The sequence below is a fragment of the Rhodoferax sp. GW821-FHT09E07 genome (assembly GCF_059416145.1).
The window spans coordinates 114,418-172,088 of record NZ_JBWKOP010000006.1 but is presented as its reverse complement, the minus strand read 5'-3'; the positions used below and the strand labels follow the sequence as shown (position 1 = coordinate 172,088).

The following is a 57,671-nucleotide window of genomic DNA, read 5'->3' as shown; positions in this document are numbered from 1 at the left end:
CCATGGTCAAGTCCATCCATGAGATTGGCAGCCTGATGGGCAAGGAGACCGTGGCCGAGTTTGTCGAGAGCCCGGCCGCGCTGGAGCTGCTGCGTGGCTTTGGTGTGCACTATGCACAGGGCTATTCGGTGGGCTATCCCATGCCGCTGGACGAGTTGCTGGCCCTGCACCTGGGGCAGGCCTGAGACCCTGCCGCTTTCACGACCGCTGCGTTGTGAACTAAAATCACGCATCCCAAGGGGCGCTGCAGCTGGCGCCTGCCTCCAGACATGGACCGGCAGGCCTCCGGTCAGGCTTGGGACTCCCAACTGCGCTCACTTGTTTAAAACCACACAGTGAGCCGCACCATGAAGCCCATCACCTACACCCGCGCACAAGCCCTTCCCGGCATTCTGGAGAAGCGCATCGCCATTCTGGACGGTGCCATGGGCACCATGATCCAGCGCTTCAAGCTGGGCGAGGCGCAGTACCGCGGCGAGGGCTACACCGGCCCCGGCAACCAAGGCGACCGATTCAAGGACTTTCACAAGGACGTGAAAGGCAATAACGAGTTGCTGAGCCTGACCCGGCCTGACGTCATCAGTGACATCCACGAGCGCTATCTGGCAGCGGGCGCCGACCTGATCGAGACCAACACCTTTGGCGCCACCACCGTGGCCCAGGCCGACTACGACATGGCGGACCTGGCCATCGAAATGAATCGGGTGTCCGCCCAACTGGCCCGCGCCGCCTGCGACAAGTACAGCACGCCCGACAAGCCCCGCTTCGTGGCCGGCGCCCTCGGCCCCACACCCAAGACCGCCAGCATCAGCCCCGATGTGAATGACCCGGGTGCGCGCAATGTGACCTTTGAAGAGCTGCGCGCGGCCTACTACGACCAGACCAAGGCGTTGGTGGAAGGCGGTGCGGACGTGATCCTGGTGGAAACCATCTTTGACACGCTCAATGCCAAGGCGGCCTTGTTTGCCGTGGACGAGTACTTCGAGGCCAGCGGCGAGCGCCTGCCCATCATCATCAGCGGCACGGTGACCGATGCGTCCGGCCGCATCCTCTCGGGCCAGACTGTCACGGCCTTCTGGCACAGCGTGCGCCACGCCCAGCCCCTGGCCATCGGCCTGAACTGCGCGCTGGGTGCGGCGCTGATGCGCCCCTACATCCAGGAGCTGAACAAGGTGGCGCCCGACACCTTCATCAGCTGCTACCCCAACGCCGGTCTGCCCAACCCCATGAGCGACACGGGTTTTGACGAAACCCCGGACGTGACCAGCCGCCTGGTGCGTGAGTTTGCGGAAGAGGGTTTGGTCAACATCGTGGGTGGCTGCTGCGGCACCACGCCCGACCACATTGGTGCCATCGCCCATGCGGTGAACCCGATTGCCACGCGCGGCGTGCAACGCAATTTTTTCTACAAAGAAGCCGCCTGAACTGAGGACATCGCAATGAAAAAAGTCACCTGGGGCGTGCTGAGCACCGCCAAGATCGGCATGGAAAAAGTCACTCCCGCGCTGATGCGCAGCCAGTGGTGTGATGTGCAGGCGGTTGCGTCACGCTCGCTGTCGTCCGCGCGCGCGGCGGCGGACAAGCTGGGCATTCCCAAGGCCTACGGTTCCTACGAAGAGCTACTGGCCGACCCCGCCATCGAGGCCATTTATAACCCCCTGCCCAATGACCTGCACGTGCCCATGACGCTGGCCGCCGCGCGCGCCGGCAAGCACGTGCTGTGCGAAAAACCCATTGCGCTGAACGCCGAGGAAGCCGCGCAGCTGCGCGAGGTGGGCGACAAGGTGCACATCATGGAAGCTTTCATGGTGCGCTTTCACCCCCAGTGGCTGCGCACGCGCGAGCTGGTGCAAAGCGGTGCGCTAGGGGAACTGCGCACGGTGCAGGCGTGGTTCTCGTACTTCAACCGCAATGCCGAGAACATCCGCAACGACGCGAGCAAGGGCGGCGGCGCGCTGATGGACATTGGCTGCTACCCCATCGTGGCCGGTCGTTTCTTGTTTGGGGCCGAGCCGGTGCGTGTGATGGCGCTGGCGGATATGGACCCCGACTTTGGCGTGGACCGCAGCTTCAGCGCCTTGCTGGACTTTGGCCATGGCCGCCGGCTGGATTTCACGGTGTCCATGCAAAGCACGCCTTACCAGCGCGTGCAGGCCATCGGGACCGAGAAGCGCGTGGAGATCGAGATTCCGTTCAACGCGCCCCAGGGCCAGGAAACCCACATTTTTGTGGACGACGGCAAGGTGCTGGGCGGCCGGGCTGCGGTGGTGGAGACGTTTCCCGCCTGCGACCAGTACAGCCTGGAGGGCGATGCCTTCTCGCTGGCCATCCGTGGTGCGCAACCCTTGCACTACGGTGTGGAAGACGCTATCCAGAACATGCGCATCATCGACGCGCTGTTTGCCTCCCAGCGCAGTGGCAGCTGGGTTGCGGTGTAAAGCCGCCTTGAACTGAATTACAGGTCTTTTATGTCCCAAGCCCCCGTAAACACTGCACCACTAGCTACCAAAAACGTAGCACCCATGATGCTCTCCGGCCTCGAGCCGGTCCTGATTGACAGCAACAGCCTGTTCGTCAACGTGGGTGAGCGCACCAACGTCACCGGTTCCAAGGCCTTTGCCCGCATGATCTTGAACGGGCAGTTTGAAGAAGCGCTGGCCGTGGCGCGCCAGCAGGTGGAAAACGGTGCGCAGATCATCGACATCAACATGGACGAGGCCATGCTGGACAGCCAGGCCGCCATGGTGCGCTTTCTGAACCTGATCGCCTCCGAGCCCGATATTTCCCGTGTGCCCATCATGATCGACAGCTCCAAATGGAGCGTGATCGAGGCCGGTCTGCGCTGCGTGCAGGGCAAGGCGGTGGTGAATTCCATCAGCATGAAGGAAGGCCTGGATGCTTTCAAACACCAGGCCAAACTGCTGCGCCGCTATGGCGCTGCTGCCGTGGTGATGGCGTTTGACGAAAAGGGCCAGGCCGATACCTACGAACGTAAGGTCGAGATCTGCGAACGCGCCTACCGCATCTTGGTGGACGAGGTGGACTTTCCTCCCGAAGACATCATCTTCGACCCCAACATCTTTGCTATTGCCACGGGCATCGAAGAGCACAACAACTACGCGGTGGACTTCATCGAGGCCACGCGCTGGATCAAGCAGAACCTGCCTGGCGCCAAGGTCAGCGGCGGCGTGTCCAACGTGTCCTTCAGCTTCCGCGGCAACGACCCGGTGCGCGAGGCCATCCACACCGTCTTTCTGTACCACGCCATTAAGGCGGGCATGGACATGGGCATCGTTAACGCGGGCATGGTCGGTGTGTACGACGATCTGGAGCCCGCGCTGCGCGAGCGCGTGGAAGACGTGGTGCTGAACCGCCGCCCCGATGCGGGCGAGCGCCTGGTGGAGATTGCCGAAACCGCCAAGAGCGGCGCCAAGGACGAGAGCAAGAAGCTGGAGTGGCGCGGCACAGCCGAGGCCCCTGCGTCCGTGGGCGCACGCCTGAGCCACGCGCTGGTGCATGGCATCACCGACTTCATCGTGGAAGACACTGAAGAGGCCTACCGCGGCATCCTGGCCAAGGGCGGCCGCCCGTTGCACGTGATCGAAGGCCCGCTCATGGACGGCATGAACGTGGTGGGCGACCTGTTTGGCCAGGGCAAGATGTTCCTGCCTCAGGTGGTGAAGAGTGCGCGCGTGATGAAGAGCGCTGTGGCGCATCTGTTGCCGTATATCGAGGCCGAGAAGCTAGCCATGGTGGAAGCTGGCGGAGAAGCCAAGGCCAAAGGCAAGATCGTGATTGCTACGGTCAAGGGCGATGTGCACGACATCGGCAAGAACATCGTCACCGTGGTCTTGCAGTGCAACAACTTTGACGTCGTCAACATGGGGGTGATGGTGCCCTGCCACGAAATCTTGGCGCGCGCCAAGCTCGAAGGCGCGGACATCATCGGCCTGTCTGGCCTGATCACGCCCAGCCTGGAAGAGATGCAATACGTGGCTGGCGAGATGCAGAAGGACGACTACTTCCGCATCAAGAAGATTCCGCTGCTCATCGGCGGTGCCACCACCAGCCGCGTGCACACGGCGGTGAAGATCTCGCCGCACTACGAAGGTCCCGTGGTTTACGTGCCCGATGCTTCGCGCAGCGTGAGCGTGGCGCAAAGCCTGCTGAGTGAGCAGGCCGCCAGGTACATCGACGAGCTCAACGCCGACTACGACAAGGTGCGCCACCAGCACGCCAACAAGAAGCAGACGCCGCTGTGGCCCCTGACCAAGGCGCGCGCCAACAAGACGCCGATCGACTGGGCCGCGTACCAGCCCACCACGCCCAAGTTCATTGGCCGCCGTGTTTTCAAGAACTTTGACCTGGGCGAGCTCGCCAAGTACATCGACTGGGGCCCGTTCTTCCAGACCTGGGACCTGGCTGGCCCGTTCCCGGCCATCCTGAAGGACGAGGTGGTGGGTACCGAGGCCGTGCGGGTCTACGCCGACGGCCAGCGCATGCTCAAGCGCCTGATCGAAGGCCGTTGGCTCACGGCCAACGCCGTGGTGGCGCTGTACCCGGCCAACACGGTGAACGACGATGACATCGAGTTCTATACCGATGAAACCCGCTCTGAGGTCGCCATGACCTGGTACGGCCTGCGCCAGCAAACCGAGAAGCAGGAGATCGACGGCGTGATGCGCCCCAGCCGCTGCCTGGCCGACTTTATCGCGCCCAAGGGTGTGAAGGCGGACTACGCGGGCCTGTTTGCCGTGACCGCGGGTATTGGGGTGGACAAGAAGGAAAAGTACTTCCTGGACGACCTGGACGACTACTCTGCCATCATGCTCAAGTCGATTGCCGACCGCCTGGCCGAAGCCTTTGCCGAAGCGCTGCACCACCGCGTGCGCACCGACCTGTGGGGCTACGCGGCCGACGAGGCGCTGAGCAACGAGGACCTGATCGCCGAGAAGTACAAGGGCATCCGCCCTGCGCCAGGTTACCCGGCCTGCCCGGACCACAGCGTCAAGAAAGACATGTTTGACCTGCTGCAGTGCGAAGAGATTGGCATGGCGGTGACCGAAAGCCTGGCCATGACGCCCGCGGCCAGCGTCAGCGGTTTCTACATCGGACACCCGGACGCCACCTATTTCAACGTAGGCAAGATTTCGGACGACCAAGTGCAGGACCTGGCCCGCCGCCGCAACCTGAACCAGACCGAGCTGGAGCGCCTGCTGGCCCCGAATTTGTAAGCAGTTGGGGCCGCCCGTAGCGCTGGCTTTACCCAGCGTTACAAATCAGACACGCCGCTGTGGGGCGCGGTGTGTACCTTTGGCTGAACGGGCGCCAAGCCCCTTTTGCAGGAGGAAAATCATGAGTACTGTCACCATTCCCGGCGTGCCGCAACCTGCCGCCCACCGGATGCTGTGGGCTGTCATTGCCGCCTTGGGGGCGACCACGTTGGCCCTGGGGGCCGCACTGGTGCAGGTGAATCGCCAGAGCGCTGACCAGGTGGCTCCGGCCACGCCGCTGACGCCCGTGGCCACCGTCGCGTCGGTGCTGGAACCTGAGTTGGCAACTAAAAGTGAAGAAATAGTGACAGAAGCCCCCGTCAAATCTGTGCCTGTTGCTCCTAAAAAGATAGTGAAATCACCATCTGCCAATGCTGCTACCAAGGCGCACACTACGGTGGCCGCCAAGCCCCAAGCCAAGGATCCGTGGGAGGTGATGGATACGGCGCCGCCCAGCGCTGGCGTGCCCGTAGCATCCAATCGGCCAGCACGCGCCGTATGTGCCGTGTGCGGCACGGTGGAATCCGTCACCCCGGTGGAGCGGGAAGCCAAGCCCAGCGGTGCTGGCGCGGTGGCCGGTGCGGTCTTGGGCGGGTTGGTGGGCAATCAGTTTGGCGGTGGCGACGGCAAGGCGCTGGCCACGATTGCTGGTGTGCTGGGCGGGGGGTGGGCCGGCAACACCGTAGAGAAGAAGATGAAGAAAGACCTGGTCTACCGGGTAGACGTCCGCATGGAAGACGGCTCCGTGCGCACCATTGAACAGAGCAGTCCGGCTACGGTGGGCGCGCATGTGAAGGTAGAGGGCGACAGCATCAGCCCCGCCAACGAACCGGCGCCCGCTGCCTGATCAGAAGCAACTCGGGGGTGCTTAGCCCCCTTTGAACTTGGCTTGCGTGCTATTATTTTTGCAAACCGCAAAAGGAATAGCGCATGAATATGGCAACGGCAGCGCCCGGTGCGCCCGATGGGCCTCGCCCGTCATCGCCTCCGCCCCCCGGTCGCCCTGAGAAACTGCGGCTGGGTGACGTGCTGGTCCAGCAGCGCCTGATTTCCCAGGAGCAGCTGCAACAGACCCTGGAGCTGCAACGCACCACCGGCAAGAAGGTGGGGCGCCTGCTCATCGAAACCGGAGTCATTACCGAAGAGCTCTTGGCCAATGGTTTGGCCCGCCAGCTGCGTATCCCCTTCGTCAACCTCAAGACCTTTCCCTTCCGGGCCGATGTGGTGAAGCTGCTGCCCGAGAGCGCCGCCCGGCGCTTCCGTGCATTGGTGCTGGAGGACAAAGGCGACAGCCTGTTGGTCGCTTTGGCCGACCCGCTGGATTTGTTCGCCTACGATGAGTTGACGCGTCTGCTCAAGCGCAACATCGGCATTGCCGCGGTGCCAGAGAGCCAATTGGCGCTGGCGTTTGACCGCTTGTACCGCCGCACCGAAGAAATCAGCGGCCTGGCCCGCGCCCTGGAAAAAGATTTGGGCGATGCGGTGGACTTTGGTGAGCTGACGGCTACGGTCGGCATTGAAGGTGCACCCGTGGTGCGCCTGCTGCAGTCCTTGTTTGAAGACGCCATGCAAGTGGGGGCGTCCGACGTGCACATCGAGCCGCAAGAGGGCTTTCTGCAAATTCGCGTGCGCGTGGATGGCGTGCTGCAAACCCAAACCCAGGCCGACAAGCGCATTGGTGGCGCGCTGGCCCAACGTCTCAAACTCATGGCCGGGCTGGACATTTCCGAGAAGCGCTTGCCTCAGGACGGCCGCTTCAGCGTGCGCCTGAAAGACAACACGATCGACGTGCGTTTGTCCACACTACCCACGACCTATGGCGAATCTGCCGTCATGCGCCTGCTGAACCAGGGCGCGGGCATGCGCAAGTTGGACACCATCGGCATGCCGCCGGGCATGCTCAAGCGTTTTCGTGAAGTGCTGTCGCGCAGCTCAGGCATGGTGCTGGTTACCGGCCCCACCGGGTCCGGCAAGACAACGACCTTGTATGCCGCGTTGGCCGAGATTAATGCTGCCGAGCTCAAGGTCATCACCGTGGAAGACCCGGTGGAATACCGCCTGCCTGCCATCACCCAGGTGCAGGTCAACGACAAGATCGAATTGAGCTTTGCGCGTGTTCTGCGCGCTTGTCTGCGACAAGACCCGGACGTGATCCTGGTCGGTGAAATGCGTGACGCGGAGACCGCCGAAATCGGCTTGCGTGCGGCCATCACCGGGCACCTGGTGCTGTCCACGCTGCACACGCGCGATGCCATCAGCACGCCGTTCCGCCTGTTGGACATGGGGGTGCCGCCTTTCATGGTGGCGACTTCTTTACAGGCTGTGATTGCGCAGCGATTGGTGCGTCTGAATTGCCCCGAGTGCTCGGCGCCGCATGCACCTTCACCCCAGGAGCAGTCTTGGCTGGACACCATGCTGGCGCCTGGTACCACGTTGACGCCCAAGCGCGGGCTCGGGTGCTCACATTGCAATGGCACGGGCTACGCCGGCCGGCAAGGGGTGTATGAATTGCTGGAGATGGATGCGGTGTTGACACACGCGGCCTCTCACTCCGATCCCGCAAACTTCATGCGCACTGCGCGGGAACGCATGAAGGGGCAGACCATGGCCCACCATGCGTTGGAGATGGTGCGTCAGGGGCGCACTTCGTTGGCGGAGGCGCTGCGCATTGGTTTTGACGCCGACGACGACCTCGATCCCGAGGCCACCTGATGGCGGTCTACACGTGGCGCGGCCGCAATAACCGGGGTGAGGCGGTCACTGGACAGCTGGAGGCGCTGACCGAGGGCGGTGTGGCGGACCAGCTGTTGTCGATCGGTGTGGCGCCAGTGCACATTGCGCTGGCTGCGGTTAAGGAAGAAAAGTCCACTGAAGGCCTATTGGCCCGCCTGAACCGAAAACCTGTTGTGGTGGAAGACTTATTGATCTTCTCGCGCCAGATGTACACGCTGAACAAGGCGGGGGTGCCTATCTTGCGCGCGTTTGCGGGGCTGGAGGCCTCCGCTACCAAGCCCGCCATGGTGGACATGCTGAAAGACATACGCGCCAGCCTGGACCAGGGGCGTGAACTGTCCGCTGCGTTGGCGCGCCACGGGGCGCTGTTTGGTGGGTTCTATATCTCCATGATTCGCGTGGGCGAGATGACAGGACGGCTGACTGAGGTCTTCATGCGCCTGACGGAGCACATGGAGTTTGAGCGCGATGTACGTGAACGCATCAAGCAGGCCACGCGCTATCCCACGTTTGTGATGATTGCGATGGCGATCGCCATCGTCATCCTGAATGTCTTCGTGATACCGGTGTTTGCCAAGGTGTTTGCGGGGTTCAACACCCAGCTGCCCCTGATTACCCGCGGTCTGCTGGCATTTTCCGGCTGGATGATTGCCTGGTGGCCCCTGCTGTTGGCGCTGGTGTTTGTAGGGACTGTGGCGGTGCGGGCCTATGTGCGCACCCCAGAGGGGCGTTACCGCTGGGACTCGCGCAAGCTCAAGCTCCCCATCATTGGCGACATCATTCTGAAGGCCACGCTGGCTCGTTTTGCCCGCAGCTTTGCGCTGTCCAGCCAAAGCGGCGTGCCCTTGGTGCAGGCGCTGACCGTGGTGGCGCAAACGGTGGACAACGCCTTCATTGGCAGCCGCGTTGAACAAATGCGCGATGGCATTGAACGCGGAGAAAGCATCTCGCGCTGCGCGGCGGCCACTGGGGTGTTCACCCCCGTGGTGCTGCAAATGATCAATGTGGGCGAGGAAACTGGTGAGCTGGACAATTTGCTGTTCGAGATCGCGGCCATGTACGAGCGCGACACGGACTACAGCATCAAGGGCTTGTCCGCCTCCATCGAACCGATTTTGCTGGCGGTGATTGGCGTGCTGGTGCTGTTATTGGCATTGGGCGTGTTCTTGCCGTTGTGGAACATGGGCCAGGCTGCCATGGGCCGGGGCGGCGGGTAACCGGTGGCTGCAGTGCGGCCCGTTGCGCAGCCCTCACCCATGTGGGGCGGTAGGTTGGCGGAGTGGGGGGGGCTGGTCATGCTGGTCTTGGTGATGGCTACTGTGTTTGTGTGGCAGCTGCGTGACGTACGCGGCCAGGCGGAGTTGGCGCAAATCAAAAGCACCCTGGGTGCCCTGCGCACGGCGCTTGTGGTTGCGCATTTGGAGGCAGTGGTGGCCGGAAATCACGGCAAATCAGGGGCATCCCCCGCGCTGGCCCAACGCAACCCGTTCTTGGCGTTGGCCGCACTGCCCGCCAATTACGCGGGGTTGGCAGACGCCGAAGCGCTGGCGGCCTTGCCGGGTGGCAGTTGGGTATTTGACTCCGCCTGCGCTTGTGTGGGCTACCACCCTTTGGACACGGATCGACTGGAGTCGCCTCAGGGTGCGCAAACCCTCTGGTTCCAGGTCAGCAAGCCCCCGGGGCCCTTGCAAATCAGCTCGCAACTGCCCTACGTGTGGATGGGCCAGGCGGTGGAGTGAGGGGAGGTGCAACAAAACCACGAAATAGGGGTAAATGGTGATGCAGATCACATACTTAGCCCCCAAACTTGATGCACAACAATAGTTCATTGCAATAGAATAAATTTGCAATGCGTCTATCCATAGGACGTTGGAGCCCGTTTCAGGACGGAGCTAGAAGATTTTTCAAACGAAAGGCGGACAACATGAAACAAGTACAACGCGGCTTTACGCTGATTGAGTTGGTGATGGTCATCGTGATCTTGGGCATTCTTGCTGCCGTCGCAATTCCCAAGTTTGTGGATTTGTCTTCGGACGCGCGCAGTGCGGCTGTGGCGGGTGTGGCAGGGGCGTTGTCGTCCGGCACAGCCATTAACTATGCAGTTTATTCAGGCAACAATTCCAGTTCTGCCAAGGTGACAGTCGACTCTTGCACGAATGCCAGCCGCACTTTGCAAGGTGGTGCGTTCCCGACCAGTGGAGGCACCTATACCGCCGCCGGGACATTTGTAGCGACTGCAGGGACGTCGAATGCTTGTGTACTCACATTGACTCCTTCCGGTGGCACAGCAGTTACCGCAGCCTTCACAGCCATCGCGGTTCCATGATCGGCGACATCCGTAAATAGACTATCTCCAAAAGCCAGTGAAGGCGACTTCACTGGCTTTTGTTTTGAGTGCCTGCAATGGGCGTCTCGTTGGCCTTAATCACAGTGCGCAGGGATGGCGTAGATGCCAGCAATGCCGATTGTTGCTCCTTTTCTTCTGGCCACCCCTTCACCCAGTAGCCAAATGCCTGCGCTGCCAAAGCGGTATCTCGATGTTTCAGACCGATAGCCAAGGCAAACTGAACCAGGTCGTATTCCATCAGGCCATTGGCAAAGTAGGCGCGCAACGCAGCGGCTGCTTCTGCATCGTGCCCTGCGCGCCGCTGCAGGAGGATACCTAGTGCCCGTGTGCGAGGAGCATCTGCTTGCAGGTGTTGCAGCCGCTTTAGTGCTTCCTCCGCTTGGTCCTGTTGTCCGCGTTCCGAATAGAGAATGGTCAAGTTAGCCTGGATGTCCGGCACATTCGGACGTGATGTGGCCACCGATTGAAGTGCCCACAAGGCGCCAGCACGGTCACCACTTGCGGCCATTTGGTCCGCTGCCAGTGAGGTGAGTTTTCGGTAGTGGGGATTGATGGCTACGCCCTGCTGAAGCAGGGCGAGTGCACGGGTGTGCCCAGCTTCTCGTTCCGTCTCCGGCATGTTCGCATTTCTCTGCAAGGCGTTGGTGGTGTGGATGCTCCCGACGATTAAGCGCTCAGCCTGCATTGCTTCCCAACTGATGGCTGCAGCCAACGCACTCGCTAGCAGTAGAGCGACCAAACCCATTCGCAGCGTCAAAGGATTGACAGGTTGCTGGCGCCTCTTCGTCTTCTTGTGCCGATGGGATAGAGGAATAGTGGATGCGAGCATGCCCAGTGCCACCATCCACAGCGCGCTTGTGCTTGCAAGTCGCCAGGGAAAACCTGCGTTGCTGACGATCAGCAAGGCCAAGATGCTGCTCAGGGCGAATCCATTGAACGCCGCCTTGTGGCCTGCCATGCCGTCTCGACCCCATTGCAATGTGTTTTGCGCACATATCAGAAGGTAAGCCAGTAGAACTGCCAAACAACTGCCACCGATGATCACTCCATATTCACTCAGCAGTTGCAGGTATTCGTTGTGTGCGTAGAAATCAGTTTCCACTGAGTTGTTCCGGCCTTGATAAAGCGGAATATGAACCTCCCACGCCCCCGCCCCCACGCCAGTCCAGGGGCGGTCCATCAGCATGCGCGCTGTCGACTTCCACATGCTTGCACGTACGGAAAATGAGCCCACGGCGTACTCGCTCTGGCGGGCTAAGGACGCGGTGCGAAGCACACTGCGCTGAAGAGCTGTGACGCCATTGCCTTCTTGTTGAATGCTGACGCTCTGGCTAGGCAGGCTTCCCAATATAAACACGGCCGAGGCGAATACAAGTGCGACGGATAGTTTTGACCCAACGCTCCAACGCCCGATGGCCAGGGTGTACCGATAGCGCCACACCATCCATGACAGCAGTGGAGTTAGCACCCATAGCGTCAGCAGTGCTGAGCGGGTGCCCGTCATCATCAAAGCCACGATATTGAATGCCACCGACAAGGCCATCAACTGGCGCCAGCGGGAACTTTGCAATTGCACCAGGGCCAACACTGAGAAAGGCAGGGCGCACACGAGGTACTCGGCAAAGAAGTTGCGATTGACAAAGGTGGACGCGGGGGGGGCGGCTTGTGGAAACCAAGCTAGATCTCCCCAGAACTGTGCAGCGGCCCATACACTGGCGCCCAGTGCGCCCGCATGGATGCCCCATACCAGCAGAGGTAGGGTTGTGCGCCGCGCAATGGTCAGGGTTATCCAGAGCAGCAACCCCAGCACAGCCCATCGGGCGGCCTCCACCGCGGCTAGATAGGTGTGTGACCACAGCATGCTACCCAGCGCGTACAGGCATAACACCATGGGCAACACCAGTAAGCCATGCCAACGCAACGCTGGCCCCCGGCCAGTCTTGCTCTGTTGTTGATACACCATGAAAATCCAGGTAATTACCGAGATCAGCGTGCCGCCGACAACCAGGGTCGACTTCAAGGTGTCTTGCAGTACCAGTTCACTCGGAATTCCTGTTGTCGGCACCAAGGCCAACATGGTGGCCAGAATGCCAGCGACCACCCGCTCAGGAGGCGCCGTAAAACCGGGAAAAAGAGGACGAGATGCGGGTTTGTTGACCTTCGGTAAAGTCATATTCTTGGTAAGCTCAGACAGAGTTGACGGCGCAGAGTTTTGCAATTAAATATGTCTCAAGTCCTTGTGGATAGCGCGCAAATAGCTCCTAAAAATATAGCAAATGTAAACGATCTTATGCAATGGCGACCCCAGGATTCCCTTGCTAATAACGCTGCAGCTCGCGGTGTGCGTGGATTCACGCTGGTGGAACTTGTCATGGTGATTGTGTTGGTCGGTGTTTTGGCGGTCTACGCAGCTCCCAGGGTGTTGAATACAGGTGATTTTTACGCCCGCGGATTTCATGACCGGTCGCTGGCGTATCTGCGGTATGCGCAAAAGACGGCCATTGCGCAGAGGCGTGCGGTGTGCGTAGATTTGTCCAGCAACGCTATTGCTTTAAGAATTGCTTCCGCCGAAGGGACCACAACATGTACGTCCGTTCTAATGGGACCCGCCGGAGAAGCTGGTTTGACTGCCCGGAGTAGTGTGACATTCAGTACATCTCCGACAGCCTTCGTGTTCGATGGATTGGGCCAGCCGCTAACGACCGGCGGTGTGGCCATGGCGACGCAAGTGCTCCAGGTTAGCGGAGTCGCCAAGACCATCACGATTGAATCCGCTACGGGGTTTGTGCATGAATAAACGGGCACAAAGCGGTTTTACGCTGATTGAGTTGATCATCTTTATTGTGGTGGTAGGAGTGGGGTTGGCGGGCATTTTGTCGGTAATGAATACAGTGGTGAAGTCCAGTGCCGACCCTATGGTGCGCAAGCAGGCGATTGCACTTGCCGATTCCGTGATGGAGGAGATTCTGCAAAAGGCGTATAGCGACCCTGACGGGGTGCAAGGCAATGAAACTACACGCGACACCATGGACGATGTGGATGACTACAACGGGAAGACGCAAGCTTTGTTTTCCCTACCTCCAGAGTTGGCTGGATACGCGATTGCCATCACTGTCGCGGCGGACAGCGCAGCGCTGTCCATTGCCGCTAAAAAGGTCACCGTGACGGTTTCCAAGGGTGTCGAGTCCGTCACCATGACTGGTTACCGAACCAACTATTGACCATGCGTACACACATCTGCGCACAGCGTGGCTTCACTCTCATCGAGTTGGTGATGGTTATCGTCATCATGGGGGTGATCGGTGGCGTGGTTGCGGTGTTCATGCGAGCTCCTATCGATGCCTACTTTGACAGCGGGCGCCGTGCCGCCTTGACCGATGTCGCCGACACGGCGGTGCGCCGCATGGCGAGGGATATACGCAAGGCTTTGCCGAACAGCATTCGCGTGCCAAACGCCCAGTGCCTGGAGTTCATACCCACGCGCACCGGGGGACGTTACAGATCGGCGGATAGTACGGCGGGCGACGGGACTGCCCTTGACTTCACCACGTCGGACAGTCAATTCAATATGCTGGGGAGCAATACCGCGTGGCCTGCGGATCAGCAGATTCGGGTCAATGACGTGATCGCGGTCTACAACTTGGGCATCGCGGGCTCTGACGCGTACGCGGGCGACAACACATCAACCGTTACTGGGGTGACCGATGGGTCAGAGACCGTGATCAACATCACCGCCAAGCAATTTCCATTGGAATCTGGAAGCCATCGTTTCCATGTGATCCCCTTGGATGAAAAGGTGGTGGCGTATGTGTGTGCACCTGACAATACATTGCGCAGAACTGTCACGTCGGCAAACTTCAACAGCGCGTGCCCATCGACAGGCCCCGTTCTAGCCAATAACCTATCGTCATGTTTCTTCACCTACAACGGGAGTGATCTGCAGCGCAACGCCCTGGTGCAGATCAATATGAACATGACCTCCAACAACGAGACGGTGAGCCTGTACCACGAGGTGCACGTCAACAATACGCCATGAATGCCGTTCAACAGAATCAACACGGATTTGCCGCTATTGCCGCCATTTTTTTGGTGGTGATTCTGGCCGCGCTCGGCGGGTTCATGGTGTCGTTTTCCAATACGCAGCAAATCACCTCGGCACAGGATGTGCAGGGCTCGCGGGCGTATTGGGCTGCGCGGGCTGGCCTGGGCTGGGGGTTGGCCAGCCTGACGGCCAGCAGTACAACTTGCCCCTCTCCCAACCCGAGGAGTTTTGTGCTGGACGGCTTTACGGTCTTGGTGACCTGCACGCCCTCGGTGTATTCGGATGCGGGGGTGAACAATGTAACTATTTACCGCCTAGTGTCGCGCGCCAGCCAAGGGGCTGGTCCAGGCGCGGTGGAGCGTAGTGTGTCGGCGTCCGTGGAGTTTTGAACACGATGAAGTCTCAGCTATTGAACAGATGTGTTCTGGCGCTGGTTTTTGGTTGGGCCGCCGGTGCCAGCATGGTTTCTTTCGCCGCCACGGCCACCTTCACCAGTTCCGGGACCTGGACGGTGCCCGCGGGTGTGACTTCGGTGACTGTCGAGGCCTGGGGCGGAGGGGGGGCTGGTGGCGGACAAAACCAAAATTCAGACGGGGGGGGCGGGGGCGGGGGTGGAGCCTATGCCAAGTCCACTGGTATTACGGTAACCCCTGGCAGCAATATCACCGTGACGGTGGGGGCCGGTGGTGTCGCTGCGAGCGGTGGCGCTGGCGGTACTGGCGGGGACTCTTCTTTTATCAATAGCTCGACGGTCATGGCCAAAGGGGGGGCGGGGGGGGCACCATCTACGGGCACTCCGCCTGCGGGAGGCCTTGGGGGGGCGGCCGCAAATAGCGTGGGTGCCATCAAATTCGACGGTGGCAATGGTGGCAAGGGGCGAGACAGCAATACGGGACAAGGCGGTCCGGGCGGCTCGTCTGCAGGCACTGCGGCGGCAGGAACAGCCGGGCCAGATCCCTGGTCTACCACCGCCGCCGGTACGGCGCCTGCGGGCGGCGGTGTGGGTGGCAATGGCGGGACCCAAGGCAATAACGGCAGCGCCCCAGCCTCCGGCAATGGCGGCGGCGGTGGCGGATCAGGCGACGGCAACCCGCGTACCGGTGGCAACGGTGCGGCAGGCAAAGTAATCATCACGTATGTGGCCCTGCCCACGGTCACCACCAACCCCGCGACACTGGTTTCAGCCCTGGGCGCCACCTTGAATGGCACCGTGACCAGTGACAACGCGACTACAACGGTGGTATTTGAGTATGGATTGACCACGGCGTATGGCACTACCGTAACGGCCACGCAAAGCCCGGTTGCGGCCAACGCGACCTCGGTTGCCGTGTCGGCCGCAATCACCGGTTTGGCGGCCGGTACCACCTACCACTACCGGGTGAAGGGGACCAACAGCACCGGGACAGCCAATGGTGCTGATGCCACTTTTACGACGCTGCCGGCTCTCAGCAAGGTCGCGAGCGCCGCCTCTGCCTCGGTAGGGGATGTGGTTACTTTTACCATCACGCTGGCCAACTCCACAGGAACTGCTTTTGCCAGTAAAACGGTGACGGACACACTTCCTGCGGGCATGACCTACGGTTCCTATGTGGTTTCTGGCGGTACGGTGGTCGTTGCAGGTCAGGTTGTGACCTGGACCACCCCTTCCATTGCTGCAAATAGCAGTGCGACGTTGACCTTGGCCGTGGCGCTCTCGCAGCAAGGTACGTTGACCAATTCCGTGTCTTCCAGCGGGTTTACGACGGCCACAGCGTCCGTCTTGGTGTTGGCGAATGCGGTAACCCATTTCCGTATGGATGAACCTGTGGGCTCTTGGACGGGAGCCGCGGGCGAGGTGTTGGACAGCGGTAGCACGGGACTTCATGGGCGTCGGATTACCACGACGTCGCCCACAACCACCAATGAAATTGCGCCAACGCCGACCATTGCCTCCCAGTTCTCATCGGTAGTGGGTGGGTTTTGCAATGCTGCAAGTTTTGACGGCAACGCGGTGGTGCAGGTTGCCGCCAGTACGCAGTTCAGTTACACAACCACGTTGTCTGCGTCAGCCTGGATTTATCCCACCAGCTACAACAGCAACGATTTGTCGTCCATTCTCTCCAACGATGTCAATTACGAGTTCCACCTGGATTCCAACGGAAAACTCTACTGGTGGTGGAATGCGTCCTCCCTGACCAGCGCCACGACGATCCCATTGAACCAATGGACCCATGTGGCCATTACGTTCGATTCGGCAAATGGGCGTCAACGCATATACATCAATGGTGTGCAAGATGCCAACACCAACAATTGGACGGGGACATTGCAAAACAACCCTTGCAATTTCTATATAGGCGGAGACGTTACCACCGGGTCCTGTGCACCTATCCCTTCGCGTAACTTTCACGGCAATATCGATGAGGTCAAGCTGTACAGCAAAGAGTTGTCTGCAGCCGAAGTTCAAGCGGATATGACGCTAGGGCGCTCCTGCTCTGGCACTTACGACCACATCCAGATTGAGCATGACGGTGCCGCTTCAATCTGCACTCCCGAGGCTGTAACGGTGAAGGCCTGTTTGAATGCCAATTGCTCTACGCTGTATACGGGGGCTGTCACGGTGCAATTGTCTCCCGCGGGCTGGGTGGGCGGGAATACCTTCACGTTCTCTGGGGGTATTGGTAGCAGACAGTTGAGCAATGGAACGCCTGGCAATGTGACGTTGGGGACGGTCAGCGCTTCGCCGCTTCCCACATCTGCGACGCGGTGTTTTAACGGTGCCAGTGAAACCTGCACCATGAATTTTGCCAACGCGTCTTGCACATTTGATGCCGTGGAGACGGGGGCGGCACCGCAGACGCGGCTGTTCACAAAATTGGCCAGTACGGCCTTTAGCGTGGATGTGCTTGCTCTGAGCACCACCACCACCATTAATACCGGCTACACCGGCGCGGTAGATGTTGATTTGGTAGACACCTCTTCTGCGACATGCCCCACAGGGGCGGGGTTGAATTCGGCATCCAGCATTACCTTTTCCGGGGCCGACAGCGGTCGCAAGCCCATATCATTTACTTACAACGCCGCCGCACCCAATGTGCGCGTGAGAATGCGTGTGGGTGCCTCCGCGCCAGCGTGTTCCACCGACAATTTTGCTATTCGTCCTGCTGCGGCGCAGTTAAATACCACTGCATTGGCTACGCCTCCCTCGGCAAGTGCGATGCCGGCCTTCAAAGCGGGGGCGAATTTTGGGTTGAGTGCAACAACCAATGTGGGTGCGACGTATGGCGGAACATGGACGCTGGACAGCAGCAAACTCACAGCGCAAACCACAGCGCAAGACACGTTGCAGCAAGCGGGTGGGGTGATCGGCACACTGACCCCCAGCTCTTTAGTTGCCAACGCGGGGGCGGTGAATGCCACCTACAGCGAGGTGGGGTATGTGTATCTGGCTCCTGGCGCCTACATGGATAGCAGTTTTACTGCTGTGGACAGGGCCGCTGGCGACTGTATTAGCAGTACGACGGGAGGGGCTAATCTTTCTGATGTGCTGTCCGGTGGCAAGTATGGCTGCGACATTGGCAATCGCAGTGCCGTGTCGCTGGGTCGTTTCTATCCAGATCACTTGGCGATCGTTGCGCCTGTTGTTACACCATTTTGTTCGGCTACTGCGCCGGCTGTTCCGTTTACGTATTTTGGTCAGGATGGCTTTGCGACTGCTTTCACTTTGATGGCACAAAATTCCGCGAACGCAACTACCCAGAACTACCGAGGTGTCTTCGCAAAATTTGGTCCAACGACGTATGCCAACTATGGATTCAGTGCAACCGCATTGCCCGCAGGATCGGTATTGCAAGCCAGTGCCACGGCGCCAACCGGTACTTGGATCGACGGCGTGGCTAGCGTCACTGCACGCCACCAAATTAGCCGCCCCAATAGCGCCTCTGCTGACGTGCTAGCCACCGTGAGCGCAACGCCTACGGACGGGGAGGTTAGTGTCTCGACCACTGCTGTTGGCAGCAACCTGCGTCTGCGCTATGGGCGCCTGCGCATGCAAAATGCATACGGTTCCGAGTTGCTGGCCCTTCCGGTCGCTTTGGAGGCGCAGTATTGGAACGGCACGTTCTACACCACCAATACGGATGACAGTTGCACCGCGCTGCCCATGAGCAGCATTGTGATGAGGAACTTCACAGGAAACTTGCAGGCTTGCGAAACTCAGATCACGCCAACGGGAACACAAGTGCTTGCCAATGGGCGTATACCCGGAGGGCTGATGCTTACGCGCCCTGGCAAGGACGCTACGGGTGTGAGCAATTCCGGTAGCGTAGACCTAGCTATCAATGTGACAGCGCTCGCGGCCGGCAGCACTTGCGTAGGCCCAACGTCAAGTGCGGCAACGGCCGCGAATCTCCCCTGGTTTGGTCCCAATATAGGTGGACGAGCCACCTTTGGCATTTACAGGAGCCCATTGATCTACCTGAGAGAGAACTACTAACCGTGTGTCAGATTTCTCTATCTGTGGCAAAAACCCCCTCTAAAGGCTGTCATGATTGCGTTACCAGCTATTAAAATGAGAGCAAATCACTTTGCCAACCGCCAGACATGATTGATGCACTGAACTTTCGCACTGCCGGCATGCCACCAGGACGGACCCGCTAACCATGCGCTGGCCCTGGAAACGCAAGTCCTCTGGCGACCTGCTCATTGTTTCGTGGGCGGACCAAACCTTGGCATACGTGTTGGCGCGCCCCGCCGCCAAGGGGCCTACCATTTTGCGTATGGGGGTGGAGCGGCAGGTAGGAGACAACCGCGATGAGCTGGTGCGCAGGCTGCAAAGCTTGGGCCTCAAGGGCATGCGCGCCCACATCATGCTGCGTCCAGAGCAATACCAGTTCCTGCAAATTGATGCCCCTTCGGTTCCGCCGGAGGAACTCCGTTCTGCTGCCCGTTACCAAGTGCGAGAGCTCGTGGACGTGCATCTGGACGACATCACCCTCGACGTAATGCAGCTGGGCGATGGCAATGAAAAAGGCCAGGCGCACTTGTTTGTGGTCGCTGCCAAAAGCGCCTTGGTGCGCGAGGTTATGGCGCTCGCAGATACCCAGAACTGGGATGTGCGTGTGATTGATGTGCAAGAGACGGCACAGCGCAATTTGCAAAGCGTGTTGGCTCGATACGAGGGACGGCTGGAGCGGGCGACTGCGGCCTTGGTCCTGTCCGATACCAAGCAGGCCATGTTGACCATCAGTGCCAACGAGGAGCTTTATTACGCCCGCCGCCTTGAGTTGCCCGAGGGGTTCCTGGCTATGACCTGGAGCCCAAGCGAGCCGACCCATGCGACTGACGGCTACCTACCAGTCAGTGAGTATGTGCCGGACTACAGCGTTGGTGGCGTGGTCCATGGCAACGACTATTCCGATGGGCGCAGCTACGCCGCCACCCCGGGCAGCAGCGCCCAGATGGACAGTGAACGATTGCAGCGATTCTTGGTGGAAGTGCAGCGCTCACTTGACTTGTGGGATCGCACCTGGAGCCAGTTGCCGCTCGCCGGCTTACGAGTTTTTGCTGGAGACCGGTCTCAAGAGTTGGCTGATTGGCTTACCCGTGAAACTGGACAGGCTGTGGAGGTGCTGGATGTGGCGCCTCATTTCCCGGGCCTGAAGGCAACGGATGGCGTCGATGCCGCTTACTGTCTGCCACTGGTGGGGGTGCTGCTGCGCACCGAAGGCCGCAAACTCTGAATCAGCCATGCCCCAGCAAATCAACCTTTGTACGCCGATTCTGCTTAAGCCGAAGCACTATTTCTCTGCGCAGACCATGGTGCAGGCCTTGGCCATATTCGTCGTTTTGGGTGGTGGGTTGTGCGCCGCTTGGGTTTGGAATCTGGCGCGCGCGTCAGAGGGGCTGCGTCAAGTGATGCAAACGCAAGGGCAGGAAATGGATCGGCTCAAGGCGGCCATGCTCGCGCGTGCAGCCAGCGCTGCGCCGCTGGACGCTGCACTACAAACACAGCTGCAAGACCTCCGTGGGCAATTGCTGTCCCAAGAAAAGGTGTTGAAAGCTCTGCGGCAGGGGCGGTTGGTGCCGGGTGCAGCTCACTCTGATCGCTTGGCCCTGGTATCCCGTAGCATTCCAGCACAGGTGTGGGTAACTGGGGTGGACGCAGACAGCAGCCGGCTGGAGATCTCGGGCTATACCCTGGAGCCTGCAGCGTTGAATGAGTGGGTGAATCGTTTGGCACTGAGTCCGCTTATGCAAGGGTTGAAGCTCGCCACCGTGAAGGTGCAACACACACGCCTGCTGAAGGTCGTGGGTGATGGCTCCACTGTTCCGCCCGGTCGTGAAGCCTGGTCGTTCAACTTGGTTAGTGCCCAGCCAACCGCACAGGTTGTACCCCCAACTTTCAATGGGAGGGCCCCGTGAAGCAATGGTGGCTGATGCAGGCGGTGCGCATTGACGCATTGAGCCTGCGTGAACGAGGATTTTTGTTCTTTTCTTTGATCGTGACTTGCTTGGCACTGGCGGACGTGCTTTGGCTGTCCCCGGCCATGGAGACACATGCCAAGTTGACACAGCAGTTTGGTGCCCAGGGTACAGACCTGCAGCGTCTGCGTGCTGAGCTGCAATCCATTCCCACGCCAGTGGATGTGAACAGGCCCGCGCGCGCCGAACTGGCCCAGTTGCAGCAACAGCTGCAGGTGCTGAAGCAGGATATTGCCGCTGCGTCAGGCAGCGGCACCCCAGCGCTGGAGCCGGTTTTGGTAGAGTTTTTGCGCCGTCGCGACGGATTGGTTTTGTTGTCGACGGCCACACTCAAACCGGATGCCGCGACCACAGAAACGGCTGTGCCGGGCGTTACGCGTCGGGGCGTGGAGCTCAAAGTCGCGGGGCCGTATGCAGAATTGGTGAAATACGTGAAAAGTCTGGAGCAGGCTTTGCCGAGTTTGCGTTGGGGGCTTATGCAACTGCGCAGCGAAAAACAGCCTCCGGAGTTGACGCTGCAGGTCTACGTGCTGGAGGTGCAGCCATGACGACTCAGCCGTATATCAGGCAGATCGTGTTGGGTACCCTGCTGTGCGTGGTTGCGTGGGCGGCTGGGGCCCAAGAAGCACGCGACCCCACAATGGCACCGGCAGAGGCTGCAGCCGCTGGGACTTCGGCAGAGGCAACGCCCACGCCAGGTTCGACCGTCATCGTGCAAAACGGCAAACCGTATCTGGTCGTGGGTACCCGTCTGGTAGCCGTGGGCCAAAAAGTGGGCACCACCACGCTGGAGCGTATCACCGAGACAGAAATCTGGCTGCGCGAAGGCAAGCAACTAACCAAGGTGGTCCGGTTCAGCGGCATCCAGCGCATCGCCTCCAAGCCAGTGTCGGCATGCGCGCCTGTCTTGCACAAACTTGCGCGCAAGACTGTCCACCCCCCGGGTCGGCGTAACGCCGCCCCAAAAGCCGCTACCCCTCAAGTAGCCCAATCCGCAGGCTCCTGCGAGGAGGGCCAACCGTGAAGACAAGACCTATGAAACAGCTGGACCGCATGATCCCTTTTAATTGGAGTTTCCATAGCCATGCGGTGCGATGCGGTTGGCTGCTGGGCGCTTGTGTGCTATCCGGTTGTACCAATGACCGCCCCCTGCGCACCCCCGATGTAAGTGCTGCAGTGCGTGCGGAGTTGCCGTCTGAGCCGGCCAAGCCCGCCGCGGGCGTACCCCAGCGCGTCAGTGATGCGCTGGCCGAGCCTGCACCTCCGCCAGTCGCCTTGCCACCGGAGCCGCGGCTGGACTTGCTGGTGAACAACGCGCAGGCGCGTGAGGTGTTTCTGGCCATCGTGGCCGATACCCGTTACAGCATGCTGATGCATCCTGATGTGACGGGTACATTGTCGGTCACGTTGCGCGGTGTCACGGTCACAGAAGCGCTGGAAGCCATCCGTGACGTTTACGGTTACGACTTCAAGATCGAAGGCCGGCGTATCACGGTTTACGCCCCCACCTTGCAAACCAGGGTGTTCACGATCAATTACCCCACGTCCCAGCGCACGGGCAGCAGCGAGTTGCGCGTGTCGTCGGGTGCGGGCCTGCAGAGCACCAATACAGGCAGCAATTCTTCAGGCTCAAGTTCTACGGGCAGCACTGCTACCCAGCCGGAGAACAGCAGGGTGTCCACCACATCGCGCTCCGACTTCTGGGGTGAGATGACTGGGGCCGTCAAAAGCTTGGTGGGCAATGGAGAGGGCCGCAGCGTAGTGTCCAGCCCCCAGGCAGGAATTTTGGCGGTGCGTGCCATGCCCGAGGAGTTGCGCCAGGTCGACAAATTCCTGAAGGCCACCCAGGCCTCGGTAGAGCGCCAGGTCATGCTGGAGGCCAAAGTGGTGGAGGTGGAGCTGCGCGATGGCTACCAGAGTGGCGTGAACTGGGGAGCGTTCGGGAGCGATGTGAATGGCCAAGCCGCGGCCGGTGTGATCGGTAGTGGAGTGACCAGCAGCAACCCCTTTGTGCAAGGTACCACCACGATCAATGGCGCCGTGGCCTTTCCGGCCATGGCCACGGGCGGTGGCTTGTTTGGCCTGGCGCTGGCTACCAGCCAGTTTGGCGCGGTACTGGGTTTCCTGGAAACCCAAGGCGATGTGCAAACCCTTTCCAGTCCGCGCGTGGCCACGCTGAACAACCAAAAAGCGGTGCTGAAGGTGGGGTCGGATGAATTCTTTGTCACTGGGGTCACGGGCGGCACCTCTAGCACCGGTAGCTCGACCACCACCAGCAACAGCACCACACTGCCCACAGTCACGCTGACGCCTTTTTTCTCCGGCATCTCTTTGGACGTGACGCCGCAAATTGACGATGGCGTGAACGTCACCCTGCACGTACACCCTTCATTGACCTCGGTGACAGAAAAAACCAAGCAGGTGGATTTGGGCAGCATCGGTAATTACCGTCTGCCGTTGGCATCCAGCAGCGTCAATGAGACCGACACGCTGGTGCGCATCCAGGACGGGACCATTGTGGCGATTGGAGGGTTGATGCAGCTGGAGTCCAGCCGCAATGCCTCGGGTCTGCCGGGCACCACAGGCATGCCAGGGCTGGGCGCCCTGTTTGGCAACCGTGCCAGCCAGGGACGCAAGAAGGAAGTGATTGTCCTGATCAAACCCACCATCATCCGCACTGCGGCAGACTGGGAGGCACAGGCACGCCGTGCCCGTGCATCGCTGGACGACATGGACGCCGCCCGTGCCCGGGTGATTCAGATCGACGGCGGTTCGGTCAAATAAATGTACCTGGGGCATTTTTCACTGCGAGAGGCCCCGTTTTCGATCACGCCGGACACGGACTTCTTTTTTGCCCATGAGGGTGCGCAGGCTTCGCTCAACATGCTGTTGGTCGCCCTGCGCAGTGGCGAAGGTTTTTTGAAGGTGGTGGGCGAGTTGGGCTGTGGCAAGACAGTGCTGTGTCGCCAATTGCTCAAGACCCTGCAGGGTGAGTGCGTGACGGCCTATATCCCTAACCCCAATATGGGGCCCGACGACCTGTTGCTGGCCTTGGTCAGCGAATTGCGGCTGTCCATCGCCATGCCGCCGCAGCGGCACCAGATCATGGCGGCGCTGAACCAATGTTTGTTGGAGCACGCCGCGCAGGGTCGGCGTGTGGTGGTGTGCATTGATGAGGCCCAGGCGATTCCCATGCGCACGGTCGAGAGTTTGCGCCTGCTGTCCAACCTGGAAACCGAGAAGCGCAAGCTGCTGCAATTGGTGTTGTTGGGGCAACCCGATCTCGATGACAAGTTGGCGCGCCCGGAAATCCGGCAATTGCTGCAACGCATCACTTTCAGCGAGTACCTAGGACCCATGCAAAAGCAACGGGTGCCGGCCTATCTGGCGCACCGGCTACGCCGTGCCGCCCTGAATGCCAATACCGACACCGCCTTGTTCACTCCCGCTGCCGCGCGCGCCATTGCCCAGGCCAGTGGAGGAGTTCCGCGGCTGGTGAATATCCTGGCCCACAAATGTCTGATGCTGGCCTTTGGCGAAGACACGCACCGCGTCACGCGTGCGCACGTGTTGCTGGCCACGCGCGACACGCCAGGCGTGGTGGCCCGCTTGCCGTGGTGGCGCCGTGCGCTGGGGCTGCTGTTGCCGCCATGGCGCCAGGGACAAGGAGAGTCCCCATGAGTGTGATCAACAAAATGCTGAGGGACCTGGACCATCGCCAGTCCTCGCCGGACAGCCCCGAGGTGCCTGGGGTGGGAGATGCCCTGCGGCGGCAAGGCGTCACCAGCGTGCCTTTGGGCGTCGTGGGGGCTCGCCGTGGTGCGCGCTGGGGATGGGTGCTATTACTGGTCGTGGTCGCTGCTGGTGCCGGGGGATGGCAGTGGCAGACGATGCAGACGGCAGAAGCGTTGCCCCAGAAGTCCACGGCCGCTGTGGTCGCCTCGCCCGCCATCGCCCCCGTGCCGGTGGTCGCAGCACCCCCCTTGCCGGCGGCATCCGAGGCGGTGGTGGAGGTTTCACCCCCTATACCGACGGTCTTGCCCACATCAGATTTGCGGATGGATACCGAGTTGTCTAGCCACCCACTCCCGCATACCGAGTCCGTCGCCGTGGCGCCTCCCAAGGCTCCGGCGGAGCCTCCCGTCAAGACGCCTGCGCCTGTTACCCCTGCAACGTTGGCCGAAGCCCCTAAAAAATCTGTCGCTGTGGCTGTGCCTGCCGCAACAACGCCAGTGCCGGCGGCCCCTGTTGCGGACTCGGTTGTTCTGGCCCAGCGCCAGCAGCAAGCGGCCCGCGAAACCCTGGCCCAAGCGCAGTCGCTCTGGAGCGGCGGTGCCCGCGAGAACGCCATTACCTTGCTGCAAGACGCATTGGCCGCCGTCGAACGGGCTGCGCAGACCAACCCCAGTGCAGCGAACACCCAAACTCTGGTCTCCATGCTGCGGGAGTTGGCCCGGATGGAGCTGGCCGAAGGCCGCGCGAATGCCGTGTGGGATTTGCTCACCCGGGAAGAGCCGTTGATGGCCAATCAACCAGAACTTTGGGCTTTGCGCGCCAATGCCGCGCAGCGCCTGGGCCGCCACCAGGACAGCGTGCAGGCCTACACCACAGCACTGCAGTCTCGACCCACCGAACAGCGTTGGTTGCTGGGTGCCGCAGTGTCTTTGGCGGCCTTGGGTCAAACCACGGCCGCCGGGGAGATGGCGGAGAAAGCCCGAACCGTGGGTCCAGTGAGCAAGGAAGTGCAAACCTACTTGCGCCAGCAAGGCGTTCCGCTGGCAGATCGCTAGCGAGAAAATGGGGCTCTAGCCCCCGAATATGTTGCGTTTGCAGCTATCAAAAAGATAACAAAATAATCGAGGCTAAACCGATGCGCGCAGCACCCGACGGTACTGCATAGCCTCGGCCACATGGGCCAGCCCGACCTGGCTGGTTCCAGCCAGGTCGGCAATGGTGCGGGCAATCTTCAGCGTGCGGTGGGTGCTGCGGGCCGACCAGCCCAGTTGGGCCGCCGCAGTTTGCAGAAACTTGCTGGCCGCAGCGTCCAACTGGGTGTGGGTGTCAATGTCTTGTCCGTTCAGTGCCTGGTTAGGTACTCCCTGGCGGTCCACGGCCAGGGCGCGGGCGGCGTCGCAGCGGGTGCGTATGCTGTCGGTGGATTCGCCAGCGGGGCTGTTGAGCAACTCGTGGGCGGGCAGGGCAGGCACCTCCACGTGCAGGTCGATGCGGTCCATCAACGGACCGCTGAGCTTGGACTGGTAGCGGTGCACCTGGTCGGGTGTGCAGCGGCAGCTGTGGGCGGGCGAGCCCTGGTAGCCGCAGGGGCAGGGGTTCATGGCGGCCACTAACTGGAAGCGCGCGGGGAATTCCGCACGCCGCGCCGCACGGGCTATAGTGATATTGCCAGTCTCCAAGGGCTCACGCAGGGCCTCCAGGGCAGCTCTGGGGTACTCAGGCAGCTCGTCCAGGAACAAGACTCCATGGTGCGCGAGCGAGATTTCTCCCGGTCGTGGAGGCGACCCCCCTGGTAAAACTCAGGTTAAATAAATAAAACCTGGGAATAATTCATGGTAATTGCGAAAAATGCTCTAGTCGCAGGGGAATCCATCAAGCGCGTCATCGGCGTACGAACCCAGAATGTTCGTGGCCAGATTGCCAAAAATCAGGAATATGAGTCCTTGATGGAACGGGACTTCCTGACCTTACTCCGCTTTGATCGGACCATTGAGTCATTTGTGACCCAGTCCATCACCCTGCCATATTCCCTGAATCAAAAGAGCCGCACCTACACACCTGATGTGCTGGTGAAGTACAAGCCCGATGGCCGGGGACATACACGGAAGATCACGCTGTATGAAGTCAAGCCGGAGGAGTATGCGGACCACCCGGATGACGAACTGGCCGCTAAATTCGCTGCAGCCAACTTGTATTGCGCAGACCGAGATTGGCTATTTGAGGTGGTGACCGAGCCAGACATCTACACCCCCCGTTTGAAGAATGTGGAGTTCCTGCTCCGGTTTCTGGACCGCAAGTGTGATCCAGGGCACGTCAAGCTCCTGCTGGATCAACTGCGCCAGTGGAATGGCTGTGCAACCCCGCATGTGTTGCTTGCCGGCATCTATAGGTCCCCGGAGACCCGGGCGCTCTTGTTGCCCGATCTCTGGGGCATGGTCGCCCAAGGAATGGTGCATACCGATTTGGACGTGGCTTTGACCATGCGTTCAGAAATTTGGGAGATCGAAGCATGAACCAAAACCTTAGCTTTGCACCTGGCAGTCTATTGATGCATGGAGCCCGGGAGTGTGTGGTGTTGGACCTCATTGATCTGGATAGCGTATTGGTCCGATATGGTGACGAAGGCGATATCCAGACGGTGCGCCTTTTTGAGCTCACCGGACTGAATGCAGAAGCAACTGGTACGCAGACCGACCGTGCGCAGCGCCTGGTATCTGAAGTTCTGCCCCTGATTTCTGACAAGCGCTGGTCCCAGGCAAGGGTCAGGATTCTGGCCCTGAGGGAGCTTCTCAGTCTGTCACCGTACAACCGTGGCCTGCCCCGGGTAGAGGCGGCGGCAAAAGCCATTGGTCGGAGCCCCGCCACCGTGTACCGATTGCTGGCGGACTTTGACCGGACCCAGTCGCTGCGGGTGTTGCTGCGTCTGCCACGTGCAGACAAAGGGAAGAAAAAGATCCTTCCCAAGGTGGATCGGTTGATCCGGGCGGTGATTCAGAAGGAATACCTGTCGGATCAGCGAAAAATGGTTTCCACAGTGATCACTGTGGTGACGGAGCGTTGCAAGAAAAAAGGCTGGCCAGAACCGCACAAGTCCACCGTCGCTCGGCGCATTCAGGAGCTGCGTCCAAGGCAGGTTGTCGAGGCGCGCGAAGGAAGGAAAGCCGCGCGCGGCCGGCATGATTTGGCACGCGGTCGACACCCAGAAGTGTCGTATCCCCTAGATGTCGTGCAGATGGACCACACGCCGTCCGACTATTGCATCGTTGATGAGGTGCACCGCAGGCCCCTGGATGGCGCGCAGACCCTGACCGTCGCGCTGGACATCAATACCCGTTGCGTCCTTGGTTTCACCATCATGCTGGAGGCCCCAAGTGTTCGGGTTGCTGGGGCGTGCATGGCCCATGCCATCCTTCCGAAGGAGCGCTTTTTGCAGGAAATGGGTGTTGACGCCATATGGCCTTGCTACGGCAAGCCCCGAGTGTTGTTTACAGACAATGCCTCCGAGTTTGGGGCTGAACATTTTTTGATGGCCTGCGAGGTGAATGGCATTGAGGCACGCAAACGGCCCAAAGGTGCACCGAACTTTGCCGGGCATATCGAGAGTCTCTTCAGCAAGTTCCTGCAGAAGATCCATGAGCTGGAGGGGGCTAGGTTTGCGAACTTGGTGAAGCGGATGGAGTACGACACGACCGGGCGGGCCATCATGACCATTTCGGAATTCAGGAAGTGGTTTTCAATCTTTGTCACCAAGTATTACCACCAGAGCCCGCACTCGGGTCTGAAAGAGCTGCCCCCCATCAAAGCTTGGGAGTACGGGATTAACGGCGTAGGTGACAAACCCGGCATGGGTTTGCCGGACCGTGTTGTGGACGAATTCAAGCTCAAAGTGGATTTTCTTCCTGGCGTTATGCGTACAGTGCAGGACTACGGAATCGGCTTCGCACGCCAGGAGTTCTCTGACACAGTCCTGCGCCGCTGGGTCGGCGCTCGGGATCCAGAAGACAGAGCAAAAGCACGCAAGTTCGTGATCAAGTACGACCCCTACGACTTGAGCGAGGTTTACTTTCTGGATCCAGACCTTCAGCAGTATTTTCCAATTCCCGTCGTGGGGGAGTTGGAACACCTTACCTTCTGGGAAAACAACATTGTCGAACGCAAGGTGCGCGAAGAGAATCGAGGCCACGTCAATCACGAGCTCATTTCTGAAGGACTGGAGGAGATGCGTGCGGTGACAGAGCAGGCGGCCAAGACCACCAAGAAAGCCCGTCGCGCGCTGCAACGGCTCGCCGAGAGTAAAAGGAACTCGCTTCCCAAGCAGCGGCGTAGCGCTGTTGAAGTTCCCGTTGCAAATGGAGCGGCCGAAACTTCTTCAACGGCTTTGGATGAAGACGATGACGTGATCCAGCCACTGCCAGGCGCCGTGGTTTCGCAAGTGCAGAGGGGGCAACCATGAGTGACTCGGGTCCAGCATTCCCCCACTTGCTCCCGGAGGTTGCAGAAGCGGCCCTGCTGAGCAACGAAGAGCGGTTTGCCTACATTGATGCAGATCGATGGTTGCCATACGAGCGTGCCAATGGCGCCCTTAACAAATTAGAAGACCTCCTAAACCGTCCACGCATCAATCGACCTCCCAACATCATGCTGGTGGGCCGCAGTGGAAATGGGAAGTCCCACATCCTCGACAGGTTCTCGGTGCTGCACCCGGGAATTCCCAATATGGATGGCCCCAACATTTTCGCCCCTGTGATGCAGTTGGAGACACCGCCCTCAGCCAGCGCCAATGATTTGTACGACATCATTTTGCACATGCTCAATCGGCCGCGCCCATCCAGCAGGGAGAAAGACAGCCGAAGGGAAGCCGCCAAAGACATTCTGCGAATTGTGGAAACGAAAGTCCTGATGCTGGATGAAATCAATCATCTGCTTTCCGGAACCGTAAACAGGCAGCGGGAGTTCCTGTTCGCGCTCAAACACTTGAGCAACGAACTCCGCATGTCCATCGTGATTGCAGGGACGCCAGAAAGTCTGCAGCTGCTGCATTTGAGCGATCAGATTGAGAATCGATTTGAAACCGTTCTTTTGCCCATCTGGAGCGTGGGCCTTGAGCTCAGGACACTGCTCGCCAACTTCGAGCAAGCCATTCCCTTGCGTCAGCCCTCGATGCTTTCCAAGAAGGAGGTTGCGGTGTTGCTGCATTCGTTTGGGCTAGAGACGATAGGTGCCGTTTCCCTGTTTCTTGCAGAGTGCGCCAAGGAGGCCATACGCAGCGGTACCGAGTGCATCACAACGGACATTCTGAAAAAGTGCGCGCCGCAGACAAAGCTCCAGCAAAAAGAAGACCGGAAGAACCTGTAGTCGATCCAAATGGCCATACCTGGAATTCCCCCAACGCTATGGCCCATTCATTTGTCCCCTGAACCGGGCGAGTTACTCAGTAGCTGGATGGTTCGATTCGCGCACGCACATGGACTGCGCGCCGAATCCATGTGTACCGGGATATTCGGGGTCCGCAGCGCGGTCTGGAACCGGGATATTGATCGATCGATGCCGCCATCGATGCTCCAGCGTCTGAGTAACACCAGCGGAATTCCTCAGCGCACCTTGGCAGACTGCATGCTGACAAGCTTCAGCGGGGTTGTGTCTGAAGCCGTGAATGCGCGTGGGAACTCACCCGGAATACTCCCCTTGGGTGTCTACCATCGGAAGCGAACGCGTTGCAGCTTGATGTTTTGTCCCGCGTGCCTGCGCGATGACGATTACCCCTACTTTCGCAAGATCTGGCGACTTTCCTTTGTCTCAGTGTGCCTGCAGCACGAATTGCAGTTGCTGGATCACTGCCCTCAATGCCTGAAGGAGATCGCGCCGCACCGGGTAGATATGCAATGGCGCTCGCAAACCACCCGAGGTTCGGCTCTGCATGTCCGGTGCTACGGCTGCGGCGGGGATTTGCGCCGGGCGACGGCGGTAACCGCTTCCACCGAGGATCTTGTCGCAGGGGCCTGGGTATTCCAAGCTTTGCAGGACGGCTGGGTTCATTTGGGGGATTCCGCCGTTTATTCACCGGCGTTCTTCGCGGGACTGACGGCGTTAATCCAGGGCGTGGATGACCGAGCAGACCGCCTGACGTTTGGCATGACACCAATTTTTGCAAGGCGCCAGTTGTTGCGGCAGGCGTGCGCACTTCTTGAAGCTTGGCCGCGTGAATTTCTGAAGGCCGCTTCCACCAAGCAGTGGACGACCACCACTCTGCTGTTGGGACGTAAACCGCTCCCTTTCTGGTTGCGCCATGTGGTCAAAACGAATCTGGACAGGGCGCATGCACCGATCTCTCCAGAGGAGGCGCACTCCATTTTTGAGCAGACAGCTCCCGTGGGTCGTCGCAGGAGTTTTTCACACGCAAAATTGGTCTCCGGCCGGACAGTTGAACGGCATCACGTGTCTCCGATGCGGGAGCCGGGTGTCGATGACGAGACTTTTGCGTTGTTTCTGGCGCAGATTGACCATCGGATAGCCCAGACTTGGGACGACCATGAGCGAGCGCACTTGCTAGCGGACAAGGTCATCTTTGCGGTGGCGCGGATCTATGGACTCACGCAAGTTCATCTGGTCAGACTGTCTTTGGCGGATGGTCGTGACATGGCGAATGACGATGTACCGGTTTTCTGGGCCGGTCCCACTACCAAATTGGAAGTTGGTGCGTGGGTGGGGTGGTACCTAAGGAGCGTCCGTCCCCGGTTGCACCCGGCTATGGGGAATGACAGTCTTTTTGTGGGTAGGGTGGGAGGTAAACCCTTGAGCGCCAATGCTATTGGCGAGCGGTTTGCTCGCCACTGCGGTGACGCCTACTTGAGACGGCAGATTCCTGGCTATGTGGAATTGGCGCTTCCACTGTAGTTAGAGCAGCCGACATAACCACTTCTGCACAAAGATCAAAGTAGTACGCAAGCCGCGGTGCAACTCTGCGATGCCGATAGCCCAAGGCTTACCGTCCAACCGCAGCGTCCATCCAGAATTTGAGTTGCGAATTATTGACCTGCCCATCTGCGTCGAAGTATTTGCCCAGCCAGGCCTCCGGCTTGCTCTCCAGTTCCAGAGCGTCCTTCTGGCCGCCATTGAGTTTGAATCGGTAACGTGCAGAAAAATGGTCATAGACATCCAAGACATGGGTGGTATAGGCCATGGCCAACTTCTTGTTGCCGCGGACAATGAGCAGGTTTTCGTCGTTGTCGAAGGAGGCCTTGTGGCCCAGGTTGTGGCTGCCGGTGGCGACCACACAGTCGTCCGCGAAAGGGTCGATCACAACGATCTTGTCGTGGATGATGGCGTATCCGGCGTTGAGGATCTCTTTCTTCCAGCCGTCGGGCACCTTCGAGTCAAAAGCTTCAGCGCCGAACACTCGTGGGTCTTGCTTGGGCGGGGGATTCTTCTGGCCTTTCACCTTGGCAGGCGGCGTCATCCCTTTGAGTTCGTAGTAGAAGCCCTCGGAAGCCGACTTGTTGGTCACGCAGCCTCGAACAAACAGGTTTTTGTTGGCGCGCGCAGCTTGTGCTGTCCAGTTGGCCAGGCTGGGGGTGCCGGGATAGAACGCCAGGAACAATACGGAGTGACGCGCCTGACCGATGAGCGTTGCCAGTTCCTCCATGTCGGGTGGCCGCTTTTCGGTCGCCTTGGCACTTGAGCTGCGCGCCTTGGGAGTGTTTGGCGAGAACCAACTCGAAGCCGCTATGCCGTCGCCCAGTGGAATGTCCGTGCCCTCAGCATCCCAGGCACGCAGAGTGGCACCTTGCAGGTTTTTGGGAATGCCGTCGGCGTCGTCCGTATCCTTTGCCAACTGTTTCCAATACGCTAGGTAGCGTTTGGCAACTGCTTCGTTGTCTATGACGATGGTGTTGTTGGTTTGGGTGCAAAGTCCCGTACTGGTCCAGTTGGTGGATCCTGTGAGGATTGCTTTGGGCGTTCCCTTGGAATCCACGTACACCAAGAACTTGTTATGGGCGATGTGGCCGCTGGGCATGATGCGGTCGTGAATTTCGTTTGCCGATTTCGTGAGGGTCTCACGTGCTTCCTGATTGCCGTCCACTTTGACCGTCTTGGTTTTGGTCTTGCCCGTTTTGGGACTTGTCACCTTGACCGGCTCTCCCTCGTCATCCAAGACGTCTTCATCCTCTTTGGAGTCACCCAGCACGATGTGCAGTCGCTTGCCCAGTCCAGACAGCCCCTCAATCAGCTGCGCGTCCTTGAGTTCATAGAGTGCGGCGTAAATTGTCCCAGTCTTGTCTGCACGTGCCAGGAAACCCTCCAGCGCCTCAACCATGTCTCCTGACAGACTTTCTCGCAACTTGCTCTTGGGATCAGACACTTGCTCAATCAGAGAGTCCTTCATGTTTTTCGGGCCCAGCGCACGTGCGACGCGCTGGGTGGAAATCAATCCGCGGTTGAAGTAAACGCGCAGTCCGTTGTCAAGGATCGGTGTGATTTCCACTTCGTTGGTGATAAGCACCGCCAGATGTGCCATGGGAACCAAGTTGCCTGGTTTGCCTTCCATGGGGACGATCTTGTAGCGGAAGGTGCGCTGGCCGGTACGTTCGGCTTCCAGCCGCGCATAGGGGTCTTTCCAGTAGAACTTCTGAACGGGAAGCTCTTCGGTCGTCCACTTCGTGGGAACGACCCCTTTGAACCTCGCTTGTCCCGGCAGAACGGTTTCCTTTCCGTCTTTGTCGATACGGTAGATCGCAAACCCCATACACCCCTCGGGCCGTCGCCCGTAACTCCAGGCAACCATGATGACGTCGTTGTTGGCGAAAGCGACTGCGTTCTGCATAAGTTCCTCCTCAGGTGGTCAGTGGGTTGGCGGTGCTGGGTGCTTGCTTCGAAAAAGTTCAATGAAAACCAAGCGGAACCACGCCTGCCGGCGATGTGGCAGCTCGCAGGTCGGGTAGTCGCTGGCATGGAGATGTGAAAGAGGGGGCTGACCTAGGAGCAGCAGTACACGAGGGGTACCCCGCCCAGGACGTATCAGTCCGGCAGACAGGACAAACAGCGACCCAGATCCGGGCGCTTGATCTTGATGCGAGCATTTCCTCCCCTTGAGAAGCGGTGCCAATGACGATCAGGTGTTTGCCCGGCCATTGCGTGCTTTCTTGTGTGACCGAAGCCTATCGATTCGAAGCTTTTGGTGCAATCCCCCGTTTGGGGGAGCGCACCATCGCACCTTGCGATGGCGATGACGCTTTGACTGGGAGCGTCGGCGTCATTTAACGCAGTCTGCAGACTCTCAGCCTTCTCCCCAAAGCGGCGATACTCGGCGCCGTCGGCGGTAACTTTTCCGTGGTGGTTTCACGTGATGGCGCAATTGCGATATGGTGACGCAATTGAGCCATCACGCGCCACATATGTTGACCATCAGCGAAAATGAATTCAGGGACCATTTGTTTCGTCACCACAAAGACGATTTGTCTACCCTCGTCATCGGTCGGCGTGAGCCGGTGAAATGGACCGGGAACTCTTTTCCACCCATTCGGTTTCTGTTGCAGCAGCGCACAGAACGCAAGATCAATGAAATTCTCGACAACTTGCAGGCCCTCGTTCTGACATCGAAGGAATTGCAGCTTGACCGCGGTGGATCACATCCCACTCGGGTTGACTTACTAGGAAATTCGGAATCGACGGGCCTGACCATCGTCGAGCTGAAGAAATCAAATCAGACAGAGCGCCAAGCCTTCACAGAGTTGTTGGCGTATTCCAACTACTTTTGCTCACTCTTCCCTGGTCTTAAAGAGCAGGCTGTGACTTCAGTTCTCGTCGCGCCGATGGAAGGCCGGACCGTAAAGGACGCGTTTGTTCAGGAGCTTGTCTCTAATGAGAAAAATATCATCGCGCTGATCCCGCACGAAGACGCCGGCAAATTCACGCTGGAGGTCTACTACCCTAGCGAAGAGTATTACCAGACCTTCGAACAGAACATTTTGAACGACAACTCGATGATTTGCGTCGCCCTTTCGTTCCCGATGATCAAAGGCTGGATCGATCCTGATGAAGGCAACGGAAGCGCCCCGCCAAGCTATACCCTAAATGCTCTCAATGTCATCAGTAACTCGATTGCCCAAAAGCTTGAAGCCGAAGGTTTTCACGCTCTTATTTATGCAAACCAGAAATGGGGAGAGCTGACGAAGCTCTTTCCCAACCCAAATACCATTGTCATCGCGGCAATGAATCCCTTTTGCTCGTACCGCACGTCAGTCCATGAGGGTGTTGTCTATGGCTATTCAGATGAAGGTCGGCTCGCGCAGGTTCAGGCGATTTACGATCAACTGACAGACGATGGAAAAGACTATTGGGTCGACACCTTGGAGAGCAATTTCCACGACAAACTGATCCGGGTTTCGCGCGAGCAGTTCGAATTTTGCTTCTTGGGCAAGACTGGCACGATTAGGCCGGAAATTTCGCTACCAAACTGGTACGGCTTCAAGACAAGCATCGTTGATGCGGTTACCACGCATAACCTCGATCTGTATCGGACCGGCCTGCTTCGAGATATTTATCTTGAATATATCGAATACATCTATGACAAGAAGGTCGACGAGATTTACTACAACGATGACCTTCCCAAATTCGCATACAAAACGCTGAGCCCGTTCCTATCAAGCTGGGAAATTTTCAGGGGGTTGGGCTACGACGAAGATGAGGATACGGACAACGACCAACATGACGACGACAAATAGCTTGAATGGACCACGATAACGATTTAGCGGGTCGTCCGTCAGGCCGTTGTCACCATCGCCGAGAAAAGGTCCGCTTCCGCCCCCCATAGTTGTCCTTGGACCTCTTGGCGAAAACTGCCGCTGGTCAACACCAATAGGCCGATTGAAAGTGGTCAACAATTCCCGGAACACGTGGTCAGATCAACCGGAATACGCAGCGAACTAACGGAAATGCTGTTCAGCAACTGAAACGCGGAGGAGGCGCTGGCAGGATTGTTGTAGCAAGGAGGCGGGGTAGTTGCCTACCCCGCCCGGACCTTACATGGTCGCGATTATCAAAATGATCAAAGCAATTTGCGCAAGGCATTTTGCCAAGTCCACCTTCAAATCCACCTTAACAGTCATCTTCATGGATTTCTCCAATTGATGCCCGTGCGCACGGACGCTAATCCGCATTGAACTTGTAAGGCGCCCCGTTTACGGCGCCTCCTGCCCCTTAACCGATATCAGAGCAGGACTTCGATCTGCAAATGGCATGCTGGCTGTTCACATTGCATCCAGGCCTTCCAGCCATCGCAACGTTGCAGTGCTTGCAATTTCAGACCATCAGCGGCCTGATGTGGCCACCGAGAGCGTTATCAATGCTCTGGGGCGGCAACTGGGTCATACCCGCACGCCTTGGGGTCAAATATATCTATTCAACACAACGCTGCCAAGTGCATTTTTCCAGAGGTGAAGATATAAATAACTTAATTGTTCACGTGCCTTGAAATGCGACTTTGCACCCCTACTTCTCGGCGCTTTTTTGTTGTTTGAGATCCCCAAGAGGTTTTTGCGTATCCCGGTTGACCTGAGCATCTGTTGCGGGGATTGCTGATGTGTACCAACTCAACATGGAAACAGAATCGCGGAAGCAACTGCTCAATTCAAAGCGGATTTGCCGCTGACTGAGTCAATTACATAAAAGTTGCAAATAAAGCCATAATTGGCGAATTGTTAGCTTAATGGATTCATTTCAATCTTTTAAAAATGATCGCAAACACCATTGAAGAGTTTGAAACAGAGATTGGGGAGCAGATCAAATCACTGCGGCTGAGGCAGAACATCGAACGAACCACCTTGGCATTGCGCGCTGGTTGCAGCGTGAGCGCCTTGAAGAACCTGGAATCTGGGAACGGCTCGACGTTGCGTACACTGATTGCCATCGTTCGATCACTAGGCCGTGAAGATTGGTTGCGCAACGTTGCCCCTGGGGCCACCATCAGCCCGTTAAATATGCCAAAGGCCGGAGGTACCCGCCAGCGGGCTCGCGCCTCCAAAAAGTAGATGCTCTATGCACTGCCAAACGACTGTGGTTAGCCTGCGAGTCCTGAATGCCCGCTATCTGGCCATGAGGGTGGAGCCAATGAATCCCATTTGGGCTAACTCTGGTCGGGATTTACCGTGTCACTGGCAAATCTGTGTTTATCCGATGCAAGCCAATACGAGCAGGCTGGTCAGCGATTGGTAGAGCGGTGCGCTGCAATTTCCAGAATACGCTGTTTGTCGACATCTTCCTTTCTCGCTGGAGATCCCGGCAGAACGATGTCCCCTTTGTCCGCTCGAACAAAGAGCCTGTTGACCGAGAAACAAGCTACGGCTAAAGTATCTGCATTGCGCAAGTCGGCGCATGCTGCCCACCGCGGCGAACCCTCGCGGGACGACGTTTATCAACCTTCATCATCTGATTCCCTTTGTAGGCGAGTCTAGGCAGTGGGCACCCGTGATTCGCATACAGAAGGAGTCTGTCATGCGTTACCTTGCCACGCCCGACGAAGTCGTTGAGCGCCTAAAGAAACAAGCCAAGAAGCTGCAGCGCTCCGGCGCGGGCAAACACACCGACCTGCTGAATCGTGTCGCCAAGCAGGCCGGCTATGACCACTGGCACCATGTCATCAAGTGCAACGAGAACGCCAAGGCGGTTGCACAGATGCGATCGATTCTCACCGAGTGCGAGACGATCATCGCTGCGGAGCTTCGCAGTCAAGCGAGGGCCGTGGTGACGAGCAACGGTGTCGCTTGTCCCCCCTTCGTGCTGTTCTCCACGGGAGTCGGCGATGCCTGGCTTCTTGAACCCAATGAGCGCCTGGCAATGTGCCTTGTCTGGCAGGGCAAGCGGCAGACCATTGGACTTCGAGACGATCCAGACCGCATTGAAGTCGAATGGGACTGCATGTATGAGCTCCTCGGTGATTGCTTCAGTGTTGAATCTCAACACCCCGTCATTGGTACGCGTGCGATTGGAGGCTACCCTTTGGGTGACGTGCGGAAACTGCTGGACCAGGCGCAGTCGACAATGATGAGGATGGCGTCGGTGATCGGCCAAGTCGATGCCGTGGAGATCACGGCCGAAGTCGTAGACCAAATGGTCAAAAAGGGTTGGACAGAGAAAGAGGTGCTTGAACTCAAGGCTGAGGGTTATCGCTACTCGCCAGGTCGTGACTCACTCCTTGGGCCTCTCATGAGCAGCGACGACGATACCTGGCTGGAATCAGTTGCAACCTGACATTCGTTTTCCTGGGGCCAGTAGACTTTGCTGAAGTCAGGCGCTGTTTTTTTGGCGGCGACGAACAGCATTCTCGATGCGCTCCACGAAATCTCGGATCAGATCGGCCTGCGCTTGGACAGACTTCTTGTTGAACACCTGGAGTTCTTTCCCGTCCGTGTCGAAGCCATTGCGATGTACACAGTCGTGACGCAGGTTCACCGTGTTGAACAAGCTCGACTTGTCCTTGGCCAGTTTGAGAATTCGAACCCCGATGGCAATGTTGTAGAGCACATCGACTTTTGTGAGGTTGTGGTACAGGATGCCTCGAAGATAACGCCGGACAGTGCTCTGAACCAGATCGGGAGTCTTCGCAATCTGGGTCAAACTGAATTTCGCGTTCACAAGCTCATCCGCTTTGTCAATTAATCGCTGCAAGGCGCCTGCATCGCCCATCACTCCATTGATCAAGGTGTCGCCAAGATAGGCTTCCAGCGCCGTGACCTAGTGCGAAAAAATCATTCGATTCACAAGAGAATGTCCGTACTCGCCGCCGTGATCAGCCAGTAGATCGCCTGTATGGTGATAGGAGTTCATGAAGATTGTGTACGGATTGCTTGGGGCCTCATAGTTGATCCAATCTTCAGGTCCTGGCGACTCATGCTCAAGGCCGTAGTCAAAGTCTTGGACAACCGTATGTTCGCCCACATCCATTTTCCTGTAGTTCTCAATACCCTCGGGATATTCCCATAGGCCCCAGGTCAGCGTGCCCAGTTCTGGATGCTCGATCGTTGCCTCAAAGTGAGTCTCCGATCCCATGTGACGCTCGGTGCCATCAACATCATCCCAATTCAACTCACTACAGTCGATTTCATAGACTGCGCCAGTTTCGGCGTGACGGATTGTGGATATACCTTGGCAGTAGACTAGCATTTTTCCCCTGACATAAGCTCGCATTCTGTCACCTCATAGCTACTTCAGGCTGATCAACCTAAGCGCTGCAATGGTCGAAACCGGTCATCGCCGCATGGCTAGAGGTGAATCAACGATCTTTCTGAATGAGAAATCTAGAGATGACCAAAACGAAACAAGCTGCGATCACTACGCTCGCAGAATTGCAGGAACGCCATCTTGAGTCACTTCATAAATGTGGAGTGACAAAACGCGCAATCGAACTACTGACAATCATTTCGGCCGATTTCATCAACGGATCTGATATAGCGCCAGCTGTATTCCGCCGCAACCATAGGCCTGATGCAACGCTAATCCAATGGTTGTTAGACAGGCGGTTCATTTCTTGTCAAGGAACCCCCTACGAACCGCAGTTTTCCGCATTCTGTGCAATGCTGGCCGGGAAGAAGAGAGTGGCCACATCCCTGTACAACGAGATGAAGAAAGTGATTCGCAAGGCCTTGGAGATGCTGGACAAAGACCCTGAACGTACTCAAATTTCCTTAAAGGATTTTTCGGCGAATTTCTCGATATCAGCCAACACAATCCCCGCCATCAAACTGCTCGGGTCTAGTTCTCTGGGCATTTATTTGACCCCGACTGCCCCGCAGCTGATCCAATTCTCAGAGGAGACTCTGAAGGGCAAGAATCTGCTCGCCTATGTGAGTTCATATCTGGAAACGCTTACTCGTCCGCCTCAAGGTGGATTTTTTCCGCTCCATTCGTCAAGTGGAGAACTCAATACCTTTTCTATGGATAGCCTGCTGTTGGTGGAAGAAGCCCACAAGCATGCAATGCGGGCAATCTCCCAGCATCAAAGCTCCCCTGATATTGCTATCTCTTGCGCCAAATCAGCGCTGGAAGCTACGTTGAAATACATTGCGCACGCAGAAGGTATTGAGATCCCAAATGCCATTAAGATCCCCAACCTTTTTAATATTTGCAAGCCTCTATGTGGCTTGGGCTCCAACGCCTCCCATTTAATGGGGCGTGCAATCGCCAGTTTGTGTACGGAAATCGCCGAAGCACGGAATGCCCTTGGGGATTCACACGGAAAGTCACCAGGTGCTGCTGCCCCTACTCGGTCAGAAGCGAGGTTTATTGTCGGTGTGGCGCTGCATCTCTCAGAGTGTTTGTTAGAGCGGTACGAAGCAAATCGGATGACAAAAGCTGCTGCACAGTAAAGCAGCAGCTCAGGGCATACAGCTATGTCCCTTGGCTAGAACACATCCGATGCAATATCTGGGCGACCTGTCTGCTAAGCAACGCCCGCGTGATCTCATTCAACTTTCTGCCCTAAGCGGTGCAGTGTCTGCGTTACTTGTTCCTGCGCAAGAGTTCGCTCGGGGCTATCCCGTTCGCTTTGGCAGTCCTCCAGAAATAGAGAGAACTCCACCATTGAGTCGCGCAAGCTCTCCAGCCTTTGCGCGAGAAGGAGCAAGGATGCGAGATCGGGTTGGGGTGGTGAACTTGGGTTTTCCATCGGAAAATCCTCCTCTGCTTCACTTTACTGGAGCAGGCCTTCGCCGAGAACTGATTTCCTATCAGGCGGTTGCTCAGTTCAACGCAATGAGCTCCTGACTAGGCAATTCTGCTTCGCTACTTATCTGGAACACGGCTACTACGCGAACCAGGGCAGCGGCTTGTGATTGCAGGCTGCTGGCAGCAGCAGCCATTTCTTACACCAGTGCGGTATTTTGTTGGGTTACTCGGTTCATTTGGTTGACGGACTTAGCGCACAGCGTAAGGCTCACTTCTAAACGGACCCGCCTCTATACTTGGAACTGAAGTAGTGTCACTTCATGCTGACACAGACTTTTAGGGAGGCGCATGCGAATCACAAAGGTGAAAATCACCAACTTCAAGTGTTACGAGGACACCTTTACGCTCGTCTTGAATGATGGGCTAAACATCATCGTTGGTAACAACGAGTCAGGCAAAACGACCATCTTGGAAGCAATCCAGCTGGCGCTGACGGGGTTGTTGAACGGCCGCCCCCTGAGAAACGACCAAGCGGGCTACCTCTTCAACCTGTCAACTCAAGACAAGTACGTGAAGAGTCTGGGTACGGCTACACCGCTTCCGCCACCCGCGATCACGATAGAGCTCTTCTTTTCGGGGGCTTCAAGCGAATTGGCGGAACTTGAGGGCGACGGGAACTCGGAGAAGGCCAAGGTCAGCGGTGTCGTATACAAAATTGAGTTCGACGAGGAGAGCTACAAAGATGCCTACGATGAGCTATTAAAAACAGGCGAACTACGCTCCATCCCCGTCGAGTACTACAGCGTCGGTGTCAAATCCTTCGCACGCAAAGGCATTACGCCCCGAAACATTCCGATCAAATCCGCGCTCATCGACTCATCCAGCACTCGACTGCAGAACGGCTCGGATGTCTATGTGTCTCGAATCATTCGCGATGCTCTCGAAGAGCATGAACGTGCGTCGATTTCCCAAGCCCATCGAAAGCTGAAGGAGGCTTTCTTCGACGACAAGAATCTGCAAGTTATCAACGAACGGATCACCAGCGCTGCAAAGATCAGCAACAAGGCCGTTAGCATTGCTGTCGACTTGTCCTCTCAGACAGCTTGGGAAAGCAGTCTGATGACTTACATTGATCTCATTCCTTTTCAGTACATTGGCAAGGGTGAGCAGTGCGTTATCAAGACCAAGCTTGCACTAAGTGCCAAGAAGAACGCCGAGGCTACAGCTATTCTGCTGGAAGAGCCTGAAAATCACCTTTCCCACACCCGCCTAAACGAGCTCATAGCGGATCTGACCGAGCAACATGACAAGAAGCAAATCATCATTTCCACCCACAGCAGCTTCGTGGCCAACAAGTTGGGACTCGAACATCTGATTGTTCTTCGAAACGGTAAGGTCACGCGTATCGCGGAGTTGGTGGCCAGCGATTTTTTCAAAAAACTAGCGGGCTATGACACCTTGCGACTGACACTTGCGCGCAGGGCAATCCTGGTGGAAGGTGACTCGGACGAGCTGGTCGTCCAGCGAGCGTATAAGGATGCTAACAAGGGGCGGCTGCCAATACAGGATGGCATCGACGTCATTTCCGTTGGCACTGCGTTTCTGAGATTTCTCGAGCTAGCCAATAAACTGCAAATTCCAGTTGCTGTGGTTACCGACAACGACGGTGATGCCGATGCAGTCGCTGCGAAATACGCTGACTACCGTGGCTCCGATGCCATCAAGATTTGCTTCGATTCAGTCGTAGATACTGGCCCACTGAAGACTAAGGACAAGCCATATAACTACAACACGCTTGAACCTAAGCTCCTGAAGGCAAACAACTTGGCGGCTTTGAATGGGGTTCTAGCTACTTCGAAAAAGACCGACGATGAGCTACGTATCCACATGCGGGCCAACAAAACTGAGACTGCTCTGGCGATCTTCAATTCCAAGACCGCGATCAACTATCCGGACTACATCATTGAGGCCATTAAGCCGTGATGGGCGCCAATAAGATCGTCATCGCCGCAGCTGGTTCGGGGAAAACCACTTACCTCGTCCAGGAGGCCCTCAAGGTCAAGAACGAACGGGTCTTGATCATGACTTACACCCAGTCCAACGAGGCGGAGATCCGTCAAAAGTTCTACGGGTGCGTGGGCCGTATTCCGGCAAATGTCACGATCATGACTTGGTTCAGCTTCTTGATCACGCATGGCGTAAAGCCCTTCCAGGGTGGCCTGTTCGATTTCTCCGTTGCAGGCATGCAGCTGGTTTCGTCGCAATCGGGGATCCGCTTCGTCAACAAACTAGGGATCGGGGTTCCGTGGCCAGAGGAGGAAATTGAAAAGCATTTTTTCGACTCCACGCGGCGTGTCTATTCGGACAAACTTTCAAAACTGGCGATGCGTTGCGACGACAAGAGCGGTGGTGCAGTAATCGATCGGATCGCTCGCATCTTCCCGCACATTTTCGTTGACGAGGTTCAAGATCTGGCAGGGTACGACCTTGACATCCTGAAGGCTTTTGCTAAGAGCTCCGCGCGCCTGCTTATGGTCGGCGATCCGCGACAGGTGACCTACCTCACCCACCACGAGCGGCGCTACACCAAGTACGTCGACGGCGGTATTGTTAAGTTCCTGAGGCAGGAGCTTCCCAAGAAAGTACCGTTTGAAATTGACGAAACGACTTTGAATCGGTCTCATCGCAATAGCGTTGCGATTTGCGCGGTGTCGTCACGCCTTTATCCCGATTTGTCCGCAAGCCAGGCCTGCGAATGTGTTCAGTGCCGTACTCCCTCGGAGACGAGATCTGGCCTATTTATTCTGAGAAGTTCTGATTACGCCCATTACCTGGCAACAGTGCGCCCCATGCAACTTCGCGACCGCATCGACAGCGCTGGTGTCGACAAGCAATCACCAGCAATGAACTTCGGCGAGTCAAAAGGCAGAGGCTTTGATCATGTGGTCATTATTCCCACGGAACCGATGTGTCAGTGGATTTCGAAGGGAGTCGAACTCAAGCCGACGAGTCGAGCGAAGTTTTATGTCGCCTTAACGCGCGCGCGCCACAGCGTCGCAATCGTAATGGACTGGGGCTCGAAACCCCTACCGGCGGGGTTTTCATTCTATGAGGCTGGCATACCAACATGAGGGAGCTTGCGGTTTGTTGGCACAAATTGCATTTCCGAGGCTCTTAGCGTGTAGGCCTGACTCTCAACAAGCTACATCCAATGGAAGATATCAACCCTGAAGATCTTGAAGACCTGATGTCGATGCTCGGTGACCAAGCAGAAACACCGGACATGGGGAAGCTGTGCGAAGAGCACCCAGACGTCATCAAGATTCTTGCGCCTTTGGATCCGCTTAAAACGGCTGCAACATTCGCAGGCTTGCTTACGCAGGAGGTGCTGCAAAGCAACTGCATTCGCCTGGAAGCTCTGGTTCACTTGAGCATTGTGCATTGCAGAGGAGAAAAGACAATCTCTGGCAACTTGGTCTCGCAAGTGTTTCACGCGATGGGAACCGGTTGGTGTGGGCGTGCTGAGGATCCTGCAGAAGACGTGTTTGTCACCAATGTCGTGACAGATGAAGGAAGCTTTCGGGTCTTGGAGGGTGTGTGGGAGAGTGGAGGTTTTTACCTTCAGCGAGTGCTCAATGTCATGGCCACTCTGCCGGTGCACGAGCCATTTTCCAAAGTCCGCGCATCAGTCCATGCACTTTTAAGGGTGTCGGATGCAGTCTGCGAGCGTGCCGGGCTGAGTCGTTATCAACTTGGCAACGCTCATCCGGAGCAACGCATACCAGCCAAGGCTTTGGACAGACTGGGGCGCGGGCGGCGGAATGTCCGGTTTTCAAAGCAGGAACTTGCTGATCTCGGGATTTCGCTGGATGACCTGGCGCCATTTATATTCAGAGCAGCTGATCGTGATGGACTCTTGGAGCAAGCATTTGGACATACGGGTCTAGAACGTCGTCCTTTCGCGTGGAGCGATGAAGGACTGATATTCCTGCTACCAAGTGCGGTCAGCGCTGCAATACGGCGGCTGCTTATTGGACGAGTAGGTTCGGGGCCGAATCAGGTTGTTTTTACCAATGCCTTGGCTCATGAGTACAGACGTATGTTCGCAAAAACTCCACTGCTTGGAGATAGTCCCGCACCTGTCTACTTTGGGTCATCGGAATATGGGCCTGTAGCCTCCGTGGCATACGAGATTGACCGAGGTCGCCACCTTCACTTCTTGCTGTTACTGGATCCGCTAGACGACTTCGAGCAGGGAGGCTTGGCTGGGGCGTTCTCCGCATTCGGCGAGCTGGCTGACTTCGTGGATGAACAGATCAATTCGGTTTACCAGCGAGCTCGCCAATCCCCAGAATTCCACAGCGGTATTACCCTCTTTGTTTGCTGCGGTGTGGGGCGGACGGTCTCGTTGTGGCTCAACCGAAATACCATAGATGGGTGGAAAGTAGACACGATTAGTGCTGCCGACCTATGTACGTTGAGTTGGACACCCAAGATGAAGCCACTGCACCTGTGGCGTATCTTCAGTGCAAGAGATGCCTTGAAGCAACAAGGCATGCATCTCCAAAATATCAATGGACTGCTAAATCTCGTGGCATGGTCCCGACGTTTTGCTGGCCATTTAGTCCCACATGCTGAAATTCCCGCGGACTGGGCCGGCAAGAATTCAACGATCGCCATCGAGCAAAACAGCTTGTTAGAACTGCGCCATGAAGTATCGTCTTTGTGGGACGTCCACGCGGTACGCGACATCACAGGGCGCTGGATTGCACTGCGACGTTCCGAGCGCCCTTTGGTTCCTGAGGACGATGTCTGCCCAATTTATGTGCCTGAATCCGGGCCTCTGCTCGGGCGGGCTGCGTGCAAGACCTCGAGACGAGTCTGGTGGTGCGAGATAGTGCTGCCGGAAAACGTGAATAGGGAAATGGCGTACCAGAGGAATATGATGGTCACGACTTGGTTGCGTCGTGTTGCACCTGTCATTGACGCTCAGATCGCCAGCCTATCTTTTGCTCCTATTCTCTGGCGATGCGTGTTCGACTCCAGCAATTTGGCGGATCAACGCACGTCGAATACGTATGACCGGGCAGCGGCACGTAGGACGATTCAGGTCAATACGGATTGCGGGACAGGGATCATTGAGTTCGTGATCTCCGCCGAATTCGACAGCGCGTCCTTTAACGCGGAGAACATCGCTGAACAGGCGTTAGTTGAAGCGCTTCTTGATGGGGCAGCTGCGCTGGCTGAGAGCCCACTGTCAACTGTGCAGCGAGAAGCGTTGCTTTCAGAAGTCGTTCCAGACAACTTCGCTCGTCAAGCCCATGTTTTTACTGCCAGAGACTTTCGCGATCATATCGAGTCCCTGCAGCATTCTTCGGTTCTGACAATCAGCAGCTACGACGATGCTGGCATAAAAATCGGCCTCGGTTGGCTTGTTCGATCTACGCAAGAAGGTGGGGAAATCAATGGGAAGTCTGAATGCATTGAGTACTTAAATCGGCTGGTAGGGTCCTTGGAGGACGCGCTTTGCGCTCAACTGCGGAGTTTCAATCGCCGCGGCCTCATTGAGGCATTGATGTCGAATTACGAGAAGGCTGCCCAACAACGCACCTGGTGGAGGCGCACTGCTGCGGCGCAGCTTTCATTGCACAAGGACAAGGAAGCTGTGCTGGAAGCGATGGGGCTCAATGAAACAAAGCTCAATGGCGTGTTCCAGGCAACCCGGATTCTGATTGAGATGGCGGTCTGTGATTGCCCAGCGAAGGATGGGGTGTTGCCAGGAAACTTGGATTTGACGCAATTGATGGTTCTTGCGAATACTTTGTTCAGCATGGGCGGCTGGTCCGATGCCATTCGTTGGGACGTCATGCCTGCGCGTGTGGTGATTCGACCGATGGGTGATGTTCATGTACATGCGGACTTCTTTGATCAAGTCATCACTCCATTTGGCCGTACGACGAGCGATAGACGTTTCAATGATTCCGCTATTGACTATGCCCTGAATCTCCAGGAGCACAAAGTTGTTCCTACTGCGGACATTCCCACAATGGGTGATTTCTTCCAGGCATGGCAGCAGGAATTCGGATTCTCAATCGACACATTGCGTCGATACATAGACACAGTGGAGGATCTGGGTATTCGACAACAGAAATTCCTCTTGACCATGCGCCGTAGCGAGTTTGTTCAATTGCTAGGAGCAGAGGGTTCTACAGAGGAAATCCTCAATCTATTCACGCTTGCGCACAGGTCCAACTGGCGGAGTGTGCCTGAGGGTTTCAAGCCCGCAGATCGGCAACCGTGGCGATTCCGTCGCCGTCTCAGCACATTGCGGCGACCATTTTTGCAAATCGATGACGGCGAAGACCCCATGCTTTTGGTGGCGCCGGGCTTGTTGCGCGAAGGTTTCAGCTATTCACTTCAGAATTACTACCGGGGGGATTTCCCGGATTGGCAGCTGGGGGCACCCATGTCGAAGTGGTGTGGCCACAGTCGACGTGCACGAGGATTGGAGTTCAATGCAGAGGTAGCAGACAAGTTGCGTAGCCTTGGCTGGCAGGTTGAACCCGAAATTAAACTTACGAAGATCCTGCGGCAGGCCTTGGAACGCGACTACGGTGATATTGACGTGTTTGCGTGGGATGCCGCAAGGAATAGGATTCTGGTCATTGAATGCAAGGTTGTCCAATATCGGAAGACAGCCGGTGAGATCGCTGAGCAGCTCTCAGACTTCCGTGGAGAGATCATGCCAAACGGAAAGCCAGATCTGTTGCGCAAGCATCTTGAGCGTATGGAGGTGATGCAGCGGTACGCTGATACTGTGCGCACCTTTACCCAGATGCCGATGGCGACTCGCATTGAGAGCCACTTAGTCTTCAAAAACCCGGTACCCATGCAGTTCGTATCAAGTCGCTCGGACAGCGTTCGAATCTCACTGTTTGACGACTTGCAAAGCCTTTAGGTGGGTTTGGTCAGGCACCAGGTTGCTGAAGGATTGCGATGCATCGACTGAGCACTTCAGCATTGCCAATGATTACCAAGTTCAACTTCTTCCTACACCTGGAAATGTTCTGAAAGAGCATTTTTGGCGGATCGTAGTAAACCCTACTTCTGTAAACCAGATCACCATTTTCATCATAAGAAAAAAACTGATCTAGCGTTACCGCTACGCCGTCAAACTCCTGTCCGATTACCTGATGCGATGTCTTGTTTGAGGCCTCGGAGTATTTTTCGTGATGCTCATTGTTGTACTGTGATGGAGTAAATCGCAGAACTTCCCACTTGCTCTCGTCAAGGCCATCCAAGTAATTTTTAGCGTCTTCTGTTGTATCGAAATAGTTGATTTCTATGTTGCCGTTGCTTGATATTGGCAAGGATCTCTTGCTATTGAAGAGCATTTTTATGAACGCAGCAATCTCTTTGTTGGTTCTTATTTTTTCAGACAGTTTGTACTGAGCGATTGAGGGGATTGAACCGATCTTTGCGCTAATTTCCCTCTTGACCTCAGAGAGATCTAGCGTTTGAAGTTTGTCGTGCGAGAAGATGCAGTAGCCATTGGCCTGTGTTACTTTTTCGACGATGTCATCCAGTTGCTGTTGATAAATGCGCTGGGCCTCATCAATAATCACTACGTCAAATTTAGTAAGGTCGAGGTTGCCGTAACCTTTTATTGGAACAATCGTCCATCCACTTCTCATTAACGCGAAGTGGCCGGCATTGAGTTGTCCGCAGTGGATGATGAGGGGCTTCTTTTTGCTGTCGAAAAAGCTTCTGGCAATATCGTAAGTTAGTAGAGTTTTGCCCGTCCCCGCACTACCTATGATGGATATGAATTTCGCCTTTTTGGACTCTGTGAGAGAGGTCAATATTTGATTTTTTACGTCTTCCTGCTGGTGGGTCAGAAAATATTCGCCGGCCAAGAATTTCTGCGTTGAGTTGAAGGGCGAAACCAGGTAGTCAGATGGGTTGAATAGTGCATCCAGGGTTTCCGAATCATCTACCTCCTGATTCGCAAGCAATTTTGCTAGAAGCTCAACCTTGACTTTTTCCAGTTGTCCGCTCTCTTGGAGGAAGTACAACTCTTTGGACTCTGACACAAAAGTGAAAGTCAAAACCTTTCGCCCAATAAAGCTCAAATAGTATTTGTTGCGTAGCAGTTGCTTCTTTATTCTGTCCTCTGGGCATTGACTCTTGAGCTCAATGTTGACGATGTATGTTTGACCTAACCGCAGTAAGTCAAACTCTTTGCCTATCTGTGGGATTTTGAAACCCACATAGTGCCTGTCGAAACTCTCAATGCTGCATCCGGCTGCACTCAGCATATCCGACATGCATCGCAGATCTTCGATTTCAGCATCTTTGATTTCGATGCCGTAGTGGTTCAAGAATTGTTTGAAGCCGGCAGGTTTCAATGAGGCTTTTGCCTGCAACAGTGATTTGATATTTATTCGCTTCAACATTCTGACTGTTGTCCCTTCTATGACGGCGCGTCTATTGTGATTGCACGATCACGCTTGTCTATCCCCCAAACGGGTGATCCTTTGAAGACGCTTGCATCCGGTAGTGAAAGGTAAAAGTGGACGAATTGCTGAACGGACTTTGGCCCAAAGCCAATTTGTATTGCAGTTCCACCCCGATTTCCCTCATGCCAAAATTGGCGGAACCCGTTTATTTTCTGGAGTATTAGATTGAACAAAGCTGGATTGATTGAAGCCCTGGTCAAAGAGACCGACGTGTCCAAGGCCGCCGCTGGCCGCACCATTGATGCCTTGGTGCAAATCATCACCAAGACTGTGGCTAAAAAGGAAGACGTGCAGCTGATTGGCTTTGGCACCTTCAAGGCCACCAAGCGTGCCGCACGCAAGGGCAAGAACCCCCGCACTGGCGAAGCACTGAAGATTGCCGCCGCCACTGTGCCAAAATTCACCGCCGGTGCAGCCTTCAAGGCCGCGGTGAACAAAAAGAAGTAAACCGGTCAGTTTCAAACAGAGAGGCGGCAGTGGTACATCACCACTGCCGCCTTTTCTTTTGATGGCGTTTAGTATTGTTTCAGGACTACCATCTTCTGTATGAGCTCATTGATCAACTCCCTCAAGTCTGAAATTGCCCGCGTGGCGCGCAAAGAGCTCAAGGATGAGCTGTTGGCTTTGCGCAAGGCGACGACAACCCATCGCTCGGAAATTGCCGCCTTGAAACGCCAGGTCAAATCGTTGACTTCTGCGCTCAAGGCCACAACCAAAGCGGCGAAGGCGAACAGCAAGGAAGTCTCCGCAGCGGACGCGCCGACCACACCCGGCATTCGCTTCAGTGCTGCCCGGCTGGCGGCCCTGCGCGCCAAGTGGGGAATCACCCAAGCCCAGATGGCGGCCGTGCTGGATGTGTCCTACCTTTCGGTGCACAAATGGGAGGCGGGTGCTGCCAAACCCCGGGCCGCACAGCTGCAGAAGATTGCCGCCGTCATGAAGCTGGGCAAGCGCGAAGTCCAGAAGAAACTGCAGGATGAAACTGACTCGCAATAGGACAAGGAGCTTCCGCATATGTCTTGGACAACAACTTTAGGCAAGTATGGCTTATGCCAACTTCCTCCGGCCAGCAAGTTCAAAGTGGGGCAGCGGGTGTATTTTTCTTTCCCCCGCAGTACTGACGGCCTAATGATTAGCGACAAGCCGGTACGTACATTGCGGGGTCGGTTTTTCTCCAGCAGGGTGAAACATTTGTCAAAGCCATACAGAGACGCCTCATCGCAGCGGAAGAGCTGAGATTTGAGTTGTTTGTCCGTATAGCGAGTCAAATCTCACGGCTCAGTATGGACCGCAATGCTTGATAGGCACGATTTGCTTTCGCGTCCAGACTCAGCAGATCGTGGAAGAACGAGGCGGTCAAGACATATTGGTGATCGAGGATCTCATTGGTAACCTGTTCCTCTGAAAAGGACTCAAAGCCACCTTTGGAGATCCATTCTGTGCAGTACCGGACACGAACGATGATGTATCTGTAGAACAGTGGACGATGTTTGATGAATGCGCGGCTCTTGTTCGCATCGAGCCCCTTGTTCACGAGTACTCTGGGTGCCAAACCTTTGGCGATGTCATGAACGATGTCGAGCCGATCCAAATCAGAAAGAGATGAGCCGCGCATGCGGCGCTGCAATTCTTCCGGGATGAACTGTTTCGTTGCCTGGATTAGCTCCTCAAGCTGGCGCTTGTTCTTCTCATGGTCGAGATGATCCACTGCCAAAGCCGGCAAATGCCGGTCTGGGTCGTCACGCATGCGTTGTATTGAGGAGTTGTTTGTTCCAGTTCTTACCTAGGAGAGAGTGTGCCCACTTCCCGCCTCAGTGCTTCATTGACAGAGTACGCCACGACAACGCGTTGAGGAATGGATGCGAGTTGACCCAGCGAGTTTTGCAGAGTGGACTCCCATTGGGGAGTCTTGGTCATTTCAAGAAATGACAAATCCGGCAGAACAAACTTTGTGGTGGCTTGATCTGCAATGAGTTGGGTGAGCTCGTTTTTTCTGAGAACGTTTTGATCGAGTACGACGTACCGGTGTTGCATCTTCGAGCTCATTCATCTGTTTCGCCGAGACAGAGAGTTAAGTGCATATTCCACTCAAAACGGCCACTCGTTCCAATCCAAACCCGCCACCTGTTCTGATTCAAAAGCGCCACCCAGTCCAATCCAAACCAGGCCACCCGTTCCAGTAAAAACCCGCCACTTGGGCGGGTGCGTGTATTCAAGTATCTCGATGTATGCCGCTTCGCAAGCTTTGCGACTTACGCGCTCAACCTGTCGTGTGGGAGCTTCGGTGTCCTTGGATGGCCAGCGATTCCCTATTTAAAAACCTGATCAAGCGGGACGTAGCACGCCTGCGTACCACGCCCCAGAGACTTCAATGCCAGTTGGCAGCAATCACAGGTGTCAGGGTGGTGGCCGCGCTGCCGGTCAGCGTGGTTTGTCCCGCAGCCGGAGGCGCAAACGCTGCCATCGCATCCACCAAGTTCTGCACCTGGCTGTCCAGCAGGGTTTTTCCGTCGCTGGTCTTGATCTGCTCCATGTGGTACTGGCTGCCCGGATACTGGGATCCAGAGTACCAGTCCTTGAGCGTGACGCCGTCAGTCGTGCCAATGACATTGATGCTCAGGTCGTTGCCGGTGTGGGTAAACCACAGCTGGCTGGAACTGATGTTTTCCAGGACCAACTGGTCTTGGCCCCCCGCATCCAGCAGGCTATCCTGGCCATCCCCGGCCGCAAAGTAATAGGTGTCATCGCTCCACTGGTCGGCAATGATGGTGTCATTGCCCAATCCACCCCGTACCGTGTCGTTTCCGCCACCCGCACGGATGACATCGTCACCCGCTCCGGCATCAATGCGGTCACTCCCCCAGCCCGTGCTGATGGTGTCATTGCCGGCACCTGCGTAAATGACATCGTTCCCCCAGTCGGTAGTGATAACGTCATTACCGTTGCCGGTGGTGATCGTGTTGTTGCCCCCGCCTGCATTGATCAGGTTATTGCCATCTCCCGCGGTAATGGTGTCGTTACCCCAGCTGGAGGTAATGGTGTCATTGCCTGCACCAGCACTGATGAGGCTGTCGCCCCCAATGGCCGTGATGGTGTTGTTGCCTTCGCCACCAATGAGGGTGTCCTGGCCCCAACTGCCCATGAGGGTGTCATCTCCTGCCCCACCATCGAGCACATTGTGCGGGCCGCCTTGGGCAATCAGGGTGTCGTTGCCCGTGCCACCGATCAGGGTGCTGCTGTTCCAACTGCCATACAGGGTGTCGTTTCCGGCACCGCCCAGCACCGGGGTGTTGTTGGTGTCGGCGTACAGGGTGTCGTTGCCTGCCAAGGGGTCGTTGGTAGGGGCAGTCGTGGTGATCGCCGTCACCGACAGGCTGACCAAGGTACTGACGCTGGCCCCGGCGGTATCGGTGGCAATCACTGCCAGGCCCAAGTTGCCCACATCGGCATGACCCGGTGTGCCATTGAAGGTGCGGGTGGCACTGTCGAACGTCAGCCAGTTGGGAATGGCAGACCCATCCGCCATGCGGATCGATAGGCTTAGGGTGTCTTGCGCATCGATGTCCGCAAAGGTGCCAACCGGTACGGTGTAGCTGAAAGGTGAGCCCTCCAGCGCCGCCATGTTGTCGATAGGCGATGTAACGACGGGAGCGTCGTTCACCGCAGTCAGGCTAAAGCGCTGGGTTGCAGCCACAGGTGCCGCGGTGCCGTCGCTCACACCGTAGCTCAGGTTTGCCGTGCCGTTGTAGTTGGCGTCTGGCGTAAAGGTCCAGCTGCTGGTTGCTGCATCGAACGCAGACAGGGTGCCGTTGCTGGCCGCAAGTCCCGTCACAGACAGTGTGTCACCTTCTACATCCGTAAAGCCTGCCAACAAGCTGGCTTGAGAGATTGTGTAGGCCGTATCTTCTGCGCCTGCGGCCAAGGTGGCTTGGCTACCGGTGAGCACAGGAGCCTGATTAATATGGCCCCCTGCTTGGGCTAGTGCCACCGCATCGGCCATGGATATCTTTTGCCCATCGTGGAACTGTAGAAATTCGATGCCTTGACCGGGCAGGTCATAGTCCGAGCCTGCATCGGGCAGGTCATTGCGGGTAAGCTGAATGGCGGCCAAGCGATGGCCATTTTTTTCTACTGCCAAGTAGGGAAGGTTCAAAGGGGTGCCGTCGTAGTTTGTCCCCTGGCCCACCGTGGGCGCGAAATACTTGGCATCGGTATTGGGGCGCTGGATGCTCCACTGCAAGTCGGCCAAATGGATGCCGGGACCAAACTCCACCGTATCGTTGTCTGCGCCTTGGGGAACGTTTTCCGGGCCTTTGCTCCCGCCAACGTAAGTGTCCCAAAACATCGGATTCGTCAAACCGCTGTCAGAAATGTAGTCGAACCCTGGGTTGGAACTTCCTTGATCGAGCACCATGTAGCGATCTGGTCCTGCGCCACCGTCCAGTGAATTGAAACCGGTGCCGCCGTAAAGGATATCTGCAACTTCAGAGCCCAAGATCGTGTCGTTTCCGGCGCCACCGTCGATCCAGCTTGCGGTGGTATCACCCGTCAACAGTACCTGATTTCGAACCGACAGACTGTCCGGCAAATTGTCTGGAACCGCCCACAAGCGGTAATAAACTCCCAACTCTTCTTCACTGCCGCTGCCGCGATTGAAACCACGCATATTGGCCATCAACACATCGTCTCCAGCGCCACCACTGACCATTCCCGAAGAAAACGTAAATTGGTTGGCCGATGCGCCCAGTTGCGCATCTACCGTCGCAGGCAGGGACAGATAGCGGCCGGGGGTGTACGTCGCTCCCCAGTAGGGGTCCATCCCTATCAGGGTACGCTCAATCACTGGCGCAGACACGTCCGTACTGGCAGCATCGGTTTGCACCTGCTTTATCTGCCACGCTGACGTATCGGTCGGCGCGGGGTACAGGTCGTATAACCCCCCGTTGTAATTCCAGTCCGAATTCACCTCCACCGCATGCCAGTCCGGCCGCCACTGCAACGCGCCCACGCTTTGGGCGTAGCTGATTTGTGCCCGTGCAACTTGCTCGTAGCGCGCCAAAAATGTCGCATTCGTCTGTGGATCGGTCTCGCTCACCGTCGAGGGAAGAGGCAAGTCTGCGGGCAAAAAGTCCGCCAGGGCGTATTGGGCGCCGCCCACGTCCACGTGGATGCGGCTACCGCCATCAGCGCCACCGTTGACCTCAACAGCGCCATTGCCCCACATCAGTCCGATCGTGTTTGCGTTCACCCGGTGCGCATGCACCTCCGACAAGGCAATGGTACTGTCCAGGCGGATTACATCGGCGCCTTGGGTATCAGAAATAGTGTCGAGCTCCGGGCCACTATTGGAGCCGGCATCGGTGGCGCTGAAAACGTATACGTCATCTCCCGCGCCCCCGTCCATTTGGTCGTAGCCGTTGCCGCCAATCAATACATCGTTGCCATCACCGCCAAACAGCGTGTCGTGGCCGAACCCGCCCACGAGCGTGTCATTGCCGGCGTCGCCATAAAGCACGTCGTGACCAATGCCGCCAATCAGGGTGTCGTTGCCAGCATCGCCATGGATATTGTCATTGCGAGCGTTGCCATAAACGACATCATCCCCAGCACCCGCGCTGATCTGGTCATTCCAACTGGTTCCATACAACACATCGTTGCCCTCAGTCCCTGTCATCAGGGCCTGTGTGATCTCGGACTGGTCAATCGTAGAGCCATCGGCAAACGTAATGTTGGCGTTGCGCCATACGTCGAAGCTAACGGACCCCTCATCAAAGAAACCATCGAGCCGAATATCAGTGCCGGTGCCGGTGTTTCCGTCATACACGTTGAGCAGCAGGTCGGCCCCTGACATGGTCACATGCCAGTCCGACGTGTTTCTGGAGCCCGCAAGCACGATAGTGTCCTGTCCCTCGTTGACCGACTGCTGGTCTGCGACAAGCGTCACCTGCTGCACACTGGCTCCGATGACATAGGTGTCATTGCCCGCTCCGCCGACGAGAGTGTCGCCATTCCCTTCAGCAATCAGCGTGTCATCGCCCTCATGGCCGATTAAGGTGTTGTGTCCCGCACCGCCGCGCAGCACATCGGCCAGGGCCGAACCCTCAATCGTGTCATCCCCATCCGTGATCTGAGCATCCAGACTTGCCTGCACGAGGGTCGTCAAGGCCACTGCTTCACCAGTATCGGCAAAGCGCAATTGCCCTACGCCACCGCCTTGCAGCTCCACACTCACCTCAAAATCCGTTGCCGCCAGCACAATGCCGCCACGGGCGCTGCGTTGCACGCTAACGTCGGCGGCCCGTATGCCATCCGCAAACTCGACCGCATTGGTTCCACCCGCACCATTGGGGGTGTCGCCGGTGACGGTGTCGTGTCCGTCGCCTGCGCCTACCTGCACGGTGTTGTTCAGGCCACTCAGCACAATGGTGTCATTGCCCAGCCCGCCCACGGCAACGCCGCCGTTGTAGTTCAGTGTCAGGGAATCATCGAGAGCGCCACCGAACACAGTTTGGTTGTCGCCCGTGGCACTCTTGGCTGCTGGCGTGCCCAGCTTGCTGGTCACCAGCTTGGCAAAGCTGATGCTTTGGCCGTCGAGCTGGACGGTTTGGATGGTGTTGCCCAGCTGGGCATCTTTAATGAGAAGGTTGTTGCTGGCTTCCAGCGATCCGTAGCTAATGGTCAGGTCATTGGGTGCGCCCGCGACGCTGCTCACGCGCACATCTGCCAGATCCACCCCCTGGAGCACCAGAGTGTTGGTGCCTTCGGTGTCGGTAATAGTGTCCACCCTGGCGTCTGTTTGCAAGCCGTCGCCCACGCTAAAGATGTAGGTATCGTTGCCCGCGCCGCCCAGCAGTTGGTCGGCTCCGCTGCCGCCTATCAAGGTGTCGTCACCACCGCCACCGGTGAGGATGTCGTTGCCCGCGCCGCCGTCTAGCACGTCGGCGCCCTGGTACTGGGTGGGTATCCACCACACCGACGTGGTGGCTTGGTCGGATACCTGGGAGTCGCCAAAGAGTTGGTCGTCGCCATCGCCGCCTTCGAGCCAGTCGCCGCCTACCCCGCCAATCAGCACGTCGTTGCCATCGCCCCCATACAGGCGATCGTCTCCCGCGTTGTCGTAGGCCCACAAGGCATTCGTGGTGTTTTGAAACTGGCTCTCTTGGGTGGTGTAGTTGCCGTCGCCAACCAGGGTGTCATTGCCCGCACCGCCCATCAAAATGTCCTTGCCCTGCATGCCGTACAGGGTGTCATCGCCTGCGCCACCAAACGCGGTGTCGTCGCCCATGGCTGCTATCACTGTGTCGTTGCCATCGCCCGCGTCGATGACGTCGGCGAACTGGGCTTGCCCGCCATCAAAATGGACTTTGTTCACCCACTGGCCAGAATAGATGACATCGTTGCCAGCACCCGAGCTGATGGTGTCGCTGCCGGAGCCGGTGTAGATGGTGTCGTTGCCCCCGCCGCTGCTGACGATGTCGTCGTCTTGGGCGGTGACTGCCAGGTGCTGGGGGTTGTTCACGCCGTTGTAAGCCCGCGCGCTGGTGCTGATAAAGTCATCCCCATCGCCCAGGGTAATGCTTTGGCCAAAGGTGTTGTCGGCATAGACCCAGTGGGACACTGCGCTGAGGTCGGTGTATTGCTGGCTGTTGATGTCGGTATAGGCGGTGGATACGTTGGGGTTGGCCGTGGGGTCGCTCAGGTACACGCGGATGGGGTCGGCAAGGGTGGGGGCGTCTGTAGCTACCCGGTCCAAGGCCTGGAGGTTGATCCCCAGGTCACCACTGGCAAAGTTGCGTACGGTGACGGTACCTGCCATTCGGGCATCAGTGGAGGAGGTGCGTTTGCTGATGAGCAGGTCGCCGCGGGCATTGGCCCCAGGGTTGTACGCCAGCACATACAGATTTTGGGAGTCTTGCCACAGGTTAGTGGAGCCTTTGATGCGTTTGAAGTCCAGGCTGGAGAGGTCTATGCCGTCAAATTTCAAATTACCTTGGCCGTCGCTGTCTAGTACCGTGTCGTTGCCGAATTTACCGGTGAAGACGTAGGTGTCGTTGCCTGTGCCACCTTCCAGATAGTCATTGCCGCCCATGCCGTCAAGGGTGTCGTCTCCACCGCCTCCGTACAAATGGTCATCCCTGCTGCCGCCCGTGATGTCCGCTTCGCTGGCTTCGCTGCCAAACACTACATAGCGGGTGTTGGCAGTGGTTTTGTCACGCAAGACTTTGGTGCCGTTTTGGCGGTCGTCCCAGACGATGTCTTCGGCGTCGAAGCGCGTGTTGATGGGAGTGAATCCTCCAAGACCATCCGACTTCTTATTGCCCCAGGCGTCGGGAGCGCTGCTGTCATAGCTGGCGTTGTTGGCGTTGTAGTAGTCCTTGCGCACCAACAGGGCTGCGCGATCTTGCAGCCAAGTGTCTGATACGTATTGCACCATGCTGGTGTTGCCATTGGCTACGGCATCTTTGTCAGCCTTCCAGTGGTTGTACACGTCACCCCACTGGGTACTGACCAGTGCGCGCGCGGCATCCGAATCACCAAACTGAAATGCAAACGGGCTCAGGCTGTAGAGCGCGGCATAGGCACCAAAGTCGGTGCGGGCTTGGGTGGCGAGGCCTGATGAGGCGCTGAGTTGGAGGGACACCGTGCCGTCCGCTGCCTTTTTGAAGAGATCGCTGTTCTGAATGTCATTGAGCAGGGTGTAGAAGCTGTCGCGCCCGGTGTAGCCGCCTTTGTTATCGACATTGGCCCAGGTCCCGCCATCGGGGGAGCCTTTGAGGCGGATGTTGTTGCCTGGGCCAAACACCAAATCTGCCAGGGCGTTGAGGGCGTTTTCTAGCACGTCGCCTTCGGCTTTGCCTTGGTCGCCACTCTGTATCAAGGAGCCTAAAACCGCGACACGATTTGAG

General features: G+C 57.3%; 41 protein-coding genes, 1 pseudogene and 1 riboswitch (2 of these 43 only partly in view). Of the genes and pseudogenes, 34 read left to right on the top strand and 8 right to left on the bottom strand.

Annotated elements, in window-relative coordinates:
- The 9 genes from AC07OE_RS13320 to AC07OE_RS13280 form a co-directional block, all read left to right on the top strand.
- Window positions 1–185: the final stretch of an EAL domain-containing protein gene (locus tag AC07OE_RS13320; protein WP_495071048.1), read on the top strand. 2,077 nt of this gene lie to the left of the window's left edge; only the last 185 of its 2,262 coding nucleotides appear in the window; the start codon falls outside the window, past its left edge; its stop codon occupies window positions 183–185.
- A 45-nt stretch (window positions 186–230) separates the two neighbouring features.
- Window positions 231–323: riboswitch (S-adenosyl-L-homocysteine riboswitch) on the top strand.
- Between the two features lie 24 nt (window positions 324–347).
- Window positions 348–1,424 carry a homocysteine S-methyltransferase family protein gene (locus tag AC07OE_RS13315; RefSeq protein ID WP_495071047.1) on the top strand — a complete coding sequence of 359 codons (1,077 nt, stop codon included), beginning with the start codon at window positions 348–350 and terminating at the stop codon, window positions 1,422–1,424.
- A gap of 15 nt (window positions 1,425–1,439) precedes the next feature.
- Complete coding sequence (locus AC07OE_RS13310; RefSeq protein ID WP_495071046.1) at window positions 1,440–2,438, top strand: Gfo/Idh/MocA family protein; 999 nt, start codon at window positions 1,440–1,442, stop codon at window positions 2,436–2,438.
- Window positions 2,439–2,522: 84 nt separating this feature from the next.
- Complete coding sequence (gene metH, locus AC07OE_RS13305; RefSeq protein WP_495071273.1) at window positions 2,523–5,234, top strand: methionine synthase; 2,712 nt, start codon at window positions 2,523–2,525, stop codon at window positions 5,232–5,234.
- A gap of 121 nt (window positions 5,235–5,355) precedes the next feature.
- Entirely contained in the window at window positions 5,356–6,120 is a 765-nt protein-coding gene (locus AC07OE_RS13300; RefSeq protein ID WP_495071045.1) for an outer membrane lipoprotein, read from the top strand.
- An 89-nt stretch (window positions 6,121–6,209) separates the two neighbouring features.
- On the top strand, window positions 6,210–7,985 hold the full coding sequence (locus AC07OE_RS13295) for a GspE/PulE family protein (RefSeq protein WP_495071272.1): 1,776 nt from the start codon (window positions 6,210–6,212) through the stop codon (window positions 7,983–7,985).
- Window positions 7,985–9,223, top strand: a complete 1,239-nt coding sequence (locus AC07OE_RS13290; RefSeq protein WP_495071044.1) for a type II secretion system F family protein — start codon at window positions 7,985–7,987, stop codon at window positions 9,221–9,223. Before AC07OE_RS13295 ends, AC07OE_RS13290 begins: the two co-directional genes overlap by 1 nt.
- Window positions 9,224–9,316: 93 nt before the next feature.
- The gene (locus AC07OE_RS13285; RefSeq protein WP_495071043.1) at window positions 9,317–9,745 is read left to right on the top strand and encodes a hypothetical protein; all 429 of its coding nucleotides are present in this window, start codon (window positions 9,317–9,319) and stop codon (window positions 9,743–9,745) included.
- A gap of 185 nt (window positions 9,746–9,930) precedes the next feature.
- Window positions 9,931–10,332 (top strand): pilin, encoded by a 402-nt coding sequence (locus AC07OE_RS13280; protein WP_495071042.1) that lies wholly within the window; start codon window positions 9,931–9,933, stop codon window positions 10,330–10,332.
- A 49-nt stretch (window positions 10,333–10,381) separates the two neighbouring features.
- On the opposite strand, the gene AC07OE_RS13275 is transcribed toward AC07OE_RS13280, so the two are convergent.
- A complete protein-coding gene (locus AC07OE_RS13275) occupies window positions 10,382–12,571 on the bottom strand; it encodes an O-antigen ligase family protein (RefSeq protein ID WP_495071041.1) in 2,190 nt (729 codons plus the stop codon).
- 6 nt (window positions 12,572–12,577) lie between these two features.
- Here AC07OE_RS13275 and AC07OE_RS13270 point away from each other — a divergent pair, with 6 nt between their 5' ends.
- The 12 genes from AC07OE_RS13270 to AC07OE_RS13215 all read left to right on the top strand — a co-directional run bounded on the left by AC07OE_RS13270 (window position 12,578) and on the right by AC07OE_RS13215 (window position 25,644).
- Window positions 12,578–13,150, top strand: a complete 573-nt coding sequence (locus AC07OE_RS13270) for a prepilin-type N-terminal cleavage/methylation domain-containing protein (protein ID WP_495071040.1) — start codon at window positions 12,578–12,580, stop codon at window positions 13,148–13,150.
- The gene (locus AC07OE_RS13265; RefSeq protein ID WP_495071039.1) at window positions 13,143–13,574 is read left to right on the top strand and encodes a prepilin-type N-terminal cleavage/methylation domain-containing protein; all 432 of its coding nucleotides are present in this window, start codon (window positions 13,143–13,145) and stop codon (window positions 13,572–13,574) included. The genes AC07OE_RS13270 and AC07OE_RS13265 overlap by 8 nt, the downstream gene beginning before the upstream one ends.
- 2 nt (window positions 13,575–13,576) lie before the next feature.
- Window positions 13,577–14,389 (top strand): prepilin-type N-terminal cleavage/methylation domain-containing protein, encoded by an 813-nt coding sequence (locus tag AC07OE_RS13260; protein WP_495071038.1) that lies wholly within the window; start codon window positions 13,577–13,579, stop codon window positions 14,387–14,389.
- Window positions 14,386–14,784 carry a hypothetical protein gene (locus AC07OE_RS13255; protein ID WP_495071037.1) on the top strand — a complete coding sequence of 133 codons (399 nt, stop codon included), beginning with the start codon at window positions 14,386–14,388 and terminating at the stop codon, window positions 14,782–14,784. Before AC07OE_RS13260 ends, AC07OE_RS13255 begins: the two co-directional genes overlap by 4 nt.
- 5 nt (window positions 14,785–14,789) lie before the next feature.
- The gene (locus AC07OE_RS13250; RefSeq protein ID WP_495071036.1) at window positions 14,790–18,866 is read left to right on the top strand and encodes a LamG-like jellyroll fold domain-containing protein; all 4,077 of its coding nucleotides are present in this window, start codon (window positions 14,790–14,792) and stop codon (window positions 18,864–18,866) included.
- 166 nt (window positions 18,867–19,032) lie between these two features.
- Window positions 19,033–20,112, top strand: a complete 1,080-nt coding sequence (locus AC07OE_RS13245; protein ID WP_495071035.1) for a hypothetical protein — start codon at window positions 19,033–19,035, stop codon at window positions 20,110–20,112.
- A 7-nt stretch (window positions 20,113–20,119) separates the two neighbouring features.
- Entirely contained in the window at window positions 20,120–20,794 is a 675-nt protein-coding gene (locus AC07OE_RS13240; RefSeq protein ID WP_495071034.1) for a PilN domain-containing protein, read from the top strand.
- Window positions 20,791–21,402 carry a hypothetical protein gene (locus tag AC07OE_RS13235; RefSeq protein WP_495071033.1) on the top strand — a complete coding sequence of 204 codons (612 nt, stop codon included), beginning with the start codon at window positions 20,791–20,793 and terminating at the stop codon, window positions 21,400–21,402. The genes AC07OE_RS13240 and AC07OE_RS13235 overlap by 4 nt, the downstream gene beginning before the upstream one ends.
- Window positions 21,399–21,878 carry a hypothetical protein gene (locus AC07OE_RS13230; RefSeq protein WP_495071032.1) on the top strand — a complete coding sequence of 160 codons (480 nt, stop codon included), beginning with the start codon at window positions 21,399–21,401 and terminating at the stop codon, window positions 21,876–21,878. The genes AC07OE_RS13235 and AC07OE_RS13230 overlap by 4 nt, the downstream gene beginning before the upstream one ends.
- Before the next feature lie 11 nt (window positions 21,879–21,889).
- Window positions 21,890–23,638, top strand: coding sequence for a secretin GspD/PilQ domain-containing protein (locus tag AC07OE_RS13225; RefSeq protein ID WP_495071031.1), 1,749 nt, complete (start codon window positions 21,890–21,892; stop codon window positions 23,636–23,638).
- A complete protein-coding gene (locus AC07OE_RS13220) occupies window positions 23,639–24,535 on the top strand; it encodes an ExeA family protein (RefSeq protein WP_495071030.1) in 897 nt (298 codons plus the stop codon).
- A complete protein-coding gene (locus tag AC07OE_RS13215; protein ID WP_495071029.1) occupies window positions 24,532–25,644 on the top strand; it encodes a hypothetical protein in 1,113 nt (370 codons plus the stop codon). Before AC07OE_RS13220 ends, AC07OE_RS13215 begins: the two co-directional genes overlap by 4 nt.
- Window positions 25,645–25,716: 72 nt before the next feature.
- Here the strand turns inward: AC07OE_RS13215 and AC07OE_RS13210 are convergent.
- Window positions 25,717–26,379 (bottom strand): annotated as a pseudogene (locus AC07OE_RS13210) (ATP-binding protein); the annotation flags it as partial.
- A gap of 42 nt (window positions 26,380–26,421) precedes the next feature.
- Between AC07OE_RS13210 and AC07OE_RS13205 the strand changes: the two are divergent.
- The 4 genes from AC07OE_RS13205 to AC07OE_RS13190 are packed head-to-tail and all read left to right on the top strand — an operon-like array spanning window position 26,422 to window position 31,483.
- Window positions 26,422–27,102 (top strand): TnsA endonuclease N-terminal domain-containing protein, encoded by a 681-nt coding sequence (locus AC07OE_RS13205; protein ID WP_495071028.1) that lies wholly within the window; start codon window positions 26,422–26,424, stop codon window positions 27,100–27,102.
- Window positions 27,099–29,042 carry a transposase gene (locus AC07OE_RS13200; RefSeq protein WP_495071027.1) on the top strand — a complete coding sequence of 648 codons (1,944 nt, stop codon included), beginning with the start codon at window positions 27,099–27,101 and terminating at the stop codon, window positions 29,040–29,042. Before AC07OE_RS13205 ends, AC07OE_RS13200 begins: the two co-directional genes overlap by 4 nt.
- A complete protein-coding gene (locus AC07OE_RS13195; RefSeq protein WP_495071026.1) occupies window positions 29,039–29,944 on the top strand; it encodes a TniB family NTP-binding protein in 906 nt (301 codons plus the stop codon). Before AC07OE_RS13200 ends, AC07OE_RS13195 begins: the two co-directional genes overlap by 4 nt.
- 9 nt (window positions 29,945–29,953) lie before the next feature.
- A complete protein-coding gene (locus tag AC07OE_RS13190) occupies window positions 29,954–31,483 on the top strand; it encodes a TniQ family protein (RefSeq protein ID WP_495071025.1) in 1,530 nt (509 codons plus the stop codon).
- An 88-nt stretch (window positions 31,484–31,571) separates the two neighbouring features.
- Here the strand turns inward: AC07OE_RS13190 and AC07OE_RS13185 are convergent, their stop codons facing one another.
- Window positions 31,572–33,410 (bottom strand): phospholipase D-like domain-containing protein, encoded by a 1,839-nt coding sequence (locus AC07OE_RS13185; protein ID WP_495071024.1) that lies wholly within the window; start codon window positions 33,408–33,410, stop codon window positions 31,572–31,574.
- A gap of 538 nt (window positions 33,411–33,948) precedes the next feature.
- Here AC07OE_RS13185 and AC07OE_RS13180 point away from each other — a divergent pair.
- The 3 genes from AC07OE_RS13180 (at window position 33,949) to AC07OE_RS13170 (ending at window position 37,834) form a co-directional block, all read left to right on the top strand.
- Window positions 33,949–35,310 carry a hypothetical protein gene (locus tag AC07OE_RS13180; RefSeq protein WP_495071023.1) on the top strand — a complete coding sequence of 454 codons (1,362 nt, stop codon included), beginning with the start codon at window positions 33,949–33,951 and terminating at the stop codon, window positions 35,308–35,310.
- A gap of 1,008 nt (window positions 35,311–36,318) precedes the next feature.
- Window positions 36,319–36,615, top strand: a complete 297-nt coding sequence (locus tag AC07OE_RS13175) for a helix-turn-helix domain-containing protein (protein WP_495071022.1) — start codon at window positions 36,319–36,321, stop codon at window positions 36,613–36,615.
- 463 nt (window positions 36,616–37,078) lie between these two features.
- Window positions 37,079–37,834, top strand: a complete 756-nt coding sequence (locus tag AC07OE_RS13170; RefSeq protein ID WP_495071021.1) for a hypothetical protein — start codon at window positions 37,079–37,081, stop codon at window positions 37,832–37,834.
- 36 nt (window positions 37,835–37,870) lie between these two features.
- Here AC07OE_RS13170 and AC07OE_RS13165 read toward each other — a convergent pair whose 3' ends face one another.
- Complete coding sequence (locus AC07OE_RS13165; protein WP_495071020.1) at window positions 37,871–38,269, bottom strand: hypothetical protein; 399 nt, start codon at window positions 38,267–38,269, stop codon at window positions 37,871–37,873.
- A gap of 48 nt (window positions 38,270–38,317) precedes the next feature.
- Entirely contained in the window at window positions 38,318–38,770 is a 453-nt protein-coding gene (locus AC07OE_RS13160; protein ID WP_495071019.1) for a hypothetical protein, read from the bottom strand.
- A gap of 116 nt (window positions 38,771–38,886) precedes the next feature.
- On the opposite strand from AC07OE_RS13160, the gene AC07OE_RS13155 reads away from it, so the two are divergent.
- From AC07OE_RS13155 to AC07OE_RS13140, 4 genes are all read left to right on the top strand, one after another.
- Complete coding sequence (locus AC07OE_RS13155) at window positions 38,887–39,948, top strand: abortive infection family protein (RefSeq protein ID WP_495071018.1); 1,062 nt, start codon at window positions 38,887–38,889, stop codon at window positions 39,946–39,948.
- 646 nt (window positions 39,949–40,594) lie between these two features.
- The gene (locus AC07OE_RS13150; RefSeq protein ID WP_495071017.1) at window positions 40,595–42,229 is read left to right on the top strand and encodes an ATP-dependent nuclease; all 1,635 of its coding nucleotides are present in this window, start codon (window positions 40,595–40,597) and stop codon (window positions 42,227–42,229) included.
- Entirely contained in the window at window positions 42,229–43,377 is a 1,149-nt protein-coding gene (locus AC07OE_RS13145) for a UvrD-helicase domain-containing protein (RefSeq protein WP_495071271.1), read from the top strand. The genes AC07OE_RS13150 and AC07OE_RS13145 overlap by 1 nt, the downstream gene beginning before the upstream one ends.
- An 80-nt stretch (window positions 43,378–43,457) precedes the next feature.
- Entirely contained in the window at window positions 43,458–47,204 is a 3,747-nt protein-coding gene (locus tag AC07OE_RS13140) for an anti-phage protein Upx-like protein (RefSeq protein ID WP_495071016.1), read from the top strand.
- Window positions 47,205–47,214: 10 nt separating this feature from the next.
- Here AC07OE_RS13140 and AC07OE_RS13135 read toward each other — a convergent pair whose 3' ends face one another.
- Complete coding sequence (locus tag AC07OE_RS13135; protein ID WP_495071015.1) at window positions 47,215–48,702, bottom strand: DNA/RNA helicase domain-containing protein; 1,488 nt, start codon at window positions 48,700–48,702, stop codon at window positions 47,215–47,217.
- Between the two features lie 228 nt (window positions 48,703–48,930).
- Here AC07OE_RS13135 and AC07OE_RS13130 point away from each other — a divergent pair, with 228 nt between their 5' ends.
- The gene (locus AC07OE_RS13130; protein ID WP_479596640.1) at window positions 48,931–49,212 is read left to right on the top strand and encodes an HU family DNA-binding protein; all 282 of its coding nucleotides are present in this window, start codon (window positions 48,931–48,933) and stop codon (window positions 49,210–49,212) included.
- Between the two features lie 99 nt (window positions 49,213–49,311).
- On the top strand, window positions 49,312–49,761 hold the full coding sequence (locus tag AC07OE_RS13125) for a helix-turn-helix domain-containing protein (RefSeq protein WP_495071014.1): 450 nt from the start codon (window positions 49,312–49,314) through the stop codon (window positions 49,759–49,761).
- A gap of 268 nt (window positions 49,762–50,029) precedes the next feature.
- Here AC07OE_RS13125 and AC07OE_RS13120 read toward each other — a convergent pair whose 3' ends face one another.
- Together AC07OE_RS13120 and AC07OE_RS13115 are read right to left on the bottom strand one after the other, a co-directional pair.
- A complete protein-coding gene (locus tag AC07OE_RS13120; protein WP_495071013.1) occupies window positions 50,030–50,512 on the bottom strand; it encodes a hypothetical protein in 483 nt (160 codons plus the stop codon).
- Between the two features lie 621 nt (window positions 50,513–51,133).
- Window positions 51,134–57,671, bottom strand: partial view of a cadherin-like domain-containing protein gene (locus tag AC07OE_RS13115; protein ID WP_495071012.1) — the 3' portion only. 1,442 nt of this gene lie beyond the right edge of the window; the window shows 6,538 of its 7,980 coding nt (coding positions 1,443–7,980); its start codon lies beyond the right edge, outside the window; its stop codon occupies window positions 51,134–51,136.

What these genes read in the sequence shown, in the direction of transcription:
- AC07OE_RS13315 (WP_495071047.1), top strand. Translation starts at nt 348, where the DNA reads ATGAAGCCCATCACCTACACCCGCGCACAAGCCCTTCCCGGCATTCTG.
- AC07OE_RS13310 (WP_495071046.1), top strand. Translation starts at nt 1,440, where the DNA reads ATGAAAAAAGTCACCTGGGGCGTGCTGAGCACCGCCAAGATCGGCATG.
- metH (WP_495071273.1), top strand. Translation starts at nt 2,523, where the DNA reads ATGATGCTCTCCGGCCTCGAGCCGGTCCTGATTGACAGCAACAGCCTG.
- AC07OE_RS13300 (WP_495071045.1), top strand. Translation starts at nt 5,356, where the DNA reads ATGAGTACTGTCACCATTCCCGGCGTGCCGCAACCTGCCGCCCACCGG.
- AC07OE_RS13295 (WP_495071272.1), top strand. Translation starts at nt 6,210, where the DNA reads ATGGCAACGGCAGCGCCCGGTGCGCCCGATGGGCCTCGCCCGTCATCG.
- AC07OE_RS13290 (WP_495071044.1), top strand. Translation starts at nt 7,985, where the DNA reads ATGGCGGTCTACACGTGGCGCGGCCGCAATAACCGGGGTGAGGCGGTC.
- AC07OE_RS13285 (WP_495071043.1), top strand. Translation starts at nt 9,317, where the DNA reads ATGGCTACTGTGTTTGTGTGGCAGCTGCGTGACGTACGCGGCCAGGCG.
- AC07OE_RS13280 (WP_495071042.1), top strand. Translation starts at nt 9,931, where the DNA reads ATGAAACAAGTACAACGCGGCTTTACGCTGATTGAGTTGGTGATGGTC.
- AC07OE_RS13270 (WP_495071040.1), top strand. Translation starts at nt 12,578, where the DNA reads ATGTCTCAAGTCCTTGTGGATAGCGCGCAAATAGCTCCTAAAAATATA.
- AC07OE_RS13265 (WP_495071039.1), top strand. Translation starts at nt 13,143, where the DNA reads ATGAATAAACGGGCACAAAGCGGTTTTACGCTGATTGAGTTGATCATC.
- AC07OE_RS13260 (WP_495071038.1), top strand. Translation starts at nt 13,577, where the DNA reads ATGCGTACACACATCTGCGCACAGCGTGGCTTCACTCTCATCGAGTTG.
- AC07OE_RS13255 (WP_495071037.1), top strand. Translation starts at nt 14,386, where the DNA reads ATGAATGCCGTTCAACAGAATCAACACGGATTTGCCGCTATTGCCGCC.
- AC07OE_RS13250 (WP_495071036.1), top strand. Translation starts at nt 14,790, where the DNA reads ATGAAGTCTCAGCTATTGAACAGATGTGTTCTGGCGCTGGTTTTTGGT.
- AC07OE_RS13245 (WP_495071035.1), top strand. Translation starts at nt 19,033, where the DNA reads ATGCGCTGGCCCTGGAAACGCAAGTCCTCTGGCGACCTGCTCATTGTT.
- AC07OE_RS13240 (WP_495071034.1), top strand. Translation starts at nt 20,120, where the DNA reads ATGCCCCAGCAAATCAACCTTTGTACGCCGATTCTGCTTAAGCCGAAG.
- AC07OE_RS13230 (WP_495071032.1), top strand. Translation starts at nt 21,399, where the DNA reads ATGACGACTCAGCCGTATATCAGGCAGATCGTGTTGGGTACCCTGCTG.
- AC07OE_RS13225 (WP_495071031.1), top strand. Translation starts at nt 21,890, where the DNA reads ATGAAACAGCTGGACCGCATGATCCCTTTTAATTGGAGTTTCCATAGC.
- AC07OE_RS13220 (WP_495071030.1), top strand. Translation starts at nt 23,639, where the DNA reads ATGTACCTGGGGCATTTTTCACTGCGAGAGGCCCCGTTTTCGATCACG.
- AC07OE_RS13215 (WP_495071029.1), top strand. Translation starts at nt 24,532, where the DNA reads ATGAGTGTGATCAACAAAATGCTGAGGGACCTGGACCATCGCCAGTCC.
- AC07OE_RS13205 (WP_495071028.1), top strand. Translation starts at nt 26,422, where the DNA reads ATGGTAATTGCGAAAAATGCTCTAGTCGCAGGGGAATCCATCAAGCGC.
- AC07OE_RS13200 (WP_495071027.1), top strand. Translation starts at nt 27,099, where the DNA reads ATGAACCAAAACCTTAGCTTTGCACCTGGCAGTCTATTGATGCATGGA.
- AC07OE_RS13195 (WP_495071026.1), top strand. Translation starts at nt 29,039, where the DNA reads ATGAGTGACTCGGGTCCAGCATTCCCCCACTTGCTCCCGGAGGTTGCA.
- AC07OE_RS13190 (WP_495071025.1), top strand. Translation starts at nt 29,954, where the DNA reads ATGGCCATACCTGGAATTCCCCCAACGCTATGGCCCATTCATTTGTCC.
- AC07OE_RS13185 (WP_495071024.1), bottom strand. Translation starts at nt 33,410, where the DNA reads ATGCAGAACGCAGTCGCTTTCGCCAACAACGACGTCATCATGGTTGCC.
- AC07OE_RS13180 (WP_495071023.1), top strand. Translation starts at nt 33,949, where the DNA reads ATGGTGACGCAATTGAGCCATCACGCGCCACATATGTTGACCATCAGC.
- AC07OE_RS13175 (WP_495071022.1), top strand. Translation starts at nt 36,319, where the DNA reads ATGATCGCAAACACCATTGAAGAGTTTGAAACAGAGATTGGGGAGCAG.
- AC07OE_RS13170 (WP_495071021.1), top strand. Translation starts at nt 37,079, where the DNA reads ATGCGTTACCTTGCCACGCCCGACGAAGTCGTTGAGCGCCTAAAGAAA.
- AC07OE_RS13165 (WP_495071020.1), bottom strand. Translation starts at nt 38,269, where the DNA reads ATGGGCGATGCAGGCGCCTTGCAGCGATTAATTGACAAAGCGGATGAG.
- AC07OE_RS13160 (WP_495071019.1), bottom strand. Translation starts at nt 38,770, where the DNA reads ATGCGAGCTTATGTCAGGGGAAAAATGCTAGTCTACTGCCAAGGTATA.
- AC07OE_RS13155 (WP_495071018.1), top strand. Translation starts at nt 38,887, where the DNA reads ATGACCAAAACGAAACAAGCTGCGATCACTACGCTCGCAGAATTGCAG.
- AC07OE_RS13150 (WP_495071017.1), top strand. Translation starts at nt 40,595, where the DNA reads ATGCGAATCACAAAGGTGAAAATCACCAACTTCAAGTGTTACGAGGAC.
- AC07OE_RS13145 (WP_495071271.1), top strand. Translation starts at nt 42,229, where the DNA reads ATGGGCGCCAATAAGATCGTCATCGCCGCAGCTGGTTCGGGGAAAACC.
- AC07OE_RS13140 (WP_495071016.1), top strand. Translation starts at nt 43,458, where the DNA reads ATGGAAGATATCAACCCTGAAGATCTTGAAGACCTGATGTCGATGCTC.
- AC07OE_RS13135 (WP_495071015.1), bottom strand. Translation starts at nt 48,702, where the DNA reads ATGTTGAAGCGAATAAATATCAAATCACTGTTGCAGGCAAAAGCCTCA.
- AC07OE_RS13125 (WP_495071014.1), top strand. Translation starts at nt 49,312, where the DNA reads ATGAGCTCATTGATCAACTCCCTCAAGTCTGAAATTGCCCGCGTGGCG.
- AC07OE_RS13120 (WP_495071013.1), bottom strand. Translation starts at nt 50,512, where the DNA reads ATGCGTGACGACCCAGACCGGCATTTGCCGGCTTTGGCAGTGGATCAT.